53 protein-coding genes and 1 tRNA gene (2 of these 54 running past the window's edge) are annotated in these 56,328 nt (G+C 64.5%); 22 read left to right on the top strand and 32 right to left on the bottom strand.

The features are described from left to right. From AC04SI_RS09515 to AC04SI_RS09490, 6 genes are all read right to left on the bottom strand, one after another. Positions 1–2,628: the 5' portion of a DUF4118 domain-containing protein gene (locus AC04SI_RS09515; RefSeq protein WP_404278008.1), read on the bottom strand. The gene continues 108 nt to the left of window position 1, outside the view; 2,628 of the gene's 2,736 nt are visible here — the first part of the coding sequence; it begins with the start codon at positions 2,626–2,628; the stop codon falls past the left edge of the window. A gap of 155 nt (positions 2,629–2,783) precedes the next feature. Further along, the gene (gene kdpC / locus AC04SI_RS09510; RefSeq protein WP_404278006.1) at positions 2,784–3,353 is read right to left on the bottom strand and encodes a potassium-transporting ATPase subunit KdpC; all 570 of its coding nucleotides are present in this window, start codon (positions 3,351–3,353) and stop codon (positions 2,784–2,786) included. A 12-nt stretch (positions 3,354–3,365) separates the two neighbouring features. Then, complete coding sequence (kdpB, locus tag AC04SI_RS09505; RefSeq protein ID WP_404278004.1) at positions 3,366–5,459, bottom strand: potassium-transporting ATPase subunit KdpB; 2,094 nt, start codon at positions 5,457–5,459, stop codon at positions 3,366–3,368. After that, positions 5,456–5,671 (bottom strand): hypothetical protein, encoded by a 216-nt coding sequence (locus AC04SI_RS09500; protein WP_404278002.1) that lies wholly within the window; start codon positions 5,669–5,671, stop codon positions 5,456–5,458. Before AC04SI_RS09500 ends, kdpB begins: the two co-directional genes overlap by 4 nt. A gap of 24 nt (positions 5,672–5,695) precedes the next feature. Next, positions 5,696–7,399, bottom strand: coding sequence for a potassium-transporting ATPase subunit KdpA (gene kdpA / locus AC04SI_RS09495; RefSeq protein ID WP_404277999.1), 1,704 nt, complete (start codon positions 7,397–7,399; stop codon positions 5,696–5,698). Positions 7,400–7,433: 34 nt separating this feature from the next. Next, positions 7,434–7,523 (bottom strand): K(+)-transporting ATPase subunit F, encoded by a 90-nt coding sequence (locus tag AC04SI_RS09490; protein WP_064992041.1) that lies wholly within the window; start codon positions 7,521–7,523, stop codon positions 7,434–7,436. A 486-nt stretch (positions 7,524–8,009) separates the two neighbouring features. Here AC04SI_RS09490 and AC04SI_RS09485 point away from each other — a divergent pair, with 486 nt between their 5' ends. Further along, positions 8,010–9,800, top strand: a complete 1,791-nt coding sequence (locus AC04SI_RS09485; RefSeq protein ID WP_488474154.1) for an NAD(P)-binding domain-containing protein — start codon at positions 8,010–8,012, stop codon at positions 9,798–9,800. 9 nt (positions 9,801–9,809) lie between these two features. On the opposite strand, the gene AC04SI_RS09480 is transcribed toward AC04SI_RS09485, so the two are convergent. Then, entirely contained in the window at positions 9,810–11,045 is a 1,236-nt protein-coding gene (locus AC04SI_RS09480) for an amidohydrolase/deacetylase family metallohydrolase (RefSeq protein WP_404277995.1), read from the bottom strand. 31 nt (positions 11,046–11,076) lie between these two features. Next, on the bottom strand, positions 11,077–11,442 hold the full coding sequence (locus AC04SI_RS09475; RefSeq protein WP_404277993.1) for a RidA family protein: 366 nt from the start codon (positions 11,440–11,442) through the stop codon (positions 11,077–11,079). Between the two features lie 225 nt (positions 11,443–11,667). On the opposite strand from AC04SI_RS09475, the gene AC04SI_RS09470 reads away from it, so the two are divergent. Then, positions 11,668–12,153 (top strand): hypothetical protein, encoded by a 486-nt coding sequence (locus tag AC04SI_RS09470; protein ID WP_404277991.1) that lies wholly within the window; start codon positions 11,668–11,670, stop codon positions 12,151–12,153. Between the two features lie 33 nt (positions 12,154–12,186). Here the strand turns inward: AC04SI_RS09470 and AC04SI_RS09465 are convergent, their stop codons facing one another. From AC04SI_RS09465 to AC04SI_RS09455, 3 genes are all read right to left on the bottom strand, one after another. Next, positions 12,187–12,375: a DUF3606 domain-containing protein gene (locus tag AC04SI_RS09465; protein WP_404277988.1), complete on the bottom strand. Its 189-nt coding sequence runs from the start codon at positions 12,373–12,375 to the stop codon at positions 12,187–12,189. 16 nt (positions 12,376–12,391) lie between these two features. Next, a complete protein-coding gene (locus AC04SI_RS09460; protein ID WP_488474153.1) occupies positions 12,392–12,700 on the bottom strand; it encodes a DUF982 domain-containing protein in 309 nt (102 codons plus the stop codon). A 136-nt stretch (positions 12,701–12,836) separates the two neighbouring features. Further along, positions 12,837–13,067 carry a hypothetical protein gene (locus AC04SI_RS09455; protein WP_404277984.1) on the bottom strand — a complete coding sequence of 77 codons (231 nt, stop codon included), beginning with the start codon at positions 13,065–13,067 and terminating at the stop codon, positions 12,837–12,839. Between the two features lie 186 nt (positions 13,068–13,253). Between AC04SI_RS09455 and AC04SI_RS09450 the strand changes: the two genes are divergently transcribed. From AC04SI_RS09450 to AC04SI_RS09435, 4 genes are all read left to right on the top strand, one after another. Continuing rightward, a complete protein-coding gene (locus tag AC04SI_RS09450) occupies positions 13,254–13,895 on the top strand; it encodes a glutathione S-transferase family protein (RefSeq protein WP_404277982.1) in 642 nt (213 codons plus the stop codon). A gap of 164 nt (positions 13,896–14,059) precedes the next feature. After that, the gene (locus AC04SI_RS09445) at positions 14,060–15,562 is read left to right on the top strand and encodes a helicase HerA domain-containing protein (protein ID WP_404277980.1); all 1,503 of its coding nucleotides are present in this window, start codon (positions 14,060–14,062) and stop codon (positions 15,560–15,562) included. Between the two features lie 105 nt (positions 15,563–15,667). Then, positions 15,668–16,639: a hypothetical protein gene (locus tag AC04SI_RS09440; protein WP_404277978.1), complete on the top strand. Its 972-nt coding sequence runs from the start codon at positions 15,668–15,670 to the stop codon at positions 16,637–16,639. Between the two features lie 196 nt (positions 16,640–16,835). Continuing rightward, on the top strand, positions 16,836–17,984 hold the full coding sequence (locus tag AC04SI_RS09435) for an amidohydrolase (RefSeq protein WP_404277976.1): 1,149 nt from the start codon (positions 16,836–16,838) through the stop codon (positions 17,982–17,984). A 20-nt stretch (positions 17,985–18,004) separates the two neighbouring features. Here the strand turns inward: AC04SI_RS09435 and AC04SI_RS09430 are convergent, their stop codons facing one another. The 11 genes from AC04SI_RS09430 to AC04SI_RS09380 form a co-directional block, all read right to left on the bottom strand. Continuing rightward, positions 18,005–18,238: a hypothetical protein gene (locus tag AC04SI_RS09430; protein WP_488474152.1), complete on the bottom strand. Its 234-nt coding sequence runs from the start codon at positions 18,236–18,238 to the stop codon at positions 18,005–18,007. 86 nt (positions 18,239–18,324) lie between these two features. Then, positions 18,325–18,855 (bottom strand): hypothetical protein, encoded by a 531-nt coding sequence (locus AC04SI_RS09425; RefSeq protein ID WP_488474151.1) that lies wholly within the window; start codon positions 18,853–18,855, stop codon positions 18,325–18,327. Between the two features lie 153 nt (positions 18,856–19,008). Further along, positions 19,009–19,968 carry a DMT family transporter gene (locus AC04SI_RS09420; RefSeq protein ID WP_488474150.1) on the bottom strand — a complete coding sequence of 320 codons (960 nt, stop codon included), beginning with the start codon at positions 19,966–19,968 and terminating at the stop codon, positions 19,009–19,011. 131 nt (positions 19,969–20,099) lie between these two features. Continuing rightward, entirely contained in the window at positions 20,100–21,080 is a 981-nt protein-coding gene (locus AC04SI_RS09415) for an ABC transporter permease (protein ID WP_404277971.1), read from the bottom strand. Positions 21,081–21,348: 268 nt separating this feature from the next. Further along, on the bottom strand, positions 21,349–22,335 hold the full coding sequence (locus tag AC04SI_RS09410) for an ABC transporter permease (RefSeq protein ID WP_404277969.1): 987 nt from the start codon (positions 22,333–22,335) through the stop codon (positions 21,349–21,351). Then, a complete protein-coding gene (locus AC04SI_RS09405; protein WP_404277967.1) occupies positions 22,332–23,882 on the bottom strand; it encodes a sugar ABC transporter ATP-binding protein in 1,551 nt (516 codons plus the stop codon). Before AC04SI_RS09405 ends, AC04SI_RS09410 begins: the two co-directional genes overlap by 4 nt. 202 nt (positions 23,883–24,084) lie before the next feature. Further along, complete coding sequence (locus AC04SI_RS09400; protein WP_404281387.1) at positions 24,085–25,119, bottom strand: ABC transporter substrate-binding protein; 1,035 nt, start codon at positions 25,117–25,119, stop codon at positions 24,085–24,087. A 54-nt stretch (positions 25,120–25,173) separates the two neighbouring features. Then, positions 25,174–26,088 carry a sugar phosphate isomerase/epimerase family protein gene (locus AC04SI_RS09395; protein ID WP_404281388.1) on the bottom strand — a complete coding sequence of 305 codons (915 nt, stop codon included), beginning with the start codon at positions 26,086–26,088 and terminating at the stop codon, positions 25,174–25,176. Positions 26,089–26,126: 38 nt separating this feature from the next. Next, positions 26,127–27,665, bottom strand: coding sequence for a mannitol dehydrogenase family protein (locus AC04SI_RS09390; RefSeq protein WP_404281389.1), 1,539 nt, complete (start codon positions 27,663–27,665; stop codon positions 26,127–26,129). Next, positions 27,662–28,444, bottom strand: a complete 783-nt coding sequence (locus AC04SI_RS09385) for an SDR family oxidoreductase (protein WP_404281390.1) — start codon at positions 28,442–28,444, stop codon at positions 27,662–27,664. The genes AC04SI_RS09390 and AC04SI_RS09385 overlap by 4 nt, the downstream gene beginning before the upstream one ends. Before the next feature lie 71 nt (positions 28,445–28,515). Beyond that, a complete protein-coding gene (locus tag AC04SI_RS09380) occupies positions 28,516–29,406 on the bottom strand; it encodes a MurR/RpiR family transcriptional regulator (RefSeq protein ID WP_404281391.1) in 891 nt (296 codons plus the stop codon). 121 nt (positions 29,407–29,527) lie between these two features. On the opposite strand from AC04SI_RS09380, the gene AC04SI_RS09375 reads away from it, so the two are divergent. Both AC04SI_RS09375 and AC04SI_RS09370 read left to right on the top strand, forming a co-directional pair. After that, complete coding sequence (locus tag AC04SI_RS09375) at positions 29,528–30,712, top strand: Gfo/Idh/MocA family protein (protein ID WP_404281392.1); 1,185 nt, start codon at positions 29,528–29,530, stop codon at positions 30,710–30,712. A 162-nt stretch (positions 30,713–30,874) separates the two neighbouring features. Then, positions 30,875–31,309, top strand: coding sequence for a hypothetical protein (locus AC04SI_RS09370; protein ID WP_404281393.1), 435 nt, complete (start codon positions 30,875–30,877; stop codon positions 31,307–31,309). Positions 31,310–31,397: 88 nt separating this feature from the next. Here AC04SI_RS09370 and AC04SI_RS09365 read toward each other — a convergent pair whose 3' ends face one another. Genes AC04SI_RS09365 through AC04SI_RS09355 form a run of 3 tightly spaced genes read right to left on the bottom strand, consistent with a single transcriptional unit; the run spans position 31,398 to position 39,278 of the window. Then, positions 31,398–34,700, bottom strand: coding sequence for an efflux RND transporter permease subunit (locus tag AC04SI_RS09365; protein WP_488474149.1), 3,303 nt, complete (start codon positions 34,698–34,700; stop codon positions 31,398–31,400). Beyond that, entirely contained in the window at positions 34,697–37,813 is a 3,117-nt protein-coding gene (locus AC04SI_RS09360; RefSeq protein ID WP_488474188.1) for a multidrug efflux RND transporter permease subunit, read from the bottom strand. Before AC04SI_RS09360 ends, AC04SI_RS09365 begins: the two co-directional genes overlap by 4 nt. Before the next feature lie 28 nt (positions 37,814–37,841). After that, a complete protein-coding gene (locus AC04SI_RS09355) occupies positions 37,842–39,278 on the bottom strand; it encodes an efflux RND transporter periplasmic adaptor subunit (RefSeq protein ID WP_404281395.1) in 1,437 nt (478 codons plus the stop codon). A gap of 427 nt (positions 39,279–39,705) precedes the next feature. Between AC04SI_RS09355 and AC04SI_RS09350 the strand changes: the two genes are divergently transcribed. Beyond that, complete coding sequence (locus AC04SI_RS09350) at positions 39,706–40,242, top strand: MarR family winged helix-turn-helix transcriptional regulator (RefSeq protein WP_404281396.1); 537 nt, start codon at positions 39,706–39,708, stop codon at positions 40,240–40,242. Here AC04SI_RS09350 and AC04SI_RS09345 read toward each other — a convergent pair. Further along, on the bottom strand, positions 40,206–40,442 hold the full coding sequence (locus tag AC04SI_RS09345) for a DUF1127 domain-containing protein (protein ID WP_404281397.1): 237 nt from the start codon (positions 40,440–40,442) through the stop codon (positions 40,206–40,208). The two genes, AC04SI_RS09350 and AC04SI_RS09345, sit on opposite strands and share 37 nt — an antisense overlap. Before the next feature lie 182 nt (positions 40,443–40,624). Then, on the bottom strand, positions 40,625–41,518 hold the full coding sequence (locus AC04SI_RS09340) for a LysR family transcriptional regulator (RefSeq protein ID WP_404281398.1): 894 nt from the start codon (positions 41,516–41,518) through the stop codon (positions 40,625–40,627). A gap of 103 nt (positions 41,519–41,621) precedes the next feature. On the opposite strand from AC04SI_RS09340, the gene AC04SI_RS09335 reads away from it, so the two are divergent. The 3 genes from AC04SI_RS09335 to AC04SI_RS09325 all read left to right on the top strand — a co-directional run bounded on the left by AC04SI_RS09335 (position 41,622) and on the right by AC04SI_RS09325 (position 44,280). Beyond that, a complete protein-coding gene (locus AC04SI_RS09335; protein ID WP_404281399.1) occupies positions 41,622–42,017 on the top strand; it encodes a (R)-mandelonitrile lyase in 396 nt (131 codons plus the stop codon). A gap of 62 nt (positions 42,018–42,079) precedes the next feature. Continuing rightward, positions 42,080–43,063 carry an aldo/keto reductase gene (locus AC04SI_RS09330; RefSeq protein ID WP_404281400.1) on the top strand — a complete coding sequence of 328 codons (984 nt, stop codon included), beginning with the start codon at positions 42,080–42,082 and terminating at the stop codon, positions 43,061–43,063. Further along, positions 43,060–44,280: a multidrug effflux MFS transporter gene (locus AC04SI_RS09325; RefSeq protein ID WP_404281401.1), complete on the top strand. Its 1,221-nt coding sequence runs from the start codon at positions 43,060–43,062 to the stop codon at positions 44,278–44,280. Before AC04SI_RS09330 ends, AC04SI_RS09325 begins: the two co-directional genes overlap by 4 nt. Before the next feature lie 245 nt (positions 44,281–44,525). Here the strand turns inward: AC04SI_RS09325 and AC04SI_RS09320 are convergent. After that, positions 44,526–44,615: transfer RNA gene (locus AC04SI_RS09320), tRNA-Ser, on the bottom strand. Positions 44,616–44,976: 361 nt separating this feature from the next. Here AC04SI_RS09320 and AC04SI_RS09315 point away from each other — a divergent pair. The 4 genes from AC04SI_RS09315 to AC04SI_RS09300 all read left to right on the top strand — a co-directional run bounded on the left by AC04SI_RS09315 (position 44,977) and on the right by AC04SI_RS09300 (position 47,972). Next, positions 44,977–45,678, top strand: coding sequence for a hypothetical protein (locus AC04SI_RS09315; protein ID WP_488474148.1), 702 nt, complete (start codon positions 44,977–44,979; stop codon positions 45,676–45,678). A 111-nt stretch (positions 45,679–45,789) separates the two neighbouring features. Continuing rightward, positions 45,790–46,110, top strand: coding sequence for a hypothetical protein (locus tag AC04SI_RS09310; protein ID WP_404276430.1), 321 nt, complete (start codon positions 45,790–45,792; stop codon positions 46,108–46,110). Between the two features lie 314 nt (positions 46,111–46,424). After that, complete coding sequence (locus AC04SI_RS09305) at positions 46,425–47,414, top strand: BMP family lipoprotein (protein ID WP_192177750.1); 990 nt, start codon at positions 46,425–46,427, stop codon at positions 47,412–47,414. Positions 47,415–47,510: 96 nt separating this feature from the next. Continuing rightward, complete coding sequence (locus AC04SI_RS09300) at positions 47,511–47,972, top strand: GNAT family N-acetyltransferase (protein WP_404276428.1); 462 nt, start codon at positions 47,511–47,513, stop codon at positions 47,970–47,972. Here AC04SI_RS09300 and AC04SI_RS09295 read toward each other — a convergent pair. Next, complete coding sequence (locus AC04SI_RS09295; protein ID WP_404276426.1) at positions 47,967–48,371, bottom strand: hypothetical protein; 405 nt, start codon at positions 48,369–48,371, stop codon at positions 47,967–47,969. The genes AC04SI_RS09300 and AC04SI_RS09295 overlap by 6 nt on opposite strands. A 16-nt stretch (positions 48,372–48,387) precedes the next feature. Further along, a complete protein-coding gene (locus AC04SI_RS09290; protein WP_193364566.1) occupies positions 48,388–48,594 on the bottom strand; it encodes a SlyX family protein in 207 nt (68 codons plus the stop codon). A gap of 190 nt (positions 48,595–48,784) precedes the next feature. Here AC04SI_RS09290 and AC04SI_RS09285 point away from each other — a divergent pair, with 190 nt between their 5' ends. The 6 genes from AC04SI_RS09285 (at position 48,785) to deoA (ending at position 55,082) form a co-directional block, all read left to right on the top strand. Then, positions 48,785–50,317 carry an ABC transporter ATP-binding protein gene (locus AC04SI_RS09285; RefSeq protein ID WP_404276424.1) on the top strand — a complete coding sequence of 511 codons (1,533 nt, stop codon included), beginning with the start codon at positions 48,785–48,787 and terminating at the stop codon, positions 50,315–50,317. After that, positions 50,314–51,453 carry an ABC transporter permease gene (locus AC04SI_RS09280; RefSeq protein WP_488474147.1) on the top strand — a complete coding sequence of 380 codons (1,140 nt, stop codon included), beginning with the start codon at positions 50,314–50,316 and terminating at the stop codon, positions 51,451–51,453. The genes AC04SI_RS09285 and AC04SI_RS09280 overlap by 4 nt, the downstream gene beginning before the upstream one ends. A 1-nt stretch (position 51,454) precedes the next feature. Then, positions 51,455–52,426: an ABC transporter permease gene (locus tag AC04SI_RS09275; RefSeq protein WP_404276420.1), complete on the top strand. Its 972-nt coding sequence runs from the start codon at positions 51,455–51,457 to the stop codon at positions 52,424–52,426. A 75-nt stretch (positions 52,427–52,501) separates the two neighbouring features. Next, the gene (gene cdd, locus AC04SI_RS09270; protein WP_404276418.1) at positions 52,502–52,894 is read left to right on the top strand and encodes a cytidine deaminase; all 393 of its coding nucleotides are present in this window, start codon (positions 52,502–52,504) and stop codon (positions 52,892–52,894) included. Between the two features lie 47 nt (positions 52,895–52,941). Next, positions 52,942–53,757: a purine-nucleoside phosphorylase gene (locus tag AC04SI_RS09265; RefSeq protein WP_404276416.1), complete on the top strand. Its 816-nt coding sequence runs from the start codon at positions 52,942–52,944 to the stop codon at positions 53,755–53,757. Between the two features lie 5 nt (positions 53,758–53,762). Beyond that, positions 53,763–55,082 carry a thymidine phosphorylase gene (gene deoA, locus AC04SI_RS09260; protein WP_404276414.1) on the top strand — a complete coding sequence of 440 codons (1,320 nt, stop codon included), beginning with the start codon at positions 53,763–53,765 and terminating at the stop codon, positions 55,080–55,082. Positions 55,083–55,094: 12 nt separating this feature from the next. Here deoA and AC04SI_RS09255 read toward each other — a convergent pair whose 3' ends face one another. Both AC04SI_RS09255 and upp read right to left on the bottom strand, forming a co-directional pair. Further along, on the bottom strand, positions 55,095–55,658 hold the full coding sequence (locus tag AC04SI_RS09255) for a TIGR02281 family clan AA aspartic protease (protein ID WP_404276412.1): 564 nt from the start codon (positions 55,656–55,658) through the stop codon (positions 55,095–55,097). Positions 55,659–55,791: 133 nt separating this feature from the next. Continuing rightward, a protein-coding gene (gene upp, locus AC04SI_RS09250; RefSeq protein ID WP_006203161.1) for a uracil phosphoribosyltransferase crosses the window boundary here: on the bottom strand, positions 55,792–56,328 show its 3' portion. Its footprint extends 93 nt past the window's final position; only the last 537 of its 630 coding nucleotides appear in the window; the start codon falls outside the window, past its right edge; its stop codon occupies positions 55,792–55,794.

Genomic DNA, 56,328 nt, shown 5'->3' with positions numbered 1-56,328 from the left:
CCGGTTTGCCGCCGAGATGGTGCCTCCCATCGCTTCGATGAAACCACGGCAGATCGACAGGCCAAGGCCGGTGCCGGCGCGCACCTGGTCGCGCTTGCGCACCCGGTAGAAGCTGTCGAAAATCCGCTCCAGATCGGCGGGTGGAATGCCCAGACCCTCGTCCATGATCTGCAGGATGACAAAACCATTGTCGACCCAGGCCTGCAGCCGGATCGTCGATCCGGGCGGCGCATATTTCGCGGCGTTGTCGAGGAGATTGAACAGCGCCTGCTCGAACAGGACGGGGTCGAGCCGCAGCATCGGCAGATCGGAGGGGATGTCTATCTCGGTCTTGTGCTCCCCGATGATCTTGTGCGCCCGGCTCAAAGCCGAACCGACGATGTCGCCGACAAAGTGGAAGGCGTAGTTCGGCTCCATGGCGCCGGATTCGATCTTGGTCATGTCGAGCAAATTGGCAATGAAGCGGTTCAGCCGCTCGGATTCATCGAGCACGGTCGACAACAGCTCGGCCCGGTCCTTCTCGGGCAGCGCCGGCGCGAATTCGCGGAGCGTGCCGGCGGCGCCCATGATGGCGGCGAGCGGCGTCTTTAGGTCATGCGAGATCGAGGTCAGCAGCGCCGAGCGCAAACGGTCGGCCTCGGCCGCGAGCTTGGCGCGGTCGACGTCGGCGACAAGTTGGATGCGCTCGATGGCGACGGCTGCCTGGTCGGCGAGCGCGTCGAGCAGACGCTGCTGCTCCGGTGTCAGCAGCGGCCCCTGCTTGTCATTGTCGAGGCCGACGACGCCGACGGCCGTGCGTCCCGTGCGCAGGGGAAGGTAGAGGCGTTTTGCGCCGGGCAGCGTGTCGGCGCCGCGTCCCGCGGCGCGGTCGTGCTCCCAGGCCCAGCGGGCGGCCGCGATGTCCGCCTCGGCCAGCGTGTCGTCGGGCGGATAGCCGGCCTTGACGGTGATCGTGCCGTTCTCGGGCAGGAGCAGCACGACCCGCAGCTTCAGCATCGAGGCGATCTGGAAGGCGGTGGCCCACAGCACGTCGTCCAGCGTGCCGGCGCCGGCGAGCTTCTTTGAAAAGAGATAAATATCTTCCGTGGCCCGTGCGCGGGAGCGGGCGGCGATCGCCTGGCGCTGAACGCGCGCCGTCAGGTTGCTGGCGATGACGGCGACAACGAGGAAGACGGCAAGCGCGACAATGCTTTCCGGGTCCCGGATCGTCAGCGTGTAGCGCGGCTCCAGGAAAAAGAAGTTGAAGGCAAGGGCGCTGACGAAACAGGCGTACAGCGCCGGCCAGAGCCCGCCGGTCACCGCCGACGTCAACACCCCGATGAGGAAGATGATCGCGAGATTGCGGACGTCGAGAAACTGGTCGAGAAGCACGGCAAAGGCGAGCGAGCCGGTGACGAAGGCCGTGGCCTTGAGATAGGGCCAGATATCGAACTGCCACTGCTCGTCCGCCGCCTTGACGCTCCTGGCGTTGGCCTCGATGCCCCGCTCGGTCCCCGAAATGACATGGACGCTGATGTCGCCGGCATTGCGGATGAGATCGTAGGTGAGGGAACCTTCGATCAGTTCGCGCCAGCGCGATCGGGTCGGCCTACCGATGACGATATGGGTGAAATTGTTCGCAGTCGCGTGGCGGACGATGTCCTGCGCGACGTACTGACCAGGAATCGTCGTCACCTCGGCGCCGAGTTGCTCGGCAAGGCGCAGCAATGTCGCCAGCCGATCCTTGTCCTCCTCGGACACGACAGCCGAACGAGGTGTATCGACGTGAAGCGCCGTCCAGGGCGCGCGGAGCCGATCGGCCAATCTGCGCGCATAGCGGACGCGAGCCGCCCCGCCCGGACGTGCGTCGACGCAGACGAGGACCCTTTCGCCTGCCGCCCACGGCCCTGGAATGGCGTTCGCCTGCATGTGGTTGAGCAACTGCTCGTCGACGCGCTGGGCCGTGCGCCGCAGCGCCAGTTCCCGAAGTGCCGTCAGATTGCCCGGCGAGAAATAGTTCTCGATGGCGCGCTGGGCGGTGTTGGGAAAATAGACCTTGCCTTCCCTCAGCCGCTGGATCAGGTCGTCGGGGGTGAGATCGATGATCTCTATGTCGTCGGCCTGGTCGATGATGGAGTCGGGAACCGTCTCGCGCACCCTGACATGGGTGATCTGCGCCACGACATCGTTCAGACTCTCGACATGCTGGATGTTGAGCGTCGTGTAGACGTCGATGCCGTTCGCCAGGATTTCCTGGACATCGAGATAGCGCTTGGGATGGCGACTGCCCGGCGCGTTGGTGTGGGCGAGTTCGTCGACGAGAACCAGCTTGGGGCGGCGGGCGAGGATGGCATCGATGTCCATCTCGTCCAGCACGCGCCCCTTGTAGTCGACCTTTTGGCGCGGGATGACCTCGTAGCCTGCCACCAGCGCCAGGGTTTCCTTGCGGCCGTGCGTCTCGACGACGCCAATCACCACGTCCGTGCCGTCGGCCAGCCTGGCGCGGCCCGCCATCAGCATCTCGTAGGTCTTGCCGACACCGGGTGCGGCGCCGAGGAATATCCTCAGGCGGCCGCGCTCCTCCCGCTCCGCATGCTCCAGCAGGGCGTCCGGAGAGGGTCTGTTGTCGTTGCTTCTGTCCTCTGGCATTTGATCCTAGCGGGCCAACGTTTCACGGAAACGCAGAACCGCTCTATCTCTTTGTTTTCACGCAATTCCGGACGGAAAACCGCTGCGCACTTTTTCCTGGAATTGCTCTAGATATGGACGGCGCCGGGGACGCTGTCGACCCCGGCCGATGCCATTCACTGCTTCGTGGTCTCGTCCAGCGCAAGGTTGAGGGCCAGCACGTTGACCACGGGCTCGCCCATGAAGCCAAGCTCGCGGGCCTCGACATGGCTGTCGACAAGCGCCTTGATCTTGGCTTCATCGACGCCCCTGGCCTTGGCCACCCTGGCAATTTGGAAATAGGCCGCTTCCGGGCTGATATGCGGGTCGAGGCCGCTGCTGGAGGTCGTCACCAGATCTATCGGAACCGGCTGGTTCGGGTTCTCCGCCTTCAGCTTCTCGGCGTCGCCCTTGATGCGGTCGATCAGCTTCTGGTTGGTGGGGCCGAGATTCGAACCGCTGGAGGAGGTCGCGTTGTAGCCGTCGCCGGCAGCCGACGGGCGGCCGTGGAAATAATGGTCGCTGGCGAAGGCCTGGCCGATCAGTTCGGAACCGACGACCTTGCCGTCCTTCTCGATCATGCTGCCATTGGCCTGGCGCGGAAACAGCGCCTGGGCGACGCCGGTCATGCCGATCGGATAGATGAGGCCGGTCAGCACGGTGAAGAAGACGATCATGATGATCGCAGGTCTGATTTGGGTGAGCATGGACGTGGTTCCTTAGGCGAGGCCGATGGCGGTGATGATCATGTCGATCGCCTTGATGCCGACGAACGGAACGATGATGCCGCCGAGGCCGTAGACGAGCAGGTTGCGGCTGAGCAGCGCGCCGGCACCGATGGCGCGGTATTTGACGCCCCTCAGCGACAGCGGGATCAGCGCGATGATGATCAGCGCGTTGAAGATGATGGCCGACAGGATGGCGCTTTGCGGCGTCGCCAGATGCATGATGTTGAGCGCTTGCAGCGGCCCGGTGGTCTGGCCCGGCGCGATGTAGAAGACGGCGAACATCGCCGGGATGATGGCGAAGTATTTGGCGACGTCGTTGGCGATCGAGAAGGTCGTCAGCGAACCGCGCGTCATCAGCAGCGCCTTGCCGATCTCGACGATCTCGATCAGCTTGGTCGGGTCGCTGTCGAGGTCGACCATGTTGCCGGCTTCGCGCGCGGCGACCGTGCCGGTGTTCATGGCGACGCCGACATCGGCCTGGGCAAGGGCGGGCGCATCGTTGGTGCCGTCGCCGCACATGGCGACCAGCTTGCCCTTGGCCTGTTCGTCGCGGATCAGCTTCAGCTTGTCCTCGGGTGTCGCCTGGGCGAGGAAGTCGTCGACGCCGGCTTCCGCCGCGATCGCCGCCGCCGTCATCGGGTTGTCGCCGGTGATCATCACCGTGCGAATGCCCATCTTGCGCAGTTCGGCAAAGCGCTCGCGGATACCGCCCTTGACGATGTCCTTAAGGTGGACGATGCCGAGCAGGCGCCCGTCGCGCTCGACCGCCAATGGCGTGCCGCCCGACTTCGCGACCTCATCGGCGATCGCCTGCAGGTCGCGGACGGCGTCGCTGCCGGGCCGCGTGCCGCTGCTGGCGAGCGTCGACTGATTGACATGGGCGAGTACCGAATCGACCGCGCCCTTGCGGATCGACGAGCCGTCGATATCGACGCCGCTCATGCGAGTCTGCGCGGTGAAGGGCACGAAGGTGGCGTGCAGGGTCGCCATGTCGCGTGCGCGGATGGCGTATTTCTCCTTGGCCAGCACGACGATCGAACGGCCTTCCGGCGTTTCGTCGGCAAGCGAGGCGAGCTGTGCCGCATCGGCCAGCTCCTGCTCGGTGACACCCTTGACCGGGCGGAACTCGGTGGCCTGGCGGTTGCCGAGCGTGATGGTGCCGGTCTTGTCGAGCAGCAGCGTGTCGACGTCGCCCGCCGCCTCGACAGCGCGGCCCGACATGGCCAGCACGTTGAAGCGCACCAGGCGGTCCATGCCGGCGATGCCGATGGCCGACAGCAGCGCGCCGATGGTGGTCGGGATCAGGGTTACGAACAGCGCGACGAGAACGGTCACCGAGATATATCCGCCCGAATAGGAGGCGAAGCTCGGGATCGTTGCGGTGGCCAGCACGAAAATCAGCGTCATGCCGACGAGCAGGATGTTGAGCGCGATCTCGTTGGGTGTCTTCTGGCGCGCGGCACCCTCGACCAGCGAGATCATGCGGTCCAGGAAGGTGTGGCCTGAAGCGGCGGTGATGCGCACGCGGATCCAGTCGGACAGCACCTGCGTGCCGCCGGTCACCGCCGAACGGTCGCCGCCGGATTCGCGGATGACCGGCGCGGATTCACCGGTGATCGCAGCCTCGTTGACGGAGGCGACGCCCTCGATCACCTCGCCGTCGGACGGGATGATGTCGCCGGCTTCAACGAGCACGATGTCGCCGACCTTCAGGCTGGTGCCGGGCACCAGCTTGAACTTGGCGCGGCCCTCGCCGTTCAAGAGCTTGGCCTGGGTCTCGGTGCGCGCCTTGCGCAGCGAGTTGGCCTGCGCCTTGCCGCGCCCCTCGGCGACGGCTTCGGCGAAGTTGGCGAACAGCACGGTGAACCACAGCCAGATGATGATCTGCAGGGTGAAGCCGAAGTCGCCGCCACCGGTCGCCAGGTCCCTGAGGAAGAGGACCGAGGTGAGCAGCGACACGATGGCGACGACGAACATCACCGGGTTCTTGATCAGGGTACGCGGGTCCAGTTTTTTGAAGGCGCCGCCTATTGCGGGCCACAGGATGCGGGCATCCATGATTACAGCGGATTTGGACTGGCTCATTTGGTGGCTCCAGTATCGATGGTGTTGGACGGCGCCGATCGATCGGATGCCGAAAAAAGATGCGGTGGCCCGTAGGCCAGCAGCCAGATGACGATCATGACCGCCGCGATGCCGATGAAGGTGGACAAGGTCGGGAAGGGAGGGGGGGTTGCCTCCCCCTCATTGTCGGCTCGGGACCGGGCCTTGCGACGCCCGATGTTGAACCAGGACATGATTTTTATCCAAGGTGGGCCGTATCAGAAAGTCTGCCCGTGGATCATCGCCAAATGCTCGACGATCGGTCCGATCGCCAGCGCCGGGAAGAAGGTGAGGCCGGCGACGATCAGGATGACGCCGACCAGCAGGCCGACGAACAGCGGACCGTCGGTCGGGAAGGTGCCGGCGGAGGCCGGGACCGACTTCTTCGCCACCAGCGAGCCGGCGATGGCGAGGGCCGGGACAATGACCAGGAAGCGGCCCATCAGCATGCCGATGCCGAGCGTGATGTTGTACCAGGGTGTATTGCCGCTGAGGCCGCCAAAGGCCGAGCCATTGTTGGCCGCGGCCGAAGTGTAGGCATAGAGCACCTCGGAGAAGCCATGCGGGCCGCCATTGGCCATGGAAGCGACACCGGTGGGCAGCACCACCGCGATGGCCGTGAAGATCAGCATCGCCAGCGGCAGGCATAGGATGGCCAGCATTGCCATCTTGACCTCCTTGGCCTCGATCTTCTTGCCGAGATATTCGGGCGTGCGCCCGACCATCAGTCCGGCAACGAATACGGTGATGACGATGAACATCAAGATGCCGTAGAAGCCGGCGCCGACGCCGCCGACGATGACCTCGCCAAGCTGCATGTTGAGGATCGGGATCAGGCCGCCGATGGCAGTGAAGCTGTCATGCATGGCGTTCACCGCGCCGCAGGATGCGGCCGTGGTGATGACCGCAAACAGCGCCGATAGCGCGATGCCGAAGCGGGTCTCCTTGCCTTCCATGTTGCCGCCGTCGATGCCCAGCGCATGGACGAGCGGATTGCCTGATGCCTCGGCCCAGTAGCAGACGGCGACACCGGCGATGAAGAGAGTGCCCATGGCGGCCAGGATCGCCCAGCCCTGACGCTGGTTGCCGACCATACGCCCAAAAACGTTGGTGAGTGCCGCACCTAGGGCAAAGATCGTCACCATCTGGATCAGGTTGGAGATCGCGTCGGGGTTTTCGAACGGATGCGCGGCGTTGGCGTTGAAAAAGCCGCCGCCATTGGTGCCGAGCATCTTGATGGCGATCTGCGAGGCGACCGGGCCGAGCGCGATCGTCTGCTTCGCGCCCTCGAGCGTTGTGGCGTCAACATAGGGGCCGAGCGTCTGCGGTATGCCGAGCCAGACATAGACGAGGGTCAGCACGATAGAGAGCGGCAAAAGGATGTAGAGGGTGCAGCGGGTCATATCGACCCAGAAATTGCCGATCGATTTGACCGAGGCGCGGGCAAAGCCGCGGATCAGCGCCACCGCAATGGCGATGCCGACGGCGGCCGACATGAAGTTCTGCACGGTCAGCCCGGCCATCTGCACGAGATAGGACATCGTGCTTTCGCCGCCGTAATTCTGCCAGTTGGTGTTGGTCGGGAAGCTGACGGCGGTGTTGAAGGCAAGGTTGGGTTCGACGGCGGTCATGCCGGCCGGATTATAGGGCAGGATCCCTTGCAGGCGCTGCATGACATACAGCACCAGGAAACTGACCAGGCTGAAGAACATGATGCCGGCCGCGTAAGTGGTCCAGTGCTGCTCTTCGCGCTCGCTGGTTCCCGAGATGCGATAGAGGCCGCGTTCAACCGGGCCGAGTATGGGCGAGAGAAATGTGCGATCGCCGTTGAAGACGCGGTACATGTAGCCGCCGAGCGGCTTCACCAGCAAAACGACGATCACGCAGTAGAGAAGGATCTGTATCCATCCGATGAGGGTCATGAGAGTGGCTTTCCGTGCCTGGCGCCAGTTGCTGTCAGAAGCGTTCTGGGCGAACGAGGGCGTATGTCAGGTAGACGAGGAGGAACAAGGTCACACCGCCACCGAGGATGTAGTCGAGAAGCATTTTTCGATCCTTCTGCTCAGAGATTGTCGCAGGCTTTGATGTAGGCGAAGGAAAGGGCGAAGAACAAAACCCCTATGCCGATGACAACAACGTCCATTGTGATGTTCCTTGCTTTCGTTTTGTGCTTGGCGATCGCGCCTGGCAGGTCATAAATTCCATGAAAACGCCCGCCGTACCTTGAACGGTCACGGCGTCCGGGGCGTTTTGCTCGTGATGGAATATGGACCCGATCGCCATAAAGGTTCGAGACGGGGCAGGGCGGAAAGAAATAGGAATCCTATAAACGTTTTGGTGCCCTGATTTCAGGGCTGGTGTCGAAAAGCGCCACGCGCCGCTTCGCGGCCCGCATGGGATTGTCGTCCTGTCGGTCGGCCATGAATGTGATCAGAGCTGCAGCGTGACAGGTCGGCTCCAATTATCCTACCTTGCGACGACGCGGCGACCGAGCATCCTGTCGGCGCATCGGGAACTGACGAAGGAAGACAGATGCTCGACATCGCACCATCGCAGCAGGCAGCCACCTGGCTCGGCTCCTTCGGCCGGGCACTCGAAGCGGGCGATGTCGACGCCGTGACCAACCTCTTCGTCGAGGATTGCTACTGGCGCGATCTTTTGACCTTCACCTGGAACATCAAGACCATGGAAGGCCGGGCGGCGATCCGCGAGATGCTGGAGGCGACGCTGGCGACCGCGAAGCCGTCTCACTGGCACCTGTCCGGTGAGACGAGCGCGGACGAGGGCATTGTCGAGGCCTGGTTCAGCTTCGAAACGGACGTGGCGCGAGGCGAGGGCATTGTGCGGCTGCAGGACGGCCGCTGCCGGACGCTGTTCACCGCGATGAGCGAGTTGAAGGGCTTCGAGGAGCAGAAGGGTCCGGCGCGGCCGCTCGGCATCCGCCACAAGGCCGATCCCGGTCGCGAGACCTGGGCGGAGGCGAGGGCGCGCGAGGCGCGCGACCTCGGCGTGCGCGAGCAGCCCTATTGCCTGGTCATCGGCGGCGGCCAGGGCGGCATCATGCTGGGCGCGCGGCTGAGGCAACTCGGCGTGCCCTCCCTCATCATCGAGAGGAACGCGCGCCCCGGCGATTCCTGGCGCAACCGCTACCGCTCGCTCGTGCTGCACGACCCGGTCTGGTACGACCATCTCCCCTACATTCCTTTCCCGGAGAACTGGCCGGTGTTCACGCCCAAGGACAAGATGGGCGACTGGCTGGAGATGTATACGCGGGTCATGGAGCTCAATTACTGGGTCGCCACCAAATGCGTCAGCGCCAGCTATGACGAAGCCGAGAAGGTCTGGACGGTCGTGGTCGATCGGGTCGGCCAGCACATCACGCTGAAGCCGAAGCATATCGTCTTCGCCACCGGCGCCTACGGTCCGCCCCGGCAGATCGCGCTGCCGGGCGCCGAGACCTTCCGAGGCGAACTGCTGCATTCCAGCCAATATTCCAGCGGCGAGAAATTCCGTGGCAGACGTGTTGCGGTCATAGGTGCGGCAAGTTCGGGGCATGATGTCAGCGTCGACCTCTGGGAGAGCGGCGCCGAGGTGACCATGGTCCAGCGCTCGCCGACGACTGTGGTCAAATCCGATACGCTGATGGAGGTCGGCTTCGAGATCTTTTCCGAGAAGGCGCTGGCGCGCGGCATCTCTACCGACAAGGCCGATATGATCGTCGCCTCGACGCCGTTCGCGCTGGTGCCCAAGGGGCAGCGGGCGCTCTACGATGTCATCAGGACGCGTGATGCTGCGTTCTACGACCGCTTGCGGGCCACGGGCTTCGCTATCGATTTCGGCGAGGACGAGACCGGGCTGTTGATGAAGGCCTATCGCACCGGCTCGGGCTTCTACATCGATGTCGGCGCCTGCGAGCTGATCATCAATGGCGAGATCGGCGTGCGCAGCGGTGTCGGGATCAAGTCGCTGACGCCGAGCGGCATTCTCTTCGAAGACGGCAGCGAGCTTGCCGCCGACGCAATCATCTCGTGCACCGGCTACCAGTCGATGAACGAGACAGTTGCCGCGATCGTCTCGCGCGAGGTTGCCGATAAGGTCGGTCCATGCTGGGGGCTGGGTTCCGGCGTGAAAGGCGATCCAGGACCGTGGCAGGGCGAATTGCGCAACATGTGGAAGCCGACGGCGCAGGACGCGCTGTGGTTCCATGGCGGCAATCTGGCGCTGTCGCGGTTCTATTCGAAATATGTGGCGCTGCAGATCAAGGCGCGGATGGAAGGGATTGCAACGCCGGTTTATGGGGCGCCGAGTAACTTCGGCACCTGACTCCGAGCGCTACTCGTGGCTGTGGCCGAAATGCCTGGCCGTAACCTCGACATGGGTGTGGTGGCTATGCGCCTCGAAACGCTCGGTCTCACTGACATCGCCGGCCGCCTCGTTCGGCCACCATTTGCCGCCGATGACGATGCCATCCGAGACCAGCCGCTGCTCGGCGACCAGCGAGGCGCCGACGGCGTCGACGAAGGTGAAGCGGCCTGGTACCTGCCTGAGCACAGCGACGTCGCCTATGCCGCCGACTTTGAGCGTGCCGAGATCGGGCCTCGCGATCGCTTCGGCCGGCCGCTGTGTGGCGGCGCGCAGCACCTCGACCAGCGGCATGCCGAGCGCCAGCAATTTCGACATGCAGACCAGGATGTCGAAGGCGGGACCGTCGACACAGTAGAGATGCACGTCGCTGCTGATCACATCGGGCGCCAGCCCCTCCCTGAGCATGGCTCTCGCCACCTCAAAGTCGAAGGAGCCCATGCCGTGGCCGATGTCGAAGATGACGCCGCGCTCGCGCGCCAGCCGCATGTCGGGGCGCACCGCGCCCGAGGCAAAGACCGGCGCGTTGGGGAACGGCCGGAAGCAGTGGGTGAGGATGTCGCCCTTGCGCAGCCGGGGCAGCACTTCGGAGCGGCCAGGTGGGGGCTCGTCGATATGCGCCATCAGCGGCATGCCTGATTTGTCGGCGGCCTCGAGCGCGAGATCGACTGGCGCGATGCCGCTGGTGCCGCCGGCATGGCGGCCGGAGCGGACCTTGACGCCGACGACCACGTCTGCGTGCTCGCGCACTGCCGCCACGACCTCGCGCGGCTCGCAGAGCCCCAGATCGCTGCATTCGCCGACGGAAACCGTCTGCGAAAAGCCGAATATGCCGGCGAAGGAGATGTTGACGTAGGCGAGGATGCGGACTTTCGAGCGCTCGATGACGTGGCGGCGAAAGCCCAAAAAATTGCCGGCGCCGGCGCTGCCGGCGTCGACGAAGGTGGTGGTGCCGCTCTTGGCGGCGAGGCGGTCGGCGTCGACGCCGAGCGAGGTGCCGCCCCAATAGACATGGCTATGCAGGTCGATGAGGCCGGGGGTGACGATACAATCCCTGGCATCGATGATTCGAGTGGCATGTTCGGCATCGATGGCTGCATCGATCGCCGCGATCCTGCCGTCGGCGATGGCGAGATCGCGCGACGCGTCGAGGCCTGAGGCCGGATCGATGAGGCGGCCGCCTTTTACCAGGAGATCGAATTGCATCGGCCAGCCTCCGTTGCGTTGCACTGTCCGGTCAGAGCGGCCGGTAGGCGACGGCTTCGACCTCGATCTTGATGTCGATCATCAGCCGCGATTCGACCGTGGTGCGGGCCGGCGGATCCTTCGGAAAATGCCGGGCATAGACGGTGTTGAAGGCGCTGAAATCGCGCGCATCCTCGAGCCAGACCGTGGTCTTGACGACGTCGTCCATGGTGCAGCCGGCCAGCGCCAGTGCCGACCTGATGTTCGAAAGCACCTGCTCGGTCTGTTCGGTGATGCCGCCCGTGACCACCACGCCATCGCTGCCGACCGGCACCTGGCCTGAGACATAGACAAAGTCACCGGCCCGCACGGCGGGCGAGAGCGGCACATGGGATGTTCCAAAACACTGCTTGGGCAAGAAAAAACTCCTGTTCAGACCTAGCAGGACCGTTCGTGGTCGCGCCGTTGCCGACCCTCTACGCCTATCGGCGCGATCCTCATAGAGGCCCAGTTGGAAAGCAACATTTTCGAAAACCGATGTTGCTTTTCTGCAGGCGGCCCAGCACCGCCACTGCCGAATGCGATCACCCTTGGCGAAGCGGGGTCGGTGCCTGCCGGCGCGTTTCCAGCCAGGAGAAAGAAAATGACTCTCGACAAGAACCCGTTTCCGGCCGGCGACGCCGATCGCAACGCGCTGTGGGAGATGCTGGTGCGGCGCGACATCGACGCGTTTCTCGGACAGGACTGGTCGATGGTCGAGGACGACTTTGTTGCCGAAAGCTTCTTCGGCATGCACGCGCATTTTCTTAGCGATGCCGACGCCTGGCGCCTGCAGTTCCCGACGCTTGCTGCCTATCGCGACGAATGGCTGCGCCAAGCCAGGGAGACCGCTGCGACGGCATTTGCCGAGCCGCTGCGCGAGGCGCTGTTTCGGGTCACCAACATGCGCGACATCGATGTCGACGGCGACCGTGCGGTGCTGCACAAGAAGTTCAACGGTTCCGTCGCCAAGGCCGACGGCAGCGTCGACCGGTTGAAATGGCAGACCCTCTATTTCTGCACGAAAGTCAGCGGCCGCTGGAAGATAGCGGGATTTGTCGGCTATATGCCGCATCCGTTAGGCAGCTAGCAGCGTCGCCGCCGATCGGGCCCTAGGACGTTTCTACGATCCCTTGATGCTCTCGGCTATTTCGTGCAGCACCTTGCGATCGGTGCCATGCCGTTTGATGAGTGTCCGGGCCTGCTCCGGCGTGATGCCCGCCTCCTCGGCGAAATGCCGGACCTCGTAGTCCTCGTCGCGGGCCACTTGCGAGCGGTCGCGGTTGTCGGTCTTGGTCTTGTCATCGGCCATGACTGCGTCCCTCGTTTCAACCAAGAGCATAACGAGCAAGATTTCCAGGAGTTCCCAGGCGCAATCCGAGCCAGGCTAGTGTCGGCCTTCGCCGACGAAGACATGCGCCTCCCTGGCGGACCCGCCGCGCGGTGCCAACCGCCCGCCGCTGCTCCATCGCATCCATCATCGCTTTCAAGGCCGAGCGGTATTTCGGGCCGCGCTTTGCCTGCGGCCATTTGTCGACCAGCAGCGAGGCGGCCTGGACCGTGCCGGTTACGGTCAGGAACCGACCTGTTCGTTCAGTTTCGATGGTCACGGGAACGTCGAATTGTTCATCACGCATTGACGCCACTCCTCGATTCCAACGAATCGAACGGCGCAACAGGCTATTCGTTCCCATGCAGTCGAAACTGCGGCTCCCCCCATATGCTTTGACGCATTCCGGACGGAAAACCGCTTCGCACTTTTCCCGGAATTGCTCAGTGGGTCCGGTGATCGAACACCACCCCCATGGTCTTACCAATTGCCGCCATCACGATGAGTTCGACGAGATCGTCGTCGCTGTCCTCGCAGGCCGGGCTGATCCGGCGGATCGCCTCGATCGCCGCCCTGGTCGAAATGGTGTCGCCGGCGCGGAATCTTGAAAGCGCAGAAGAAACAAGTTCTTGCGCCGTCATGTCGATGACAGGCACGTTCAGCACGACGTTCATTGGCCACCTCCTGCCATGAACCCTCCCGAAAAGGATGATACGCCGAACGGCAATTTCCGCCAGCGAAATGGTGGTCCGACCAGTTGGCAAGGCGCGTTGTCGGCTGGCCGAACAAGAGAGGAAGGCAGGCGCAATTCTGCGTGTGATAAGGTCGAGCCGATACCCCATCCAGGACCGTCATTCGAGATGAAACTGTTCTTCAGCCGCAATCCAAATCCTCGCCTCGCGGTGGCGGTCGCGCGCGCCCTCGAGGCGAAGGTCGAGTTTGAATTCGCCGCACCCATGGCGCCCGGGCAGGCCGAGCGATTTCTGCCGCTCAACCCCAATCTTACCTTGCCCATATTGGCAGGTTCGAGAGACAGCCTCTGGGAGGCCGACGCCATTGCCTGCCGGCTTTCGCGCGACGCGAATTCGGATTTCTGGCGCAGCGGCGATGACGAACCCGACATGATCCGCTGGCTGAGCTGGGGCAAGGAGAATTTTGTGTGGGCCTGCGACACCGTGCATTTCGAGCGCGGCACCAAGCAGCGCTATGGGCTTGGCCCGATCGATCCGGAAAAGATCGAGGAGGGGCTGGCAGAGTTCCGCAAGGCGGCTGCGATCCTCGAGGCGGAGCTCTCCCGGCGGCAATGGCTGGTCGGAAATTCCGTTTCCTATGCCGATTTCCGCATGGCCACGTTCCTGCCCTTCAACGATGCCGCCGGGTTGCCCCTCGATGATTATCCTTCCGTCCTCAGCTGGTATGGCCAGCTCGAAGACATCGACGCCTGGTGCGACCCCTTCAAGGGGCTGGATGCGCCGCCATTGGCGCCGGTCAAGCCTGCGTGAGGCGGTGTCGAAGAGGCAGGCAGGCCGGCATCTGGGGTTTGCTGCCCATCTAGGCTGATGGCGATCGCCCAGCTTGTGCGCAACACGGAGCGGCCGGCTCTGCGCGCTCGACGGGCTGCCATGCGGTTGATAAGCCCGTCTGCGAAGGAGAGCCTTGAGTCGACATGACCGTTGCGATCGAGATGGGACACACGATTGCGGGCGCGCCGGCGGCCCTCGACCTTGAGGAGCTGCTGGCGACCCGCCTGCTGGTGCAGGGCAATTCGGGCTCCGGCAAGTCGCATCTGTTGCGCCGGCTGCTCGAACAGAGCGCGCCCTGGGTGCAGCAGACCATCATCGACCCCGAAGGCGATTTCGTCTCGTTGGGCGAGCGTTTCGGCCATCTGGTGATCGATGCCGAGGAGCATACCGAGCGCGGCCTGCAGAGCGCCGGCGAGCGGGCGCGCATCCATCGCGTCTCCACGGTGCTCAATCTCGAAGGGCTCGACGCCGAGAACCAGATGCGGCGCGCCGCCGCCTTCCTCGGCGGGCTGTTCGAGGTCGCTCGCGACCATTGGTACCCGATGCTGGTGGTGGTGGACGAGGCGCAGCTGTTCGCGCCGGCCGTCGCCGGCGAGGTATCGGACGAGGCGCGAAAACTCTCGCTCGGCGCCATGACCAACCTGATGTGCCGCGGCCGCAAGCGCGGGCTGGCCGGGATCATCGCCACCCAGCGGCTGGCCAAGCTCGCCAAGAACGTCGCGGCCGAGGCTTCCAATTTCCTCATGGGCCGGACTTTCCTCGATATCGACATGGCGCGCGCGGCCGATCTTCTGGGCATGGAGCGGCGCCAGGCGGAGGCGTTTCGCGACCTGGAGCGCGGGCAGTTCATGGCGCTCGGCCCGGCGCTGTCGCGCCGGCCGCTGGGCTTGCGCATCGGCCCGACCGATACAAATCCGCGCAATGGCACGCCGCGGCTGATGCCGCTGCCGGAGGCAGCCCTCGAGGACGCCCGCGCGATCATTCTGGCCGCCCCGCCGCCCGAGCCTGTGCGGCCGCAGCGGCGGGCGGCGTCGCCGGACCTACTCGATCAATTGATGGCGGCGAAGTCGGCGGCGCTGGACATCCGTCCCGAACCGGCGGAGGCGCCGATCAGCGCCGAGGATCTGGCGGAGCGCCGCGAGCGGGTGGACCGGGTTCTGCGTGCCGTGCTGGCGGAGCCTGATGCGGGTTTTCGCGTGATCGGCGTGCTCTATCAGGAGTTCGTCGTCCGCTGCCGCATTGAGGGCCTTGCCTCGGTCGTGCCCGATCTTCCGGCGTTCCGCCGCATGCTGACACGCGCCCGCGCCGGCCTTGGCTCGGATGTGGCGCAGGATGACGCCTGGCAGGACGTCTCGGTGCGCGCCTCGCTGCTGCCCGAGGATATGCAGGGCGTGTTCATGATGATCGCCCGTGCGGCGAAGGAGGGCTGGCCTTGTCCCAGCGACGCCGCGATCGCCCGCGCCTATGGCTCGCACTCGCTGCGCCGCGCCCGGCGTTTGCTGACCTACATCGAGGAGCAGGGCCTCATCGTGTGCCAGCTCGACGGCACCGGCCGGCGCACGGTGACGCTGGTCGAACTCGCCTGGGCAACGGCCCCGGGCGACCCCAACGCCGAGGAGGCGGAGCAGGGGAGCCTGGCGCTGTGATCGATGACGCGCGCTAAACCAGAAGTGTTTCGCCGATTGGCGCGAGGCCTTTTATGCTAACGCAGCGATGATTCGCAGAACGGTTTTGGCAGGAGAATTGATCCGGTGCGGTTGAGATCTGTTCCGCTGGGTGTCGTCAGTATCCTCGGCCTCCTCGTCGCCGTCATCGCCTTGACGGCGTCGGCCCGGTCTTTCGCCGCACGATCCGATATCCCCGGCTGGCTGCAGGCCCATGTCGGCGCCGGCGACGGGCAAGTCGCGCAAGTGGTGCTGGAGCGGGCCCGCGCGCTCTACCTGAAGAAAGTGGGCCAGGGCGCCGTCAAAAACCCCTGCTACTTCGCCATGGACGCGACGCGCCCTGGCGATATGGGCAATGGCGTGCTGGGGCGTCGATACTACGTCATCTGCGAGGCCGAGCAGTCGTTTCGTGCGATTTCGTCGGGTCACGGCAGCGGCCGCAATTTGAAAGGCGTCGTCGATTTCTCCAACGGAAGACGCTGCGCGAAAAACTTCGGCAATGCGTTGGATTCGTCACTGACGACCGGCGGCGCCTATATGACCGGCGAGGCGAAAACCTCGTTCAAGGGCTATTACCGCGTCGGCGCGAAACAGGACACGGTGCTGTTGCGCACCTTCATACAGTTCGACGGCGAAGGCGAAGCCGCCAACGCCAGGCAGCGGGTGATCGGCGGGCACGCGGCGCAGGTGCTGAGGGGAATGTGCCTTCGCAAAAGCCCGAAAAGCTCCTACGCCGACCATGACGGCTACGTGCCGTTCGGCAAGCTGGTGGATTACGCCGGCGGGCGCAGCAATGGCTGCACCAGCTGGTCGTCGGCGGATGCCCGGCAGATGATCGCGATGGTGAAGAACAACCCGACGACGCTCTACATCTATCCAGAATCGCGCGACATCGCCGCCGTCGCGAAAGCAGGCGCCTATTGGAATGCATCCTGCCTGAAGGAGATCGGTACGCCGAAATTCTGGCCGCGGAAAACGCTCGAGCCGATCATCGCCCAGTACAGGAAGGATCATCCAGCACCGCCGCCGCAGCCGGTGCCGATCTGCAAGGGGCTGTGATTTTTCGTGCTTGCCTGCCGGCATAGCCGACAGGCGGATGGCGCTGTCCTCCTGGTTCGAAATTGCAGGTGATGGCATCGTGCTCCAGTTGGGCGTGCTATGGAGACGGCAGCGCTAGAGTATTTGTTTTACGCAATTCCGGACGGAAAACCGTTACGCGTTTTTCCTGGAATTGTGCCAAGCGGAGCAGGAAAACATGACCCTGACCAATCGAGACATTGTCGAGCTGACGGCATGGCGCCGCAAGCTGCACCAGCATCCGGAAATCTCGAACGAGGAAGAGAAGACCGCGAGCGAGGTTGTCGACTTCCTCGCCGACACGGAGCCGGACAAGGTGCTGACCGGATTGGGCGGCCACGGTGTGGCGGCGGTCTACGAAAGCGGCAAGGCCGGACCGACGGTCCTGTTCCGGTCGGAACTCGATGCGCTGCCGATCTACGAGCTTTCAGGCGTTTCTCATGCATCGCTGGTGCCGGGAAAGTCGCATATGTGCGGCCATGACGGACATACCGCGATCCTCGCCGCACTTGGCCGCCAGTTCGGGCGCGAAAGACCTGCCCGCGGCCGCGTCGTGCTGATGTTCCAGCCGGCCGAAGAAACCGGCAATGGCGCCGCCGGCGTCGTCGCCGATCCGCGCTTTTCCGAGATCGCGCCGGATTTCGCCTTCTCGCTGCACAATCTGCCCGGCGTGCCGTTCGGCGAGGTGCGCATCAAACCCGGCGTGGTCAACTGTGCCTCACGCGGCATGCGGATCGTGCTGGAGGGCAAGACCGCGCATTCGTCGATGCCCGAAACGGGCGTCTCGCCAATGCTGGCGGTGAGCCAGCTGATGCCGGCGCTGCCTGCGCTCGGGCACGGAACCTTTGCCGACGACGACTTCAGCATGGTGACCGTCACCCATGCCCTGATGGGCGAAGCCGTGTTCGGCATTGCGCCGGGACATGCAGAAGTGTGGGCGACGCTGCGCACAAGGCGCGACGAGCGCATGGCGGACCTGTGCGCCGCCGCGCAAGCGCTGGCCACAAGGATCGCGGGAGAGCATCGCCTTTCGGCCCGCTATGACTACCACGAGATCTTCGTTGCTAGCGTCAACGCGCCGGATGCCGTGAACCATCTGCAGCGCGCGCTGGACGAAGAAGGCGTGCCACGCACAGAGGAAGCCCTGCCGATGCGCGCCTCGGAAGATTTTGGCATCTTTGGCCACAAGGCCAAGTCGGCGATGTTCTTCCTCGGTGCCGGCGAGCGCTACCCGGCGCTGCACAATCCCGACTATGACTTTCCAGACGATTTGATCCCGATCGGATCCAGAATATTCATGCGCACGGCGCGCAACCTTCTGGGTTGATTGGCTCCCGGGCTGGCCGCCTATTTGAGCAAATGCTCGATCCCAGGCGGGATATTGATGACGTCGCCCGGTTCGTCATCGGTTCCACCAATGACGTAGCCCGGTTCGTCCGAGTATGAGAAGACTTTCGTAATGATGCCTGATTTGAGCGCTTCGCTCCAGACGTTATAGAGGCCCTCCGGCGTTGCCAGGCCCATCATGGCAAACACATCGCCGCTGCGGACGCCCATTTCGTCGAAATAGTCGGAAAGCATCCGCTTCAGGGCCGGATCGGGCCTCGTCGAAATTTCATCGAGGTTTCTGTGCCCCGTCGGTGCAGGCGCTCTTTTCCTGCCGTCCGTTATTTGATGGAGGCGATCCTGGCACCGACAGCCGCGGCGCGGACCTGACCCCCAGCCAACGCGAAGGGGCAAGCCGAGAAACAGTACGCCCCGCCTGCGTGAACTTCGCCTTCCGACCAGCCGTTCTTGACGATCTTTTCCGGACAGCGCGGCACCAGCATCGGGCAGCCGTTCAACTGCGTCCTGCCCACCGCGGTTTCGAGGCCAGCGGCCCGGATCATACGTCCAATCGCGAGCGCGGAGTCCACGTACCCGCCGCGAGACTGAAACACGACAGGAAGTCTTTGGCCCTTCAGGCGCCTCAGAAACTTCTTAAATTGCGTAGCTGTGTCAGCTGTTATCGTGCCTTCGGCAGATATCCATTGGACGCAACTTACTTTGCAATCGCCGTTCCTAACCAGAGCGAAATTCATCGGCCATTCTTCGGGCGTCTGCTGCTTTGCGGCATGCGATACGGTAGCAACCAAGGGCAGAAATAAACCTGCGACGATCAAGCAAGAGATTGCCAGCAGACCCAAGCGGGTTGTCATGATGAAAAGCCCCTCAGCAGAATAATTGCTATCCTCCAGAGGCCCCCGGACACAACTCAGCGGCAAGGGTTAAGAAGAAGTGAGTCCGCTTGGGGGCAGTTGGAGCGGGCATTCCAGAACGGCCAATTCCTCGCCCTGTCACTCGGTAGATTTTTACGAGATGCGGGCGTGACTCGTCTTAGGTTTGAGCACAGTGGCGAGCACGATTCCCGCAACGATAAAGGCAGCGCCAATCAGATCGTAATCGTGCAAGCTCTCTCCAAGCAACAGATAGGCGAGTATGGCGACGAACATCGTTTGCAGATAGAGCAGCATGCTGGCCCTGCTCGCGCCAAGCGTTTCCACGCTTCGGTTGTAGAGGTAGTACATCAAGGCGCCGCCCGGGCCTGCCAGATAGGCGAGCGCGAGCAAGCCATTGATGTTCATGGCGGAGCGTTCGTCGTTGAACAGTTCCCACAGGTGGAAAGGCAAAGCGACCAGCGCGCCGGCTCCGAGCAGGAGCACGACCAGGGGCAGGAGTTCGAGGCCGAATTTGGAACGGCGCAAAAGCACGGTGTACAGACCCCAGCAGAAGGCGCTGCCGACAATCCACAACTCGCCGGGATTGAACCGGAGTTGAAGGAGCGCCGTCAGGTTCCCGTGCGCGACGATGACCATCATCCCGGCCAAAGCGAGCAGCGCGCCAAGCGACTTCCAAAGCCCGAGCGGCTCGCCAAGAACAAAACGCGCGAGCACCATCGTCATGACAGGGGACAGCGCCATGATGATGCCGGCCGTGGTTACGTCGGTGTCACTGAGGCCGTGGTAGATCATGCCCTGGCACAGCGTGAGGCCGATCGCTCCGACGGCGACGATCTCCACCGCCCGGGATCGTACAAGCCCTATCATCGCGTCGTGATGACGGTGCACGATCGGTAGCAGGATGGCGCAGGCCAGGGCCAACCGCCAGAAGCAGAGGCCCCAGGGCGGCATTTCAGGCGCAACCCATTTGGCCGCGATATACACACCAGCCGAAAGAAGCCAGCATAGGACGGCGGCCGGATAACCGGTCATAGAGGACATGGGGCCAGCGGCAGCTTGCTCCGTGTGATGTGCTATCGGCATTGCCTGCATGTCATGACCCCTCCCTTCAGTGAACGGTGCCCAAGGACGTGCCCGCAATATCCCCGTGTTTGGATACATCCGGTTCTGAAAATCGTGAGGCCGGAAGAAGAACCCCGCTGAATGCCGCGTCAGCGCTTCCCCTACCGCTCCTCCACAATCCGCAAATACGCCGCCGTCACGAACAGCACGATCAGCCCAAACAATATCCGCCTTGCCCCTTCCGGCATCTGCAGGATGGTCAGCAGCGTCGTCAGCACGGTGAGGATCAGCGCACCGATGATGGTGCCGGTGTAGCCGCCGCGGCCGCCGAAGATCGAGGTGCCGCCGATCACGGCGGCGGCCACCGAAGGCAGCACCAGCGGTTCGGCGAGCGACAGGGACGGCGCCTTGATCAGGCCGATGTAGAGCAGGCCGGTGATGCCGGCGAGCAGGCTGGAGATGACGTAGAGCGCGGTGATGACCTGCCAGTAGCGCACGCCCGACAAGCGCGCCGCGCGTTCATTGTCGCCGACGGCGTAGAGCAGGCGGCCGAAGCCGGTGCGGCGCAGCGTGAAGACGATCAGCACCGCCAGCGGCACGAACAAAAGCAGCGCGTTGGGGAAGCCGTAGGTCAGGCCGGTGCCCAGCCAGTTCAGGAAATCCGGGATCTTGGCGCCGGAAGCGATCACCGTGCGCTGGTAGACCTGCAGGCAGCCGGTGCCGATCAGGCTGGTGCCGAGCGTCATGATCAGCGGATGGACACGGAAGACGCCGACGCCGATGCCGTTGATCAGGCCGATCAGTATCGCCGGCATCATCGCCAGCAGGAAGGCCACCGCCGGGTCCTGGCTGACGATTTGGGTCGCCATGATGAAGGCGCTCATCGTCGCCACCGTGCCGACCGAGAGATCGATGCCGCCGGTCAGCATGGTCATGGTCTGGCAGCCGGCGAGGATCGCCAGCGGGATGGCGAACTTCACCGTGTTGGCGAGCCAGCGCTCGTTGACGATGCCGGGCCGCAGGATCTGCAGGATCACCACCAGGATGACGAGCAGGATGATCAGGGGAACGAGCGGCCGGTCGGCCATGAAGCGTTTTACGCGGCGGCCGAAGGGGACGGGGGTGATCGCGGTGGCGCTCATGGGGCGGCTCGTGGTGGCGACTGGTTTCGCCTGATGTTGGTGGCGTTTCGTGAGGATGGTGCTCTACGGCGCCCCCCTCTGTCCTGCCGGACATCTCCCCCACGAGGGGGGAGATTGGCGGCTTCACCCTCGGCGCCCTTCTTGCACCTTCGGAGATTGGCGAAGGCCGTGGCGACATACAATCTCCCCCCTCGTGGGGGAGATGTCCGGCAGGACAGAGGGGGGCGCGAAGGATCGCTACGCCCTACTTCATGCCGATACGCCAGCGTCATGGCATTGCTCCTGCCGGGCGGCCTCTTATCGTGATGAAGGCGCCGAACATCACCACGGCGACCATGATGGCGCCCTCGATGATGGCGGTGACATTGGGGTCGATGGCGAGCAGCGTCAGATCGGTGCGCACCAGCCGCAGCACGAAGACGGCGACGATCGGGCCGAGCAGGCCGCCCTTGCCGCCGCCAAGTGCGACGCCGCCGAGCACCACCGCGGCGACGCTGGCCAGCAGATAGGGGCCGGGGATGGGCGCGCCGATGCCGGTGCTCATGGTCAGTGCCAGCCCGCCCATGGCGGCGAACAGGCCCGACAGCGCGTAGGCGATGATGCGGGTGCGCGCGACCGGCACGCCGCTGCGGAAGGCGGCCAGCTCGCTCGAGCCGATGGCGTAGATGGAGAGGCCGAGCTTTGAGCGCCTTAGCGGTATCCAGATGATGCAGAGGCAGACGACCAGCAGCACCAGCGCCTTCGGCACCCAGGCGTCAATGCTGTCGGGCAGGCTGGGGATCGGCAGCGTGCCGACGATACTGGCCTTCAGCCATTCGGCGGCAGCACCACCCGGCGCGCCGAGCACCAGCAGCGCCGCGCCCTGCAGCACGAACAAAGTGGCCAAGGTGACGACGATGTCGGGCACGCGGGTGACGACGATCAGGATGCCGTTGAGCGCGCCGAGCACCAGCCCCATGGCCAGCACGAAGGGCACCACGAACAGTGCGTATTCCTCGCTGGCGCCGTTCATCATCGAGGCGGCGGTGACGCTGGTCAGCGCCATCATGGCGGCGACCGAGAGGTCGATGCCGCCGGCGATGACGACGACGGTCTGGGCGGCCACCGCAAAGGCGTAGGGCAGCACGGCGCGCACCAGCGAGCCGAAATCGCCGCTGCCATAGCCCGGCTGGATCAGCTTGGTGAGCACGAACAGCAGCACGAAGAGGGTGAACAGGCCGGCGACCCAGCCCTGGTTGCGGAAGAAGCGGGTCAAGGGGCCGCCTCCGGGGTCTGCGGCGGTTTCGACGTCGGGTCGGCCAGGATGCCGACATCGGCGGTGACGCCGCGCGGCAGGCCGTAGGCGGCACGCATCAGCGCCGGCTCGTCGGCGAGTTCGACGGGGAAGATGTCGACGACATGCCCGCCGAAGATGACGATGACGCGGTCGCAGACACGCTGCACCTCTTCCAGTTCGGAGGTATAGAACAGCACCGACTTGTCCAGGCCGGCGAGCTCGCGCAGCAATTTGTAGATCTCCTGCTTGGTGCCGACGTCGATGCCGCGCGTCGGGTCGAAGCACAGGATGGTGCGGGCGTTGGCGGCGATCCAGCGGGCGATCGTTACCTTCTGCTGGTTGCCGCCCGAGAGCCGCTGCACCTCGCCTTGCGCGCGGGTGTCGATCTGCAGGCGGGCGATGGCGCTGGCGACCACCGTACGCTCCTTGTGCACCCGGATCGGTCCCCACTTGCGCAGTGCCGCGCTGAAGGGCAGCGCGATGTTCTCGTGCACCGAGCGCTGCATGGCGAGCGCCTCGGTGCGGTCGCCCGGCACATAGGCGATGCCGGCGCGAATGGCGTCGCTCGGGTGGGTGAATTTTACGCCCTGGCCGTCCACTTCGATCGTACCGCCCGAGGGGCGGATGGAGCCGGCAAGGGCGGCAAAGAGTTCATCCTGGCCCTGGCCCTCGAGCGCAACGACGCCCACGACTTCGCCATTGGCGAGGTCGAAGGAGACGTCGTTGAGCTTGGAACCGACGCGCAGATTGCGCACGCCAAGGCGCGGGCGGCTTGCGGCCGGCGATGCGACTTGGCTCGCCTGGCGCGCGGCCATTTGGGTCTTGACGATCCTGGCGCCGAGCATCAGTTCGACGATCTTTTCCTCGACGCCGGGCACGATGTCGACGACGCCGACAGTCTCGCCGTCACGCAGCACGGTGGCGCGGTCGCACAGCGCCGAGATCTCGACGAAGCGGTGCGAAATGAAGATCACCGAGCGGCCGCTGTCGCCCTGCCGGCGCACCACCTCCAGCACTTTTTCGGCGAGGTTCGCGGGCAGCGCCGCCGTCATCTCGTCGAGCAGCAGCACGTCGGGCTCGACGGCCAGCGCGCGCGCCAGGTCGAGCACGCGCAAAACGGCGAGCGGGATGTCGCGTGCGGTGTCGCGCAGGTCGAGGTCGGGAATGCCGAGCTCGCGCACCCAGGCGCGGAACGGCTCGACCGGAGTGCCGGTCAGGCGCAGATTGGAGAGCACGTCGAGATCGAGGATCAGCGACGGCTCCTGGTAGACGGGAAGCAGGCCGGCGCGGCGCGCGGCGGCGGGCGAGCGTATGTCGCGCGTCTCGCCGCGGATCAGTACGCGGCCAGCGTCCGCGTGGATAGCGCCGGTCAGGATCTTCACCAGCGTCGACTTGCCGGCGCCGTTGGCGCCCATCAGCGCATGGACCTCGCCCGGCAGCACCGACAGCGAAGCGTTGCGAAGTGCTGCAACTGCACCGTAATTCTTGGCGACGCCGGTGGCGTCAAGGAGCGGGTTGGTGGTCAAATCGCTGGAGTTTGGCAGTTGCGGCGCCGGCTCTCGTCTTGCAACGCTGAAAATTGGCGAAGCGGTCGCGACATCCAATCTCCCCCCTCGTGGGGGAGATGTCCGGCAGGACAGAGGGGGGCGCCGTAGAGCGCTAATCTATCGAACCTCGCATAGCGAGGACGGCAGCCTGCCATCCTCGCTATGCAATTCGCATCAGCGCCTACTCGCCCGGACCCTTGCAGGCGACGATCTGCTCTTTCGTGTAGGTCGTCCAGTCCGGGATCGAGATCGAGACCGGCCATTCCGGGCTGAGCGACGAGTCGGCGGCGGCCTTGAGCTTGGCCTTGCCTTCCTCGGTGGCATTCTCCCACAGCTGCGGCTCGACCAGCACGGTCTGCTGCGCCGGCTTCTTGCCGTTTAGGATCTGCAAGGCAAGTGTGACGCCGGCGCCGCCGATCGAGCCGGGGTTGGTGACCGCAGCACCAACGAGGCCCTTGACCGAGCTGAGCTGGCCAACGAAGCCGGCATTGTCGGCGCCGACCACCGGCACCAGCGGTGCCTGCGATTCGACCAGTGCGTCGACGATGACGTTGTCGATGCCTGAGGTCCAGATGCCGTTGAAGGGTGCGCCAGTGGCAAGGAAGGAGAGGATCTGCTGCTTGCCCTGGTCCTGCTGCCAGCCGGTGAACACCTCCTGCGCGACCTTTACATCGGGGAATTCGGCAAGCGCCTTCTTGAAGCCCTTGTCGCGGTCGCTGTCGGCGGAAGCGCCGGCGGCACCGCGCATATAGACCACCTCGCCCTTGCCGCCCATCTGCTGGAACAGCCATTTCGCGCCGAGATAGGCGTATTGTTCCTGGTTGTTGGAGATGATGTAGGCGGACGGTTCGGTGACCGCCTGGTCGACGGCGACGACGACGATGCCGGCCTTGGTGGCCTCCTCCAGGCCAGCCTTGATGCCGGCCGGGTCGGCCGGGTTGACGACGATGGCGTTGACCTTGGCGCTGATCAGGTTGCGGATGTCCTCCAGCTGACCGGCGGCGTCGGTGTTGCGGTGGGCGATGTTGAGCTTCGTCACCTCGCCGGAGGCGAGCGCCTGCGCCTTCATCGCGCAGATCATCTCCTCGCGCCAGCCATTGCCCTGCACGGTGTTGGAGATGCCGATCGTGTATTTGCCCTCGGCGGACGAGGCGCCCACCGAGGCCAGGAAGGCCACGCCGGCAAGTAGCGGGACCATGGTCAGGTATTTTTTCATTTCAGTACTCCTCCACATTGATCTTTTGGTTTCAGTCTTAAAGCCGTTTGTCCGTCACTTCACGAAGGGGCGCAGCACGTCGCGGGCGAGCAGGAAGCCCCGCTTGACCTTGTCGTCGCTCCCCTCGAACCGCCGGTCCTCGTGCTCGATGATGACGTGTCCGTCGTAGCCGGCGCGGTAGAGGCCGGAAAAGATCACGTTCCAGTCGACATCGCCGAGCCCCGGCATGCGCGGCACCTGCCAGCCTATGCCGGCCGAGAGGGTTCCGCCCTCATAGAGTCCATCATGATCGATCATCAGATCCTTGGCATGAACATGCAGCATGTAGGCGCCGAATTCGCGGATGAAGCGGGCCTGGTCGATCATCTGCCAGACCAGGTGCGACGGGTCGAAATTCATGCCGATATCGCCGCCGAAGGCTTCGAGTATGCGGCGCCAGATTTGCGGCGAATAGGCGATGTTGTGGCCGCCCGGCCATTCGTCATAGCTGAAGATCATCGGGCAGTTCTCGAAGGCGAGCCTGACGCCGTGGTCGCGCGCATGGGCGATGATGGCGGGCCAGACCTTGAGCGCTTCTTCCCAATTGACGTCGACGGGCTTCGAGGCATCGCCGCCGCAGAAGGTGTTGACCAGCGAAACGCCCATCCGCCCGGCCAGCACGATCACCTTCTTCAGATGATCGATCACACCCTCGCGGTGCGCCGCATCGGGGTGCAACGGGTTGGGATAGTAGCCGAGCGCCGACATAGACAGGTTTTTCTCGGTGAGCGCGGCGGCGATCTCCTTGGCTTGCGAGGCCGAGGTCGCGGTGGCGTCGATATGGCTGGTGCCGGCATAGCGGCGGCTGTCGCCCGAGGACTTCGGCCAGCAGGCAATCTCCAGCGCCTCGAAGCCGGCCGAGCTTGCCCAGTCGGCGACCTCGGCGAGTGGAGTATCCGGAAATGGTGCTGTGAGCAGTCCAAGTTTCATGATGCCTCCCCTGGTCGTGAACTTCACGACCTATCGTACTATGCAGATCGTGTTGGTCGCTTCAACCGCGCATCTATTGGCTCAGTGCAGGCATGTCTGACAAAGGCCAGCGGATTCTCTGACAGCAGACCATCGAGCCCGGCGATGACATTTGTGCGGAACATAGTGTTGGTGGCCAGTGACGGATCGAAGATCGCGTCTATCGCAAGAATGGCGTCGGCGAGCCCCTTGGTGTCGGCGCCGATGCGGTCGGCGAGGGCCGAGATCCTTCCGGCAAAGGGGTCGGACACCTGCCAGCACTTGCCGAAGCGCGGGGCGGCCTTGATCAGATAGGCCATCCAGCCGGCGACGGGCACCGACAGCAGGGCGATGCTCCTACCCTGCCGCAACCGGTCGCGGATCGGGTTGAGCAGACGCTGCACGATCTTCTGCGAGCCGTCGGTGGCGATCTGGTGGTTGCGATGGCGGATCGCGGTGTTGGTGAGGCGCGCCAGGCTTTGCTCGATATAGGCAGGCGCAGAAATGCCAGGCACCGCCTTGAGCGTTGGCAGCGTCTCTTCGGTCAGCATGCGGCGGACGAACGTGGCGAGCAGCGGATCGGCGATGGCATCCGACGTGTGCTCAAAGCCGCAGAGCACGCCAAGATGGGCAAGCGTCGTCTGCGCACCGTTCAGCACCCGCATCTTGAGATGCTCGAACGGCGTGACGTCGTCGACGAAGCTGGCGCCGACAAGATCCCAGCGCTGCACGCGACCGGCGAATTTTTGCTCGATCACCCATTGCCGGAACGGTTCGCCGACGACCACGGCGGCGTCGCGATAGCCGAAGCGCTGCTCGACGGTGTCGATGTCGGCCGGCGTGGTTGCTGGTGCGATGCGGTCGACCATGGCCGAAGGAAAGGCGACATTGGCGGCGATCCAGTCCGAAAGCCCATTGCCACTCCGCTCGGCCATCGCCCGCACGACATTCCCGAGGATGACGCCGTTGGCCGGGATGTTGTCGCAGGAGAGCAGCGTCACCGGCCGCCCATGCGAGGTCCTACGCAGTTCCAGCGCCCGCGCCAGAATGCCGGGCACGCTGCGCGGTACATGCGAGTTGGCGAGGTCATGGACGATGTCAGGGTGATCGAGGTCGAGCACGCCGGTCGACGGGATATGGCAATAGCCTTTCTCGGTCACCGTCATGGTGACCATCTCGATGTCGGCCGAAGCCAGCACCTCCAACGCCGGCGCGGCGCTATCCTGGCTGTCGACAACGCGGATGATGCTGCCGATGATGCGCGCCTCGACATGATTGTCCTGCCGGATCAGGCGTGTGTAGAGGCCGCCCTGCCGGCCCAACGTTTCCGACAGGTGAGGCGGGCGGATGTTGATGCCGACCACGCCCCAGCGGTCGAAATGACGGGACAAAAGATCGTCGGTGTATTCAGCCTGGTGGCAGCGATGGAAGGCGCCTATGCCGATATGGGCCATGCCCGGTATGAGGGCCGCACGGTCATAGGATGGCCGCTGGACGGAAGTTGGAAGCCGGCTAAGCAGCTCCGGGCCAAGCATTTCGGGCGCGGCGGTGGCGCTCACCGATTCGCCCCGATCACCGACTGTTCCTGGTCGATCACCGCGCCGGTCATCGGCCCGGCCGCATCGGAAAGCAGGAAGACGGCAAGGTTGGCGATATCGTTCGGCGTCAGCAGCCGGCCGAATGGCTGCGCGGCATTGGCGGCGTCGAGCCAGCCCGGACCCTGGCCGAGTGTCTCTGCCTGCATGATGCGTTCGGCGGGCGTGTCGGTCCAGCCGACATTGATGCCGTTGACGCGGATGCGGTCGAAGCGGTGGGCGTTGGCCGCATTCCTGGTCAGCGTCGCCAGCGCTCCCTTGGTGGCGGAATAGACGGCAAGCTCGGGCGAGCCGCAATGCGCGTTGATCGACAGGATGTTGACGATTGCGCCGCCCTGGCCGCGCTTGACCATATCGGCGATGGCCGCCTGCATGAGGAAGAAAGGCGCGCGGGCGTTGACGGCAAACAACGCTTCCCAGTCGTCGAGGCCGGCATCGTGGAAAGAGGCGCGATCGGTGAGGCCGGCGGCGTTGACCAGCCCGTCGATGCGCTTGAAACGGGAAAGGCATGCCGCGACCAGTTGGGCCGGCGCCTCGGGGTCCGCGAGATCGGCGGCGACGAATTCCGTCGGCGTGCCCATTTCGCGGAGCGATGCCGCCGCGGCCTTGCCGCGCGTAGGCTCACGGCCGGTGATCAGCAGGCCTTCGGCGCCGGAGCGCGCCAGCGTTTCTGATATCGCCAGGCCGATGCCTTGCGTGGCGCCGGTGACCAGCACCACCTTGCCGTCGAGCCGAACGTCCATTCATCCTCCCGGAACAAGGTTTCTATTTTTTTAAATATGGAACGACAATTCCTTTCAGTCAATCGTTCCGGTCATGCTGTCCGGCGTGCGACGACGCCGTGGACCAAAGCCATGCCGACGGCCAACGAAGCAGCCAGCGAACGGAAGCCGGCGAAGTCGGATTCGACGACTTCCAGCCAAATGTCGGACAAGTTGACCAGCGGCGAGAAGGTGCTGTCGGTGATGGTGACGATGCGCGCCTTGCGCTCATGCGCGACGGCGACCAGATCAGGCGTGATCGAATTGTAAGGGCTGAAACTCACCGCCAGCACCGCATCGCGCTTGCCGATGCAACCGACCTGATCGAGCGCGGTGGAACCGACATTGTCAACCAGCACATTGCGCACGCCCTGTTGCGAAAGCGTCAGCGAGAGATAGGTGGTGACAGGAAAGGCGCGCTTGCTGCCGATGACATAGATCAGGTCGGCGGCGGCGAGCAGCGCGACCATCTTGTCGAAGCTCTCCATGTCGAAGCTATTGTCGATGCGGCCGAGCGAGGCCTGCGACGCGCCGACCATGCCGTTTAGAAAATGCAGATTGGCGTTGGGCTCGGCCGTACGTTCGGCGCCCGCACGCTCCGGCCAGGAGCCTTTCATATGGTCCTTGAACAATCCCTGGAAATCGGAAAAGCCGGCATAGCCGAAGATCTGCGCGAAGCGGACAAGGGTCGAAGGCTGCACGCCGGCCTGCTCGGCGACCTGCGCGATGGTGCCCAACGCCACATCGCTCGGATGCTGCCACAGGAAGATCGCAACCTGGCGCAGCCGCTTCGGGAAATGCACGGTGCCGGAGGACAGCACGGCGCGCAGTTCCTCGTAGGTTTGCGGCTTGGTGTAGCCAAGCGCCGCTAGCGAGCGTCCCCGTTTCCTGGTCGCGGCCTCGTGGATGCTGGACCGTTCCGATGATTTTTGCGCTCCGCTCATGGCTTCACGCTAGCGCGGTACGATCGTTTTACAAAATGGAAATTGGAAATCGTGTTCGAAAATGCTAGCGGCATTTCAGGCTATGCACGCTATCGAAAATCCGGAAGGAGTTTGAAAAGTCATGGTCTATGCAACATCGGACGGATCGACGCGCCAACGCCTTAGGGTCGGGATGGTGGGCGGCGGCCGCAATGCCTTCATCGGCGCGGTGCATCGCCTCGCCATGCGCCTCGACGACCAGATCGCGCTGGTTGCCGGCGCGCTGTCCTCGGATCCCGGGAATGCAGCAGCGTCCGCGGCAGAGATCGGCATCCCGCCGGAGCGGAGCTATGCCGATTATCATGCCATGGCCAAGGCGGAAGCGGCACGGCCCGACGGCATCGAGCCCGTGGTCATCGTCACGCCCAACCATCTGCATGCGCCGATTGCCACCGCTTTCCTCGAGGCCGGCATCGACGTCATCTGCGACAAGCCGTTGTCGACGACGCTGGCCGACGCCGAAGCGCTTGTGGCGCTGGCGCGGGCGAAAAACCGCCGGTTCGTCGTCACCCTCAACAACACCGGCTACGCGATGGTCCGGCAGGCGCGCGAGATGGTGGCGGCGGGCGAGCTTGGCCGCATCGTGTCCGTGCACGGTGCCTATATCCAGGACTGGCTGACGCAGCCGATCGACGCGCAGGGCCAGAAACAGGCCGAGTGGCGCACCGATCCGGCGCGCGCCGGGCAGTCCGCGGTGCTCGCCGATATTGGTGTGCACGCCTTCAACCTGGCTAGCTTCATTTCGGGCTGCGAGGCCGAGGCGGTTTCGGCCGATCTGTTCACCGCCGTGCCGGGTCGGCGGCTCGACGACAATGCGCATGTGCTGGTGCGCTGGACAGGCGGCGCGCGCGGCACGATCCTGGCCAGCCAGACTTCGCCCGGCCATTACAACGACCTTTCCGTGCGCATCTATGGCGACAAGGCCGGGCTCGAATGGTCGGGCACGCGGCCGGAAGAACTGCGCTTCTCGCGCTATGGCGAAGAGGCGCGCACGCTGGTGCGCGGCGGGCATGGCTCGACCGAGGAAAGCCGCCGTGTGTCGCGCATGCCGGCCGCCCACCCGGAAGGCTACATCGAGGCCTTCGCCAACTTCTACCGCGATGCCGCCGACATCGTCCGCGCCCACCGTTCGGGTGCCGCCGTCGATGCGGCGCGGGCGGCGCAGGTGCCCGATGTCGTCGATGGTGCGCGTGGCGTGAAGTTCGTCGCGGCGACCGTTGAATCGAACGCCGGCGGCGGGGCGTGGACGCCAGCGCGGTTTGGGTAAATCTGTCCCTTGATCGCCATGTTTCGAAGGCGTCGGCTGCACGGTTCCATGGCCTGATCCGAGGATATTTTTGCACCGCGCATGCCGGGTCTTGCCGACCTCGCGGAGTGCCATAATTCCACTCTGGGGTTGGGGTGAATCACCTGCTGGTAGGAGGCGGCCGTGAAACACCAAACACTTGACGAACTGCAAAGCGTTGCCGACGTTCACGCCGAAGCAACGCTTCTAATTGCCACTCGAGGCCAACGCCTCGAGCGCTGGGCGCAACTTCTGGAGCAAAATCCCGACCGGTGCCTCGGGGCGCTTGCCGGCACCGAATACATAAGCGCGGAGGTCCGCGACAGAATGCGTTCCGCGGGCTCACCCATCACCGTGGCATTCGAGGATCCGATCTTTCGCGCGCAAGGCCTGAAGGAGGATACTTACGGTGAAGCCAAGCGCTTCTTCGAACTGACCGATTGGCAGTTGCACGAAATCGTCTGCCATTGCCATGTCGGCGCGACGATGCCGGCTCGATGGGCGGCGACGCGCGTCCGCGCGGCAGTGTCCGGGAAGTTCGGTTTCTTCGCCTGGCTGCGGGGAGTATTCATGCTTTGACGAACAGGTTCTTGCGCAGCGGCAAGGGGTCATATCCGTGAGGCGATGGATACAGTTCACCGCCTCACGGGGCAGATGAGCGCAATCGTCAAGGAATATCCGGCACCATCAAGTCCGCGTCGGCGCGAATCCCAGCTGTTTGCACAGTGGGTGCTGCCCGGCGTGCCGCCGACAGACGCAGGCGATCGAGGCAGAGATAGACGACCGGCGTCGTGTAGAGCGTCAGCATCTGGGCGACGATCAGGCCACCGACTATTGCCGTGCCGAGCGGTTGCCTTATCTCCGCCCCGGTACCCGTTTCGAGCGCCAGCGGCAGCGCGCCGAGGAGGGCGGCGAAGGTCGTCATCATGATCGGCCGGAAACGCGTCAGACACGCTCTGTAGATGGCTTCGCGCGGTGCGGCACCCTCCTTGCGCTCGGTCTGCAGCGCGACATCGATCATCATGATCGCGTTCTTCTTGACGATGCCGATCAGCAGGATGATGCCGATCAGCGACATGACGCTGAAATCCATCCCGGTGAGTTCAAGCGCAAGCAGCGCGCCAAGTCCGGCCGAGGGCAGCGTCGACAGAATCGTGATCGGATGGATGTAGCTCTCATAGAGCATGCCGAGCACGATGTAGATGGTGGCCAACGCGGCGGCGACGAGCAGCAGCTCGTTGGTCAGCGCCGAGCGGAAGGCCAGCGCCGTCCCGGCAAGCGCGCCATGGATCGACTCCGGCATTTTGAGCGTCGCCATCGCCCGGTCGATCGCCGCCGTTGCATCGCCGAGCGAAGCGCCTTCGGCCAGGTTGAACGAAATCGTCGTGGTGACGAAATGGCCCTGGTGGCTGATCGATAGCGGCATGGTGGCGGGTGCGTAGTGGCTGAAGGCCGACAGCGGCACCATGTGCTCCTGCGCCGTGCTGACCGCCGCACCGCTCGAGGCGCTGGAATGGCCGATGGCGGCGATGGCGGCGATGGCCTGGTTGCGGACGGATGCGCTGGCGGCAAGTGATGCGGCGGAAGCCGGCGTACTGGCGGCGGCCGTCACCGTGCCGGCCAGCGCGTTGGTGCGCTGGGTGCCGCTGGCGGCAGCGCCCGAGGTGCTGACATAGATGCGCGACAGCGCCGACGGATCCTGCAAATAGCGTGGCGCCAGTTCCATGACAACTTCGTACTGGTTGAGCGGATTGAAGATCGTCGAGACCTGGCGCTGTCCGAACGCGTCGTAGAGCGTGTTGTCGATGGCCGAGGTGCTGACGCCGAGCCGGGCGGCACTTTCGCGGTCGATCGACAAATTGGTCTCCAGGCCTGCCGCGTCGCGGTCGGAATTGACGTCGGCGAGCTCAGGCGCCTGCTTCAGCGCATCGAGCAGTCTGGGTGCCCACACGTCGAGCTCGGCGATCGAGTCTGCCTGCAGCGAATACTGGTAGGTGGCGAGGCTCTGGCGCGCGCCGACCCTTATCTCCTGCCGCGGGAACAGAAACAGCTGGGCGCCCGGCACCTGCTGCAGTGCTGCGCGCAGGCGCGTCACCACCGCCTGCAACGGCGCTCGCTCGGCCTGCGGCTTCAAGGTGACGTAGACGAAGCCGGAATTGGTCTGCCGGCCGCCGATGAAACCCACGACATTGGCCACCGCCGGATCGCTCCGGACGATCGACTGCAGCTCGGTCAGCTTTTGCCGCATCAGCTGGAAGGAAATGCTCTGGTCGGCACGGATACCTCCGACCAGTTCGCCGGTGTCTTCCTGCGGGAAGAAGCCCTTGGGCACCACGACGTAGAGATAGACGTTGAGGGCGATTGCGCAGAAGAGAATGACCAGCACGATCACGGCATTGTCGAGCGCCCAGGCAAGCGAGCGTCCGTAGAAGCGGCGCAGTCGCTCGAACGCGCCCTCGCCGAGGCGAGCGAGCAGCGATCGGCGCGTCTGCGGCAGGCGCAGGAAATGCGCGCACATCATCGGTGTGGTGGTGAGCGAGAGCACGAGCGAGATGACGATCGCCAGCGACAGCGTCACGGCGAATTCCTGGAACAGCCGGCCAAGGATTCCGCCCATCAGAAGGATCGGCAGGAAGACGGCGATCAGCGACACGCTCATCGACAGCACCGTGAAGCTGACCTCGCGGGCGCCGAGAAGTGCCGCCTGCCGTCGCGGCATGCCGTCTTCGACATGGCGCATGATGTTTTCGAGGACGACGATGGCGTCATCGACGACGAAGCCGGTGGCGATGGTCAAGGCCATCAGCGACAGATTGTCGAGCGTATAGCCCAGCAGGTACATGGCGCCGAAGGTGCCGAGCAGCGAGAAGGGCACCGCGACGCTTGGGATGAGCGCCGCCCGCCAGTCGCGCAGGAAGCAGAAGACGACGAGCACGACGAGCCCGATGGCGAGCGCCAGCGTCATGCCGGTGTCGGACAGCGAGGCGCGGATCGTCGTGCTGCTGTCGCTGCTTACCGAGAGATGCGCATCGGCCGGGATGGACGCCTCGAGCTGCGGAATGACCGCGCGCACCTTGTCGACGGTGTCGATGATGTTGGCGTTCGGTTCGCGGTAGAGCACGAGAAGCACGGCGGGCGCGCCATTGGCGAGGCCGAGATTGCGGACATCCTCGACCGAGTCCTCGACATCGGCGAGATCGCGCAGCCGCACCGCGGCGCCGTTGCGCCAGGCGATCACCAGGTCGCGATAGTCGGCGGCGTGGCTCGCCTGGTCGTTGGTGTAAAGCTGGTAGCGCTGCGCGCCGTCGTCGATGTCGCCCTTCGGGCTGTGCGCATTGGCCGAAGCTATGGCGGCGCGCACGTCTTCCAGACCGATGCCGTAGTTGAACAGCGCGCCCGGGTTGAGCTCGATGCGCACGGCCGGCAGCGAGCTGCCGCCGAGATCGACATTGCCGACGCCTTCGACCTGCGAGAGCTTCTGCTGCAGCACCGTGGCTGCGGTGTCGTAGAGCTGGCCGGGCGTCAGCGTCCGCGAGGTGAGCGCCAGGATCATGATCGGCGCATCGGCCGGATTGTATTTGCGATAGCGCGGATTGCTGTGCAGGTCTGACGGCAGGTCGGCGCGTGCGGCGTTGATGGCGGCCTGGACGTCGCGGGCGGCGCCGTCGATGTCACGGTCGAGACCGAATTGCAGCACGATGTTGGTCGAGCCGGTGCTGCTGCGCGAGGTCATTTCGGTCACGTCGGCGATCTGCCCGAGATGGCGCTCGAGCGGCGAGGCGACGTCGGCAGCCATCGCGTCCGGGCTGGCACCCGCCATCGAGGCCTGCACCGAGATGGTCGGGAAATCGACCTGCGGCAGCGGCGAGACCGGCAGATGGAAGTAAGCCAGCAGGCCCGCCGCGGCGAGGCCGAGCGTCAGCAAGGTGGTTGCCACCGGTCGGGCGATGAATGGTGCGGAGAAATTCACGATGCCGACCGGCCGGGCTCCAGCGCGGCATCCCTGGTTGCGCCGGTCCGACCGACCCGCCGCGCTAGCCGGTCGAAGGCGAGATAGATGACGGGCGTCGTGAACAGCGTCAGCACCTGGCTGACGATCAGCCCGCCGACGATGGTGATGCCGAGCGGCCGGTGCAGTTCGGAGCCGGCGACGCCGCCCAGCATCAGCGGCAGCGCACCGAACAGGGCGGCCATGGTGGTCATCAGGATGGGGCGCAGCCGCAGCAGGCTCGCCTCGTAGATCGCCTCGCGCGGACTGCGGCCTTCCCGCCGCTCGGCCTGCAGCGCGAAGTCGATCATCATGATGGCGTTCTTCTTCACGATGCCGACGAGGAGCACGATGCCGACGATGCCGATAATGTCGAGGTCGTGCCCGGCGATCATCAGGGCGACGAGTGCGCCGACCGTCGCCGACGGCAGCGTCGACAGGATGGTGATCGGATGGATGAAGCTCTCATAGAGGACGCCAAGCACGATGTAGACGGTCACGACCGCCGCCAGCACCAGCAGCAACTCGTTGCGCAATGAACTCTGCAAAGCGAGGGCCGCACCCTGGAAGCCGGTGACCAGGCTGGGCGGCGGGCCTAGCGCGCGCTCGGCCGCGGTAATCGCCTCGGTCGCCTGGCCGAGCGAGACGCCGGGCGCCAGGTTGAAGGAGATGGTGGAAGAGGGGAACTGCGCCAGATGGCTGACCAGCAGCGGCGACTGCTTGACCGTGACGCTGACGATCGTCGACAGCGGTACCTGTCCGGAACCGGCCGACGGCAGGTAGATCGAATTCAGCGAGGCCAGCGTCTCCTTGACCGAAGGATCGGCTTCGAGAATGACCCGGTACTCATTGGACTGGGTGAAGATGGTCGAGATGATGCGCTGGCCGAAGGCGTCGTAGAGCGCATTGTCGACGGTCGCCGGCGTGATGCCGAAACGCGCCGCCGTGGCGCGGTCGATGGTGATGTCAGCGGCAAGGCCGTTCTGCTGCATGTCGCTGGCGACGTCGGCCAGCTCGGGCAGGCGGGCGAAGCTGGCGGTGAGCCGCGACGCCCAGTCGGCGAGCTCTGCGGGATCCGCGTCCTGCAGCACGAACTGGTACTGCGTCGGGCTGACCGACGTATCGACTGTGAGATCCTGCACGGGTTGCATGTAGAGCGAGATGCCGGTGACGCCTGAAGTCTCCTGCCGCAACCGGCGGATGATGGCGCTGGCGTCGAGGGTGCGGGTGTCGCGCGGCTTGAGGTTGATCAGCATGCGGCCGCTGTTCAGCGTCAGGTTCTGGCCGTCGACGCCGATGAAGGACGACAGGCTCGCCACGTCCGGATCCTTCAGGATCGCCGCCGCCAGCGCCTGCTGGTGGGCCGCCATGTCGGCATAGGAGACCGAACCGACGGCTTCGGTGACCGCCTCGATGGCGCCGGTGTCCTGGACCGGGAAGAAGCCCTTGGGGATGACGATGTAGAGATAGGCGGTGAGTGCCAGCGTCGCCACTGCGACGAGCAGCATCGACGTCTGGTGGTCCAGCACCCAGCGCAGCGCTGCCGCATAGGCCGAGGTGACGGCGTCGAATGCCGCCTGGCTCTTGCGCGCCACCCAGCCTTGCCGCCGCTCCGGCTGGTGCCGCAACAGGCGCGCGCACATCATCGGCACCAGGGTCAGGGAAACGATCGCCGAGATGACGATGGCGATGGCGAGCGTGATTGCGAATTCGTGGAACAGCCTGCCCACCACGTCGCCCATGAACAGCAGCGGGATCAGCACCGCTATCAGCGAAACCGTCAGCGAGATGATGGTGAAGCCGATCTGCGAGGAGCCGCGCAAGGCTGCGTCGAGCGGGGGCTCGCCGCCTTCGATGAAGCGCGAGATGTTCTCGATCATCACGATAGCGTCGTCGACGACGAAGCCGGAGGCGATGGTCAGCGACATCAGCGACAGATTGTCGAGGCTGAACCCCCAAAGATACATGACCGCGAAGGTGCCGATCAGCGACAGGGGCACCGAGAGGCTGGGGATGATCGTCGCCGGCAAATTGCGCAGGAACAGGAAGATCGCCAGCACCACCAGAAGCACGGCAAGTCCAAGCTCGAACTCGACGTCGTGGACCGAAGCGCGGATCGTATCGGTCCGGTCGGTCAGCAGGCTCAATTGAACCGACGGCGGCAGGCCGGCGCGCAGCTGCGGTAGCAGCGTCTTGATGGAGTCGGCGACCTGGATCACGTTGGCGCCCGGCTGGCGCTGCACGTTGAGGATGATCGCCGGCGTGCCGTTCATCCAGGTGCCCAGCCTGGAATTCTCGGCGCCCTGCACGATGTCGGCCACCGCGGAGAGCCGCACCGGGGCGCCGTCGCGGTAGGCGATGACGGCGTCGGAATAGGCTTTCGGGTCGCTGATCTGGTCATTGGCATTGACGGTGTAGGAGCGGCTCGGCCCGTCAAAACTGCCCTTCGGCGTGTTGACGTTGAGATTGCCGATCGTGGTGCGCAAATCATCCATGTTGAGACCCATCGCCGACAGCGCCTTGAGGTTGACGCGCACCTGCACGGCCGGCCGCTCGCCGCCGCTCAGGCTGACGAGGCCGACGCCGGGAACCTGGGAGATTTTTTGCGCCAGGCGGGTTTCGGCGTAGTTCTCGACCTCCGTCAGCGGCAAGGTGCCGGACATCACCGCCAGGGTCAGGATCGGCGCGTCGGCCGGATTGACCTTGGCGTAGATCGGCGGCGCCGGCAGGTCGGCGGGCAGCAGGTTGCCGGCCGCGTTGATCGCCGCCTGCACCTCCTGCTCGGCAATGTCGAGGCTGAGATCGAGGCTGAAGCGCAGCGTGATCACCGAGGCACCGGCCGAGCTTTTCGACGACATCTGGTCGAGGCCCGGCATCTGCCCGAACTGGCGCTCCAGCGGCGCGGTGACCGAGGAGGTCATCACGTCGGGGCTGGCGCCGGGATAGAGGGTCTGCACCTGGATCGTCGGGTAATCCACCTCCGGCAAGGCCGAAATCGGCAGGAAGAGGTAGGCGATCATGCCGACGAGCAGGATGCTGACCATCAGCAGCGTCGTCGTCACCGGCCGCAAGATGAACGGCCGCGACGGGCTCAGGCTGCCGTCCGGGCCAGCATCCCGATCCTCATCCATTGTCGCCGCCCGCACCGCCCGAACCGCCTGTGCCGGTGCCGCCGCCCGCGCCGCTTTTCCGGTGGCGGTGGTGGCGCTGCTGGGCGCCTGGGGCATTGGTGGCTGCAGGAGGCGCGCCTTGCATCGGCGGCTGGCCAGCGGTTGGCGCCGCCGGTGCCTGCCCGGCAACTGGTGCCTGGCCCGCAGCCGGCGCCGTCGCTGATGGGGCGATCGCCGGGGTGGCGGCATCCGGGACCGTGACCTTTGCGCCGTCCTTCAGCCGGTCGACTCCGTCGACGACCACCTTGTCGCCGAGCGAGAGCCCGGACAGAACTTGCGTGGCAGTGGCATCTCCGGGCCCGGTGGCGATCGGCCGGACGGAAACCGTATCGTCGGCGCCGACCACATAGACGAAGGTTCCAGGCGCGCCATGCTGGATCGCCGCGTTCGGCACCACCATGACATTGCTCAGCGTGCGCACCAGCAGGTGGGCATTTACGAACTGGTTCGGGAACAGCGCCCCATCTGCGTTGGCCAAGATGGCGCGCATCTTCACCGTGCCTGTCGTCGGGTCGATCTGGTTGTCGACCGTCTGCAAGGTGCCCGAGGCGATCTGCTGAACATCATCGCGGTCGAACAGCGTCACCGGCAGCGTCGCGCCGTTTCGCATCTCATCGGTCACCGCTGAAAGGCTATCCTCCGGCAGCGAGAACATCACCGAGATCGGCTGCATCTGCGTGATCACCACGATGCCGTTGGCGTCGCCCGGCGTGACGTAGTTGCCGGTATCGACCTGGCGCAGGCCGAGGCGGCCGTCAGCGGGGGCGACGATATGGCTATTGGAGATGTTGAGCTGGACGGCCTCGATCTGCGCCTGGTCGGAAGCGACGGTGCCCTCATCGGCCTCGACGGTGGCGCGCTGAAGGTCGACGGCCTGGATGGTGATGGCGTTCGTTGTCAGCTTTTCGTCGCGGTTCAGATCCAGTCGCGCATCATCGAGCAACGCCTGGTCGTGCTTGAGCTGGCCGGTGAGCTGATGCAGCGAGGCGACGAAGTTGCGGTCGTCGATCTGGGCCAGGAAGTCGCCTTTCCTGACCATCTGTCCTTCGCTCAGCGCGATCTGGGTGATCTGGCCGCTGACCTGCGGCCGCACGGTTACGGTGGACAGCGAGGTCACCGTGCCAAGCGCGTCGAAGACGATGGGAATGCTGCCTGTGGCAACGGGAGCGACCGCCACCGGCTGTGGAGTGAGCCGGTTGCGGCCGGAACGGCCGCCGCGATCTTCATCGGCTGCCTGCTGCGGTCGCGAAAACGGATGCAGCCAAACGGCAAGCCCACCGGCGGCGGCCAGTATTAGGAGCAGAACGATCCAGCCGCGCCGGCGGGGCTTTATGCGCTGCGTTGCCTGTTCGCTCTGGGAGAGGAGCCGATTGCCGACGTCATCGTCCACGACGGTTTTGCTCCGTGGAAGGCGCGACATTCGCGAGTGTGGCGGCGAAGAAGCACAGCGCCACTTCTGTCCCGCGAACCGTATCCGGCCGGGCACGAGCCCATAGAGGCAGCAAGCACCCTGTCAGAGACGGCCTCATTGAATTCCTGCTCGCAATCCTATGGGCTCCGCGCCACCCGCAGGAAACCGTACGCTCTCGAATTTTACTACGCAATTGCGTACTAAATTAAATTCCCGTAAGGTATTGGCCTTCGCCGCCCGGCCGCATGGCGCACTTTTGCTGCAGCCTTTCTCCTGGTGCTGAGGACCACATGCGCAAGTGCGCAGCTGCCTGCGGGAGACGCTGACCTTGGTGCGACACCTGCTGGCCGATGGTGGCAAGGTGGCACTCGCACGCGCCAACGCGAAAAGGAGCGGGAGGCATCGCATGGACCGGCACGACGATCCGACGGGGATGCTGGAAACAGCAGATGTTGTCAGGCGCAGCGTTCTTGGGCTGGGACGACAATTGCGGTTGATGCGGTCTAGCCATGGCGTCAGCGCGGCCAAGCTCGGCCTGCTGCGGCGGCTGGAGCGGATCGGTGGGTCGATGACGGCGTCCGATCTCGCTTCCCTGGAACGCCTGCAGCCTCAGTCGCTCACAAGGCTCATCGCCGACCTCGACGAACGCGGACTGATCCGGCGCACGCAGGACCAGATCGACCGGCGCCAGTTCCTGATCGAAATCACCAAGGACGGGCACGATCTGCTGGCGCGCGACGCCGACCGCCAGAACGCCTGGCTATCGGAAAGCATGAACAAGGTCCTGACCCCCTCCGAAAGGGAGATCCTGCGCGTTGCGGCCCTGCTACTCGACCAGTTGGTCGAAGCCGGGGTCGAACCGCCGGCTGACGCGGCGTCACAAGATACCGGGAGGGAGCGGGTCCTTCAGGCATCGAACCTCTCGCCATGGGAAAGGGCGTAGCGCACGGAGGTGTAACGGTCGATGTCCGAGCGGCTGATGCCGAGATCCTTGAGCATATGGTCCGGCATTTCATGCAGCGCGGCGCGATCGCTGCGCATCTTCATGGCATGATAGGCTAGGCCCAGAGCGCGGCCGGCAAAGCCGAGGATGTCGAGCTTCCTCCGGCCGGTTTCGTAACTTCCATGATCCATCGTCGTCATTGTCGTCTCCATCCTTGGCGACGCGACCATTCGCGCCGTCGATGGAAGGACAATGAAGGACGACCGAGGGGCCGAGCGTTGGAGCCCGCGTCGGAACCGGCGTGGAATTGGTGGCATTTCGATTGAAGCTCGGTCGAGATGTTGCAGGTGTCAACGTGCGCTCGACGCCTGAGTAGCGCGCCTCAAGCACTGCGCCGAAGCGCCTCCACGAACAGATTGAAGGCTGGCGAGGACTGCCGCCGGTTCGGGTAGTAGAGGTGGTAACCCTGGCAAAGCGGGCACCAATCCGCGAGTACCTCCCGCATGCGTCCGTCGGCGATGTAGGGCCGAGCCAGGTCCTCGGGGACGTAGGCCAGGCCGTGGCCGTCCAGCACCGCCTCGATGATCGGCAGCACGCTGTTGAAAGTCAGCTGGCCTTCGACCCGCGCATTGAGCTTGCGCCCGTCCTTCTCGAACTCCCAGGCATAGATGCCGCCTGCAGTTGGCAGGCGCATGTTGATGCAAGAATGGTTGGTGAGGTCCTGCGGCGTCTCTGGCGGCGACCGGCGTTCGAAATAGGCAGGCGAACCAACCACGCTGAAGCGCCAGTCGGGCCCGATGCGCACAGCAATCATGTCCTTGCTCAACGCTTCGCCGAGCCGCACTCCGGCGTCGAAGCGCTGCTCCACAATGTTGGTCATGCCATTGTCGACGGCGATTTCCACCTGGATGTCGGGGTATTCGCGCAGGAACGTGGCCAGCACCGGCCGGAAGATCGAACTGATCACATAGTCGCTGCAGGCGATGCGAATGGTCCCCGCCGGGCGTTCGGCGAGATCGCTGAGGCCGGCGATCCCCGCCTCCATTGCTTCCAGCAGCGGCCCCACAGAGCGCACTAGGCGCTCACCAGCCTCGGTCGGCGATACGTCACGGGTGGTGCGCGACAGCAGCCGAATCTTCAGCCGCTCCTCGAACCCCTTGATCGAATGGCTCAGCGCGGATGCAGTCACACCCAGCTTGCCGGCGGCCTTGGTGAAGCTGCGCTCTCTGGCGACGGCGAGGAAGGCGACCATCTCGTGGATGTTGTCTCTCGGCATTGATGAGTTTAGCTCACAGCTACATCAAGATTGAACTATCTAATCGATGGAGTGCGCTGCGTATAGGTTTGTCCTCATCAAACTGCACGAGAGGGACATAGCCATGGACATCGTCCGCGCCGGCTCACGGCCATCCGCCAAAGGCCCCACCGACTGGTTTACCGGGCCGGTCCGCATTGACCCGCTGCTCGCCAAGCAGAACGCCGAACGAGTCCAGGGCGCCACCGTCACCTTCGAGCCGGCCGCCCGCACCGCCTGGCATACCCATCCGCTCGGGCAGACGCTCATCGTCCTCGCCGGGGTCGGCCGCTGCCAGCGTTTAGGTGGGCCGATCGAGGAAATCCGGCCCGGCGATGTAGTCTGGTTCGAGCCGGGCGAAAAGCACTGGCACGGCGCGGCCCCGACGGTGGGCATGACCCACATCGCGCTGCAGGAGGCGGAGGACGGCAAAGTCGTGGACTGGCTCGAGAAGGTCAGCGACCAGCAATACGGCGCGTGAAAGGAATTTCGACCATGCAAGGAACAGTGCTCTACGGCCCCGGCGATATCTAGGAGGACAGCATGAAAAAACGCAGACTCGGGCAGGGCCTCGAGGTCTCGGCGCTCTCACTGGGCGCCATGGGCTACGGCAAGACCCGCGACATCCCGGACCGGGCGGAAATGATAGACCTGCTGCGCGAGGCGGTCGACCTCGGCATGGACTTCTTCGACACGGCTGAAACCTACGGCCCCTGGACCAACGAGGAGATGATCGGCGAGGCCTTTGCAGACATCCGCGACAAGGTCACCCTCGCGACCAAGTTCGGCTGGGACATCGACCAGGATACCGGCGAGCATCGCGGCGGCGTCAACAGCAAGCCAGCCCAGATTCGCCGCGCCGTCGAAGGAAGTCTAAAGCGACTGCGCACCGACCATATCGACCTCTACTATCAGCACCGGGTTGATCCCGATGTGCCGATGGAAGACGTCGCCGGCACGGTCAAGGACCTCGTCGCCGAGGGCAAGGTGCGCTTCTTCGGCCTTTCGGAAGCCGGCGCCAAGTCGATTCGCCGCGCACATGCCGTACATCCCGTAGCGGCGCTGCAGAGCGAATATTCGCTCTGGACCCGCGAGCCCGAAGTCGAGATCCTGCTTACGCTTGAGGATTTGGGGATTGGCCTTGTCCCGTTCAGCCCGCTGGGCAAGGGCTTCCTTACCGGCACGATCGATGCCTCGACCCAATTCGCCGGCAACGATTTGCGCAACCGCATTCCCCGATTCGCCGAGGAGGCCCGCGAGGCCAACCTGGCGCTAGTCGCTCTCATCCGCCGCATCGGTGAGCGGCACGGCGCCACACCCGCCCAGGTGGCGCTCGCTTGGCTGCTGGCGCAGAAGCCGTGGATCGTGCCACTGTTCGGCACCCGCACGCTCGCGCGCTTCGAGGAGAATATCGGGGCGCTTAACATACAGCTCAGCCAAGCCGACCTGATCGAGATCGGGGCGGCCGGTTACCGCGTCGAAGGGGAGCGCTATCCGGAAGACCTCATGAAGCGATCGGGCCTGTGAGCGTAGGCACCACCTCCGAGCCCGGCGGCTTCCGCCTGCTGTTCATCCTTGCGGTGCTGCTCGGCTTCGCGTCGATCTCGACCGACCTGTTCTTGCCTGCGCTGCCCACCATGCAGGTGGCGCTCGCCACCACCGAGGGCACGCTGCAGTTTGCCATCTCCGGATACCTGCTGGGTTTCGGCTTCGGGCAATTGTTCTGGGGGCCGGTCAGCGACCGTTTCGGCAGGCGCGGACCGGTGGCACTCGGCCTCGTCGTCTTCGTCATCGGCTCGGCCGGCTGTGCCTTGGCGACGGATGGCTGGCAGCTTATCGGCTGGCGCGTCGTGCAGGCCCTCGGCGCCAGCGCCGGCGTCGCTCTGGCGCGAGCCATGGTACGCGATCTCTACGACCGGGACCGCGCCGCCAAAGTGCTGTCCACCCTGATGACCGTGATGGCGATCGCGCCGCTGCTGGGACCGAGCATGGGCGCGCAGATCCTCGCCGCAGCATCATGGCAAGCCATCTTCTGGACGCTGGTCGCGATCGGCATTGCCACCGCGGTAGCCATCCTGACGGTGCCGGAAACACTGCCGGCCGAGAAGCGACATCCAGACACGTTCTGGCAGGCTGTCGGAGGTTACGGTTCGGTCCTGCGCAACCGAGTGCTGGTCAGCTATGCGGCCGCAGTTGGGTTCTTCTATGTCGGGGTGTTCGCCAACATCGCCGGCGGCGCCTTTGCCTACATCGCCTATCATGGTCTCAGCCCCGAGCTTTACGGGCTGATATTCTCGTCGGGCGTACTGGGGCTGATGGCCGCCAACTTCGTCAATGCGCGCCTCGTCATTCGCCTTGGCAGCGATCGGATGCTCTTTGCTGGAGCGTTGGGAGCGGCCGTTTTCGGCACTGCACTGGCCATCGTCACGACAACAGGCATTGGCGGCGTTGCCGGGCTCATCGTTACACAGTTTCTGTTTACGGCAATGAACGGGCTAATCCTTGCCAACGCGGTAGCTGGGGCGCTTTCAAGCGTACAGCAACGTGCCGGCGCGGCGTCAGCAGTGGTAGGCGCCATCCAGTATGGCAGCGGCATGGTCGGTTCGGCACTGGTCGGGCTCTTCGCCAACGGAACGCCGGCGCCGATGGGCATCGTCATGGCTTTGGCGGGCATAGGCTGCTTTGCCAGCATTGTGATGGCGCGGCGGACTGCCCAAGTTATCACAGTAACTCGCAAAGGGTAACGGCTTGAGACATGGCGGCCGATGCGCGCCCTGCAGGGGTCGCGGGCCGGCGCAAAATTCCGATTGCGAAGGACCTCCGCCGGTGGAACGCGTGCCCGATCTGGTCTGAGGACCGAATTCATCACGGCATGGTGCGATATCGAATTTCTGGCAGTTTGTTGCACAGATGAGAAATGTTTCAGCCTGCAGGCACTGACCGAAGTCAGTTAAGTCATCGAAATAAAAAGACTATTAGGAATATTGAATGGCGGAGAGAGCGGGATTCGAACCCGCGTTACGGTCTCCCGTAAACACACTTTCCAGGCGTGCGCCTTCAACCACTCGGCCACCTCTCCGTCCTTGCATGGCGCGCCGGCCGGTCTTGCCGCGCGGGTTGGGGACATGCATTCCCTTGGGGGCGGAACCTCCGCGTCGTGGGCGCCGTCAACCGCGGGCAACCCTTCCCCGCACCTGAAGCCGTCGAAGCAACAGGCGCGGGGCTCATCTAGTCGATCCCGCGGCGAATGCCAAGCCATAATGGCGCTTCGCCGGCTTTGCCGCGCACGGATCGTCGGCGATGCCGCCGGCGCGGTGCTTTTCGGCACGGCGGCGGGCGAATGATGTGCACAGGCAGTGCGGCACAGCCTGTCGTTGCTTGACTTCGCCAGCCGTCCCCTGTCGAGTGGATACGAGGCTTTGCGGGGGCATTGTCGGCACATGACGTCCATCAACCAGGAGCCGGCCAGGCGGCCGGACAGCGGCCTGTCCTACGTGCCGGTGGCGTGGCTTTGCATCACAATGGCGCTTTCGGCCTATGGCCTGGTCTCGTCATGGCGGGTGATCGGCGGCCACGACCTGCCGGACAGCGTCGCCTACTTCGTCTACAGCGGTCTCGCCGGCGGTATCGTGACCATTCTATGGGGTCTCTATCTGCTCGGCCTTGCCTTCAACCGCTCGGCGCGCTTTCCGCGTCATTTCATCATCTGGCAAGTCGCCACCATCGTTTGGCTGGCGGCGAGGCTGGCCTATGTGCTGCTCGCGCCGGATTTCGGCTTTTCAGCGCAAGGGCTTGTCTTCAGCCTGGGCGAAATCGCCATCGGCGTGCTCTGCATCTATCTTTTGCGCCGCGGCTCGGGCTCCGAGACGGTCTATGCCAAGCCGGAAACCGAAAGCCCGTCGGTTCTGGTTTCGGTCGTTGCCGCTTTGCTCGGCATCCTCCTCGGCGCTGTGCTCGGCGCCGGCGTCGGATTTGCCGCCGGCTCGCTGATCGCCGAAATCACCGACATGAGCTGCTTCGAAGGCGCCTGCGGCTATTTCGCCGTTTTCATCGGCCTGGCCGGGCTGGTTGTCGGCGCCATCGCCGGCGGGCTGTTTGCCGTCTGGCGTGTGAACCGGCGAAGGGCCAGGCCGGTCGCGTAATTTCAAATTCGCGTGTCGCGATTGCCGTCCGGGCAGGCGCGTTCTATCTCTCTGACGGGAAGGACGTAACCGGGCCCAAGGGGCCAGGGAAATCCTGGGGAGGAAGTCTGGATGTTCCGTTTCATCTTTCGTCTCGCGGCGATGGTCGCGCTTTCGATTTCCGTCATCATGGCGGTGGTCGATGCGACGCGCTCGGTGGCGGCCTCGGCGCTTGTCATGACGCCGCTCAACGCAAGCTGGCTGGCGGTCTCCCCCGACACCCGCGCTGCCTTCGAAATCTACGTGCGCGACAAGGCCAGCCCGCTGCTGTGGGACGGCGCCATCGCCTTTGTGCTCGGCCAGCCCGGCTTTGCCGTGTTCGCGGTGCTGGCCTTCCTGCTCTATGCCGTCGGCTACCGGCGGCAGCGGCGCAATGAATTCGCCGCGACCTGACCGAAGCAGACCACCGGCAACATCTGGGCAAGAATCCTTGCGGTTGATGCGGCCTCAAGGGCGCGGGGCATCGACTGCGTCGTGCCGGCCACCATCTCTGCCCAGGACCTCCAAGAACGGAATGAGGCACGCCGCAGCCCGCCCGCGGCATGCTTTTCCAAAAGGTCAAAATTCCGCGTGAATTTTGTTTCGGGCCGTGCCAGATTGGCCCGGAGCGGGAGGGGAGTACACTCCTGCCTGACGTCGCGTGCCTGCCGGAGAACCGGGCAGGACGCGGTGTACAACGGAAAAATAACCGACAGGGTGTGGATCACATGAAACGTATCGTTCTCGGCCTCCTGGCCGCAACCGTAATGGTTCTTCCGGCCTTCGCCGCCGATATCCAGCCAGCCATTCTCTATGATCTTGGCGGCAAGTTCGACAAATCCTTCAACGAGGCGTCCTACAACGGCGCTGAAAAATTCAAGACCGAGACCGGCATTGCCTATGTCGAATTCGAGGTCTCCAACGCCACCCAGCGCGAGCAGGCGTTGCGCCGCTTCGCCGAGGACGGCCGCAATCCGATCGTCATGGCGGGCTTCTCCTGGGCTGACGCGCTGGACAAGATCGCCACCGAATTCCCCGACACCAAGTTCGCCATCATCGACATGGTCGTCGACAAGCCCAATGTCCGCTCCGTCGTCTACAAGGAGCAGGAAGGCTCCTACCTGGTCGGCGTGATGGCGGCGATGGCCTCGAAGTCCAAGAAGGTCGGCTTCATCGGCGGCATGGACATTCCGCTGATCCGCAAGTTCGGCTGCGGCTATGTCGGCGGCGCCAAGTCGGCAGGGGCGACCGACGTCATCCAGAACATGACGGGTGACACGCCCGCCGCCTGGAACGATCCGGCCAAGGGCGGCGAGATCGCCAAGACGCAGATCGACCAGGGCGCGGACGTGATCTACGCCGCGGCCGGCGGCACCGGCGTCGGCGTGCTGCAGGCAGCGGCCGATTCCGGCAAGCTCGGCATCGGCGTCGATTCCAACCAGAACGGCCTGCAGCCCGGCAAGGTGCTGACCTCGATGGTCAAGCGCGTCGACGTCGCCGTCTACAACACCTTCATGGACGCCAAGAACGACAAGTTCACCGGCGGCATCAACGACCTCGGCCTCAAGGAAGGCGGCGTCGACTACGCCATGGACGACAACAACAAGGCGCTTGTCGACGACGCGATGAAGACGGCCGTCGAGAAGGCAAAGGCCGACATCATCGCCGGCACCGTCAAGGTGCACGACTACATGTCGGATAACGCCTGCCCGTATTGATCGGCCAATCTCAGTTTGCAAACCGCCGGGCATCGTCCCGGCGGTTTTGTTTTGACTGGACTGGTCGACCGAGCAGCGTCAGCCACGGGAGAGACGATGCGGCCGATAATCGAACTCATGGAAGCTCGCTATGTTGAGGTTCTTGCACGGATGCGCCTTGCCGCCTTCTTCGAGGGGACGGGAAGGATGCTCGGGGAAGACATCGCCGACCTCAACAGGCTTTCGGCAGGAGACAGCTTCCAAGCCGCTTTCGTGGCTCGTGAGGGTGATGTCGCGATCGGGACCTGTCTGCTGGTCCGCAACGAACTGGAACCGGCGCATGAATTGACGCCCTGGCTTGCCGGGCTTGTCGTCGATGCCGGGCATCGCGGCCGCGGGATCGGCACGGCGCTGGTCGGCGCGGTCGAGGCGCGTGCCGCGTCGCTCGGCGTCGATGTGCTCTATCTCTACACCTGGGAAGCGCGCGATTTCTACGCCAGGCTTGGCTGGGCTGCGGTCGAGACGTTCGAACAGGACAGCGGGCCGATGCAGTTGATGTCGCGCAAGCTCCGCCTATAGCTGTCCGGCCAGATAGCCGAGCGCGAAGGCTGTGGCCAAGGCAATGGCGATGACGGTTCCGCGCCGCCGGCCGCGGGAATGCACGCCAACGCCATAGGCTGGGCGCTCCAGTCTGTGGATCACGACGGGCGGCTTGGCTTCAGCCTCGCCAAGGGCGGCCAGCCGCATCTGCGGCAGGTCAGCGATGCGCTGCGAGACCAGTTTCCAGCGATTGTCGGACGCTCCGTCCACTGGTGCCGCGTCGTCGAAGACGCGCATCCGTTCGGCGAGCCGCAGCACCGTGTCGCGAAAAGCAGGGTCGATCTCCAGGTCGCGCTCGGCGCGTTGGCGGTCCCTGTCGTTCATCAGGCCAAGCACATAATCGCCGGCGCGGGCAATGCGGTCGCTTTCACTGGCCATGACACTTGCTCCTCCCTCACCAGTGCGGCGGCTTGGTCACCGGCACGTCGGGCGCGGACTGCTCCTCCAATGCCAGGAACCGGTCGGTCAGCGCGTCGAGCTTGCGCTGCATGCGCTCGATCACCTTCCACTGCTCGGCGATCTGGCCGGACAGTTCCTCGATCGTCTTTTCCTGCTCGGCGGCGCGGATTTCCAGCGTCGTCAGCCGGTCGGCAGGCATGATCATTCAAAACCCCGGTCCGTTGCGCGGCTCCCAGGCCGCGTGTCCATATTAGCGAATGTGAAGGTCTCGGGCACGTTCGAAATTGACAAGCGCGCGGGGATTTGTCGAGAGTGGACAGCACTCCGCCAATTGGCACGGGCGGGGTGTCATGCTAGGCGTTTTGACCAAGCGATAAAAATAAGAGTGGGACATGGCGCAAGCCGCAATCGAGCTGATCGGCATCAACAAGAGTTTTGGCGCCGTGCGCGCCAATCGCGACATCAATCTGGAAATCGTTCGCGGCACCATCCACGGCATCGTCGGCGAGAACGGCGCCGGCAAGTCGACGCTGATGTCGATCCTCTATGGTTTCTACCAGGCCGACAGCGGCGAGATCCGCGTCGGCGGCCAGCCGGCATCGATCAAGACGCCCAATGACGCGATCGCGCTGGGCATCGGCATGGTGCACCAGCACTTCATGCTGGTCGATAATTTCTCGGTGCTGGAAAATGTCATTCTCGGTGCTGAAAGCGACGCGCTGTTGAAGAAGAGCATTGCCAAGGCGCGTTCCGAGCTGGAGCGGCTCGAGCGCGAATACGGGCTCGAGGTCGATCCCGACGCGATCATCGAGGAATTGCCGGTCGGCCTGCAGCAGCGCGTCGAGATCCTCAAGGCGCTCTATCGCGGCGCCGAGATCCTGATCCTAGACGAGCCGACGGGCGTGTTGACGCCGGCCGAGGCCGACCACCTGTTCCGCATCCTCAAGCAATTGAAGGAACAGGGAAAAACGGTGGTGCTGATCACCCACAAATTGCGTGAGATCATGGCCATCACCGACACGGTCTCGGTGATGCGCCAGGGTACAATGGTGGCAACCAGGGAAACCAAGAAGACGACGGTCGAGGAACTGGCCGAGCTGATGGTCGGGCGGCGTGTGCTGCTGAGGGTCGAGAAAGGCGAGGCGGAAGCCGGTGGCGTCAAGCTCGCGGTCAAGAACCTGACGGTGAAGGATTCCCGCGGCGTCACCATGGTCGACGACGTTTCCTTCGACCTGCGCGCCGGCGAGATCGTCGGCATCGCGGGTGTCGCCGGCAACGGCCAGTCCGAACTGCTCGAGGCGATATCCGGCATCAGGCACGCCGTCTCCGGCTCGGTCATGCTCGACGGCAAGCCGATCGACCTTACCGGCAAGGCAGATCCGGGCGAGCTGCGCGACCGCGGCCTCGCCCATGTGCCGGAGGACCGCCATCATGTCGGCCTGGTATTGGCCTTCGAGGAGAACGAGAATTCGATCCTCGGCTATCACGACGACCCTCGCTACCTGAAGGGGCCGCTGCTCGACATCGACGCCATCCGCAACGATGCCAAGGACAAGATCACCAAATACGACATCCGCCCGGCGGACTGCCGGCTCAAGACCGCCAATTTCTCCGGCGGCAATCAGCAGAAGATCGTGCTGGCGCGGGAGATGGAACAGGATCCGGGCGTGCTGATCGTCGGCCAGCCGACGCGCGGCGTCGATGTCGGCGCCATCGAGTTCATCCATAAGCGCCTGATCGCCATGCGCGACCAGGGCAAGGCTGTGCTGGTGGTGTCGGTCGAGCTCGATGAGATCCGCTCGCTCTCCGACCGCATCCTGGTGATGTTCGCCGGCCGCATCGTCGGCGAGCGCGGCCCCGAGGCGACGGAGGGCGAACTCGGCCTGCTGATGGCCGGTGTCGAGCAGCGGGAGGCCGCGGAATGAGCACGCCTTACGCCAAGCTGCCAGCCTGGGCCGACTACGGCCTGATCCCGGTGATCAATCTGTTCGTCGCCTTCGTCGTCGCCGGCTTCGTGGTGCTTCTGGTCGGAGAAAATCCGTTCCGCGCCGCGGTCATCCTGGTCGAAGGCGCCTTCGGCAGGGGCACGGGCATTGCGTTCACGCTTTTCTACGCCACCACCTTCATCTTCAGCGGGCTTTCGGTGGCGGTTGCGGCGCATTGCGGCCTGTTCAACATCGGTGGCGAGGGTCAAGGCTACATTGCAGGGCTCGGCATTGGTGTCGTTTGCCTGGCCTTCGACAGCGTGCTGCCGTGGTGGCTGACCTTCCCGCTGGCGATCATTGCATCCGCGGCGATGGGGGCGCTGTGGGCGCTGGTCCCGGCCTATCTGCAGGCCAAGCGCGGCTCGCACATCGTCATCACCACCATCATGTTCAACTTCATCGCCGCCAGCGTCATGGTCTATGCACTTGTCGGCTTCCTGAAGCCGGCCATTTCGATGGCGCCGCAGACGCGCACCTTCCTCGACGGCGCGCAACTGCCGAAGCTCAACTGGGTCATCGAACTGTTCGGCGCCAAGATCCGCTCGGCCCCGCTCAACATCAGCTTCCTGCTGGCGCTGGTCATGGCCTATCTGGTCTGGCTGCTGATCTGGCGCACCAAGCTCGGCTACGAGATGCGCACCTACGGCCACAGCCCGAAGGCGGCACGCTATGCCGGCATTTCGGAGATCCGCATCGTCATCGTCGCCATGATGATCTCGGGCGCACTGGCCGGCATGATGGCGCTCAACCCGACGATGGGCGACCAGCACAATGTCGCGCTCGATTTCGTCTCCGGCGCCGGTTTCGTCGGCATCGCGGTGGCGCTGATGGGACGCCTGCACCCGGTCGGCATCGTTCTGGCGGCGATCCTGTTCGGCATGCTCTACCAGGGCGGCGCCGAGCTCGCCTTCGAGATGCCGGCGATTTCCCGCGACATGATCGTCATCATCCAGGGCCTGGTCATCCTGTTCGCTGGCGCGCTCGAACACATGTTCCGGCCTTACATCCAGGCGCTGTTCGCTTCGATCAGCCCGAAAGCGGTCGGCATCGAAGCGGTCAAGGGGAAGGGCGCCTGAGATGGATATCTTCATCGCCATCGTGCAGATACTCGACTCGACCATCCGCCTGTCGGTGCCGCTGCTGCTGGCCTGCCTTGCCGGCCTCTATTCGGAGCGGGCGGGTGTTTTCGACATCGGGCTGGAAGGCAAGATGCTGGTCGGCGCCTTCGCCGGTGCTGCGGCCGCCTCGGTCTTCCACTCTGCCTTTCTCGGCCTCGGCATGGCGATCCTGATCTCGGTCGCTTTCGCCCTCATCCACGGCTTTGCCTCGATCACCCATCGCGGCAACCAGATCGTCTCCGGCGTGGCGATCAATTTCATCGCCGCCGGTTCGACCATCATGCTCGGCCAGCACTGGTTCCAGCAGGGCGGGCGCACGCCGGCGCTGGCGCCGGGCGAACGCTTCGAGGCGATCATCTGGCCCGGCGTCGACGCGGTGCGGGGCGTGCCGATCATCGGGCCAATCTATTCGGAGCTGATCTCCGGCCACTCCATACTGGTCTACATCGCCTTTCTGATGGTGCCGTTCACCTGGTGGGTGCTGTTCCGCACCCGCTTTGGGCTCAGGCTGCGCGCCGTCGGCGAAAACCCGGCGGCCGTCGACACGGCCGGCATCTCTGTCGCCTGGCTGCGCTACCGGGCGCTCATCTGCACCGGCATCCTGACCGGCGTCGCCGGCGCCTATCTGTCGATGGTGCAGAATGGCGGCTTCGTGAAGGACATGACCGCCGGCAAGGGCTATATCGCGCTTGCGGCGCTGATCTTCGCCAAATGGAAGCCGGTCAACGCCATGTTTGCCTGCCTTTTGTTCGGCTTCCTCGACGCGCTGTCGATCCGCCTGCAAGGCACGCCGCTGCCTTTGATCGGCAAGGTGCCGGTGCAGTTCATGCAGGCGCTGCCCTATGTGCTGACCGTGATCCTGCTTGCCGGCTTCATCGGCAAGGCGATCCCGCCGCGCGCCGGCGGCGTGCCCTATGTCAAGGAACGCTGAGCGATCGCGACGCGGAAATCGGCATCTGCCAACGAATACCGGCTTTTGAACAAGATCGTGGGAGAGAACACCTGAATGTCGCATGATCTGTTCGAAGCGGCCAAAGCGGCGATGGCCAAGGCCTATGCACCCTATTCGAAATTCCCGGTGGGCGCGGCGCTGCGTACAGAGGATGGCCGGGTTTTTGCCGGCGCCAACATCGAGGTGGCGTCCTATCCCGAGGGCTGGTGCGCCGAGACCACGGCGCTCGGTCATTACATCATGGGCGGTGGCGGCGAGATCACCGAAATCGCGGTCATCGCCGAGCGGATGGCGAAATGCTCGCCCTGCGGCGGCTGCCGGCAGAGGCTGGCGGAATTCTGCCGGCCGGAGACGAAACTCTACCTTTGCGACAATGGCGGCGTGGTCGAGACCGTGACGATGGGCGAGATGCTGCCCTACGGCTTCAAGGGCGATATTTTGAAATGAAGACTTGGTTGAAATGAAGAGTTGGTTGAAATGAAGAGCTGGCTAAAATGATTGAAAAAGCTCTGGATCATCTCGTCGAAAGGCTGGACGGGCTGGCACCGACAGTCGCGCTGGTGTTGGGTTCCGGTCTTGGCGGCCTCGTCGATCAGGTCGAGGACGCCCGGCGCATCTCCTATGCCGAGCTACCGGGCTTCCCGAGAAGCGGCGTCAGCGGCCATGCCGGCGAGGTGGTGGCAGGGCATTTTGCCGGTACGCCGGTGGTGATGCTGTCCGGCCGCGCCCATTATTACGAGCACGGCAACGCGGCTGCGATGCGTCCGGCGCTGGAGGTGCTGGCCGGCATCGGCATCACGCAATTGATCCTCACCAACGCCGCCGGCTCGGTCGATCCGGAGATGGGGCCAGGCTCGGTGATGCTTATCACCGACCACATCAATTTCTCTGGTTCCAATCCGCTGATCGGCGAACCCAGCGACCGCCGCTTCGTCGGCCTCACCGAGGCCTATGATGCGGGTCTGCGCAAGGCGATCGAGAAGGCGGCCAAGGCGACCGGCACAGACCTGCACGAGGGCGTCTACATGTGGTTCTCCGGACCCTGTTTCGAAACGCCGGCCGAAATCCGCATGGCGCGCGTCATGGGCGCCAATGCCGTCGGCATGTCGACGGTGCCGGAAGTCATTCTCGCCCGCTTCCTTGGCTTGCGCGTCGCCGCCTGCTCGGTCATCACCAACCTCGCCGCCGGGATGACCGGGGCGGAGCTTTCGCACCAGGAAACCAAGGACATGGCGCCGCTGGGGGGCGCTCGGCTGGCGACGATCCTCAGGCGCGTGTTCCAGGACGGGCTGCCGGAGAGTAAGGTCTAGGCCGGATGCTTGCCCAGGAAATCATTCGCCGCAAGCGCGACGGCCACAGACTGTCTGCGCCCGAGATCGCAAGCTTCGTCGACGGGCTGACCGCCGGCAGCGTTACGGAAGGGCAGGTCGGCGCCTTCGCCATGGCGGTGTTCTTCAACGGCATGAGCCGCGAGGAGGCGGTGGCGCTGACGATTGCCATGCGCGATTCCGGCGACGTGCTCGACTGGTCGGATCTGCCCGGTCCGGTCACCGACAAGCATTCGACGGGCGGCGTCGGCGACAATGTCTCGCTGATGCTGGCGCCGATCGTCGCGGCCTGCGGCGCCTATGTGCCGATGATCTCCGGCCGGGGTCTCGGCCACACCGGCGGCACGCTGGACAAGATGGATGCCATCCCCGGCTACATCAGCCAGCCGGATCTGGCGCTCTTCCGCAAGACCGTGCTCGAAACCGGCTGCGCCATTATCGGCCAGACCGCCGATTTGGCGCCCGCCGACCGCCGTTTCTATGCGATCCGCGACGTGACCGGGACGGTGGAATCGGCGCCGCTGATCACCGCGTCGATCCTGTCGAAGAAGCTCGCCGCGGGGCTCGGCTCGCTGGTGCTCGACGTCAAGGTCGGCAACGGCGCCTTCATGGAGAAGTCGCGCGACGCCACCGCACTGGCCAACAGCCTGGTTGAGGTCGCCAATGGTGCGGGCTTGAAGGCTTCGGCTTTGGTCACCGGCATGAACGAGCCGCTGGCGTCCGCCGCCGGCAACGCGGTCGAGGTGCGCAATGCCGTCGATTTTCTCACCGGCCGGTTTCGCGACAAGCGGCTGGAGGATGTGACGCTGGCGCTGGCCGCCGAAATGCTGCAGTCGGCCGGCCTGGCTGCGTCCAACCAGGACGGCATCAGGCGCGCCGCCGAGACGCTTGCCGGCGGCCGCGCGGCCGCCGCCTTCCAGCGCATGGTGGCGGCACTCGGCGGTCCCGCCGATTTCGTCGACACACCGGAAAAGTATCTGCCCAAGGCACCGGTGGAACTGGCCGTGACGGCGCCAGAAAACGGTTTTGTCACCGGCATTGCGACGCGCGACATCGGGCTTGCCGTCGTCGGCCTCGGTGGCGGGCGCACCCGGCCCGACGACAGGATCGACCATGCGGTCGGCATCACAAGGCTTGCGCCGATCGGGGCTGAGGTGCCGGCCGGCGAGGCGCTGGCGGTGGTTCATGCCCGTTCAGAGTCGGATGCGGAAGCGGCTGCGGCCGCCGTGCTCGCGGCCTATACGATCGGCGCTTCGAAGCCGGCGGCGGAAAAGACCGTCATGCGGCGGATCCTGCCGCGCAGATAGGGCGTCGTTGTCCTACTGGACAAGCAGCAGCGCGCCGTTTTCGACCTCATATTTCTGCAGCTTCTGCAGAAAGCTCATGCCGATAAGGTTGGTGTGCAGCGCCTTGTCGTCGAGCACGACCGCCTGGATGTTATCGACCGAGATCTTGCCGATCTGCAGACGGTCAAGAGTGACCACCGCCGCCTTGATGGCGCCGTTGGCGGTGTTGACCTGATGGATGAAATCCGACGGATTGAGCGAGATGCCGATCCGGCGCGCCGTGGAGGTGTTGATGGCGACCAATGTGGCGCCGGTGTCGATCATGCCGTCGACCTGACGGCCGTTGAACTTGAAGGCCGAAGTGAAATGGCCGCGCGCGTCGGCGTTGACCACCACCTTGCGGCCGAGCGGCAGGGGGGCGACCTGCTTGTCCGGCACCGAGGCGAGATTGAGGTCCGGCTGCGTCTCGACTGCCGGCTTGGAGGCGACGGCCGATCTCAGCAGTCCGTCCAGCATCTCAGGGTTCGACTGATAGACGATCGGGATCGATGCCGAGGTTCCGGCAAAGACGCCAAGGAAGAGAAGCTTGCGCAGCATGAATGGACCTTCGTGAAGGCCCCATTTCTACGCCGACATGGTGTTTTCAGCTTTAACGCGCGCGGGAACCGCGCCTTTGCGTAAACGGAAGGTAAACGACCCGGCAGCTGTCGGCGGAAGGCTCAAGTCGCCGTCACTTCGTCCCGTACATGCGGTCGCCGGCATCGCCAAGGCCGGGCATGATATAACCCTTGTCGTTGAGCTGGCGATCGATGGAGGCGGTGAAGACCGGGACGTCCGGATGCGCCTTGATGAAGCGCTCGATGCCTTCGGGGGCCGCCAGAAGGCACAAGAAGCGGATGTTGGTGGCGCCTCGGCCCTTCAGCTTGTCGATCGCCGCGATCGCCGAATTGGCGGTCGCCAGCATCGGGTCGACAACGATCACCAGCCGGTCGGCGAGATCGCTTGGCGCCTTGAAGAAATATTCCACCGCCTCAAGCGTTTCATGGTCGCGGTAAAGCCCGATATGGGCGACGCGCGCCGCCGGCACCAGGTCGAGCAGGCCTTCGAGCAGGCCGTTGCCGGCGCGCAGCACCGAGGCGAAGACCAGCTTCTTGCCCTCGAGCGTCGGCGCTTCCATGGTCTCGATCGGCGTCTCGATCTCGGTCGTCGTCAATTCGAGATTGCGGGTCACCTCGTAGCCCAGAAGCAGCGAGATCTCGCGCAACAG

It is taken from the genome of Mesorhizobium sp. CNPSo 4689 (assembly GCF_057784325.1).
Note: the sequence above shows the minus strand (reverse complement) of the source record. Positions and strands in the feature narration are given on the sequence as shown.

What these genes read in the sequence shown, in the direction of transcription:
- AC04SI_RS09425 (WP_488474151.1), bottom strand. Translation starts at nt 18,855, where the DNA reads ATGACAACCCGCTTGGGTCTGCTGGCAATCTCTTGCTTGATCGTCGCA.
- AC04SI_RS09275 (WP_404276420.1), top strand. Translation starts at nt 51,455, where the DNA reads ATGGATATCTTCATCGCCATCGTGCAGATACTCGACTCGACCATCCGC.
- AC04SI_RS09255 (WP_404276412.1), bottom strand. Translation starts at nt 55,658, where the DNA reads ATGCTGCGCAAGCTTCTCTTCCTTGGCGTCTTTGCCGGAACCTCGGCA.
- AC04SI_RS09305 (WP_192177750.1), top strand. Translation starts at nt 46,425, where the DNA reads ATGAAACGTATCGTTCTCGGCCTCCTGGCCGCAACCGTAATGGTTCTT.
- cdd (WP_404276418.1), top strand. Translation starts at nt 52,502, where the DNA reads ATGTCGCATGATCTGTTCGAAGCGGCCAAAGCGGCGATGGCCAAGGCC.
- AC04SI_RS09435 (WP_404277976.1), top strand. Translation starts at nt 16,836, where the DNA reads ATGACCCTGACCAATCGAGACATTGTCGAGCTGACGGCATGGCGCCGC.
- AC04SI_RS09420 (WP_488474150.1), bottom strand. Translation starts at nt 19,968, where the DNA reads ATGCAGGCAATGCCGATAGCACATCACACGGAGCAAGCTGCCGCTGGC.
- AC04SI_RS09400 (WP_404281387.1), bottom strand. Translation starts at nt 25,119, where the DNA reads ATGAAAAAATACCTGACCATGGTCCCGCTACTTGCCGGCGTGGCCTTC.
- AC04SI_RS09445 (WP_404277980.1), top strand. Translation starts at nt 14,060, where the DNA reads ATGACCGTTGCGATCGAGATGGGACACACGATTGCGGGCGCGCCGGCG.
- AC04SI_RS09460 (WP_488474153.1), bottom strand. Translation starts at nt 12,700, where the DNA reads ATGCGTGATGAACAATTCGACGTTCCCGTGACCATCGAAACTGAACGA.
- AC04SI_RS09480 (WP_404277995.1), bottom strand. Translation starts at nt 11,045, where the DNA reads ATGCAATTCGATCTCCTGGTAAAAGGCGGCCGCCTCATCGATCCGGCC.
- kdpC (WP_404278006.1), bottom strand. Translation starts at nt 3,353, where the DNA reads ATGCTCACCCAAATCAGACCTGCGATCATCATGATCGTCTTCTTCACC.
- kdpA (WP_404277999.1), bottom strand. Translation starts at nt 7,399, where the DNA reads ATGACCCTCATCGGATGGATACAGATCCTTCTCTACTGCGTGATCGTC.
- AC04SI_RS09415 (WP_404277971.1), bottom strand. Translation starts at nt 21,080, where the DNA reads ATGAGCGCCACCGCGATCACCCCCGTCCCCTTCGGCCGCCGCGTAAAA.
- AC04SI_RS09280 (WP_488474147.1), top strand. Translation starts at nt 50,314, where the DNA reads ATGAGCACGCCTTACGCCAAGCTGCCAGCCTGGGCCGACTACGGCCTG.
- kdpB (WP_404278004.1), bottom strand. Translation starts at nt 5,459, where the DNA reads ATGAGCCAGTCCAAATCCGCTGTAATCATGGATGCCCGCATCCTGTGG.
- AC04SI_RS09500 (WP_404278002.1), bottom strand. Translation starts at nt 5,671, where the DNA reads ATGTCCTGGTTCAACATCGGGCGTCGCAAGGCCCGGTCCCGAGCCGAC.
- AC04SI_RS09350 (WP_404281396.1), top strand. Translation starts at nt 39,706, where the DNA reads ATGGACCGGCACGACGATCCGACGGGGATGCTGGAAACAGCAGATGTT.
- AC04SI_RS09375 (WP_404281392.1), top strand. Translation starts at nt 29,528, where the DNA reads ATGGTCTATGCAACATCGGACGGATCGACGCGCCAACGCCTTAGGGTC.
- AC04SI_RS09430 (WP_488474152.1), bottom strand. Translation starts at nt 18,238, where the DNA reads ATGCTTTCCGACTATTTCGACGAAATGGGCGTCCGCAGCGGCGATGTG.
- AC04SI_RS09385 (WP_404281390.1), bottom strand. Translation starts at nt 28,444, where the DNA reads ATGGACGTTCGGCTCGACGGCAAGGTGGTGCTGGTCACCGGCGCCACG.
- AC04SI_RS09330 (WP_404281400.1), top strand. Translation starts at nt 42,080, where the DNA reads ATGAAAAAACGCAGACTCGGGCAGGGCCTCGAGGTCTCGGCGCTCTCA.
- AC04SI_RS09465 (WP_404277988.1), bottom strand. Translation starts at nt 12,375, where the DNA reads ATGGCCGATGACAAGACCAAGACCGACAACCGCGACCGCTCGCAAGTG.
- AC04SI_RS09455 (WP_404277984.1), bottom strand. Translation starts at nt 13,067, where the DNA reads ATGAACGTCGTGCTGAACGTGCCTGTCATCGACATGACGGCGCAAGAA.
- AC04SI_RS09295 (WP_404276426.1), bottom strand. Translation starts at nt 48,371, where the DNA reads ATGGCCAGTGAAAGCGACCGCATTGCCCGCGCCGGCGATTATGTGCTT.
- AC04SI_RS09335 (WP_404281399.1), top strand. Translation starts at nt 41,622, where the DNA reads ATGGACATCGTCCGCGCCGGCTCACGGCCATCCGCCAAAGGCCCCACC.
- AC04SI_RS09490 (WP_064992041.1), bottom strand. Translation starts at nt 7,523, where the DNA reads ATGCTTCTCGACTACATCCTCGGTGGCGGTGTGACCTTGTTCCTCCTC.
- AC04SI_RS09380 (WP_404281391.1), bottom strand. Translation starts at nt 29,406, where the DNA reads ATGAGCGGAGCGCAAAAATCATCGGAACGGTCCAGCATCCACGAGGCC.
- AC04SI_RS09315 (WP_488474148.1), top strand. Translation starts at nt 44,977, where the DNA reads ATGACGTCCATCAACCAGGAGCCGGCCAGGCGGCCGGACAGCGGCCTG.
- AC04SI_RS09285 (WP_404276424.1), top strand. Translation starts at nt 48,785, where the DNA reads ATGGCGCAAGCCGCAATCGAGCTGATCGGCATCAACAAGAGTTTTGGC.
- AC04SI_RS09310 (WP_404276430.1), top strand. Translation starts at nt 45,790, where the DNA reads ATGTTCCGTTTCATCTTTCGTCTCGCGGCGATGGTCGCGCTTTCGATT.
- AC04SI_RS09300 (WP_404276428.1), top strand. Translation starts at nt 47,511, where the DNA reads ATGCGGCCGATAATCGAACTCATGGAAGCTCGCTATGTTGAGGTTCTT.
- AC04SI_RS09450 (WP_404277982.1), top strand. Translation starts at nt 13,254, where the DNA reads ATGAAACTGTTCTTCAGCCGCAATCCAAATCCTCGCCTCGCGGTGGCG.
- AC04SI_RS09485 (WP_488474154.1), top strand. Translation starts at nt 8,010, where the DNA reads ATGCTCGACATCGCACCATCGCAGCAGGCAGCCACCTGGCTCGGCTCC.
- AC04SI_RS09265 (WP_404276416.1), top strand. Translation starts at nt 52,942, where the DNA reads ATGATTGAAAAAGCTCTGGATCATCTCGTCGAAAGGCTGGACGGGCTG.
- AC04SI_RS09395 (WP_404281388.1), bottom strand. Translation starts at nt 26,088, where the DNA reads ATGAAACTTGGACTGCTCACAGCACCATTTCCGGATACTCCACTCGCC.
- AC04SI_RS09340 (WP_404281398.1), bottom strand. Translation starts at nt 41,518, where the DNA reads ATGCCGAGAGACAACATCCACGAGATGGTCGCCTTCCTCGCCGTCGCC.
- AC04SI_RS09470 (WP_404277991.1), top strand. Translation starts at nt 11,668, where the DNA reads ATGACTCTCGACAAGAACCCGTTTCCGGCCGGCGACGCCGATCGCAAC.
- AC04SI_RS09345 (WP_404281397.1), bottom strand. Translation starts at nt 40,442, where the DNA reads ATGACGACGATGGATCATGGAAGTTACGAAACCGGCCGGAGGAAGCTC.
- deoA (WP_404276414.1), top strand. Translation starts at nt 53,763, where the DNA reads ATGCTTGCCCAGGAAATCATTCGCCGCAAGCGCGACGGCCACAGACTG.